This is a genomic window from Terrabacter sp. MAHUQ-38 (assembly GCF_014518425.1).
GTDB lineage: Bacteria > Actinomycetota > Actinomycetes > Actinomycetales > Dermatophilaceae > Terrabacter.
The window spans coordinates 1-54,707 of sequence record NZ_JACVCU010000006.1; the positions used below are offsets into that span (position 1 = coordinate 1).

Annotated in this window: 63 protein-coding genes (1 of these 63 running past the window's edge); 10 read left to right on the plus strand and 53 right to left on the minus strand. The window is 69.6% G+C overall.

Annotated features, from left to right (window positions below; genetic code table 11):
* Nucleotides 1-552 precede the first annotated feature (552 nt).
* A complete protein-coding gene (locus H9I49_RS20505) occupies nt 553-2,265 on the plus strand; it encodes a fumarate hydratase (RefSeq protein WP_188032276.1) in 1,713 nt (570 codons plus the stop codon).
* Between the two features lie 14 nt (nt 2,266-2,279).
* Nucleotides 2,280-2,795 carry a carbonic anhydrase gene (locus tag H9I49_RS20510; protein ID WP_188032277.1) on the plus strand — a complete coding sequence of 172 codons (516 nt, stop codon included), beginning with the start codon at nt 2,280-2,282 and terminating at the stop codon, nt 2,793-2,795.
* 102 nt (nt 2,796-2,897) lie between these two features.
* Here the strand turns inward: H9I49_RS20510 and H9I49_RS20515 are convergent, their stop codons facing one another.
* The 5 genes from H9I49_RS20515 to rplM all read right to left on the minus strand — a co-directional run bounded on the left by H9I49_RS20515 (nt 2,898) and on the right by rplM (nt 8,918).
* A complete protein-coding gene (locus tag H9I49_RS20515; protein WP_223129048.1) occupies nt 2,898-4,085 on the minus strand; it encodes a low temperature requirement protein A in 1,188 nt (395 codons plus the stop codon).
* Nucleotides 4,082-6,199: a M3 family metallopeptidase gene (locus tag H9I49_RS20520; protein ID WP_188032278.1), complete on the minus strand. Its 2,118-nt coding sequence runs from the start codon at nt 6,197-6,199 to the stop codon at nt 4,082-4,084. The genes H9I49_RS20515 and H9I49_RS20520 overlap by 4 nt, the downstream gene beginning before the upstream one ends.
* Before the next feature lie 123 nt (nt 6,200-6,322).
* Nucleotides 6,323-7,669 carry a phosphoglucosamine mutase gene (gene glmM / locus H9I49_RS20525; RefSeq protein ID WP_188032279.1) on the minus strand — a complete coding sequence of 449 codons (1,347 nt, stop codon included), beginning with the start codon at nt 7,667-7,669 and terminating at the stop codon, nt 6,323-6,325.
* A 260-nt stretch (nt 7,670-7,929) separates the two neighbouring features.
* Nucleotides 7,930-8,433, minus strand: coding sequence for a 30S ribosomal protein S9 (rpsI, locus tag H9I49_RS20530; protein ID WP_188032280.1), 504 nt, complete (start codon nt 8,431-8,433; stop codon nt 7,930-7,932).
* Nucleotides 8,434-8,474: 41 nt separating this feature from the next.
* Complete coding sequence (gene rplM / locus H9I49_RS20535) at nt 8,475-8,918, minus strand: 50S ribosomal protein L13 (protein WP_188032281.1); 444 nt, start codon at nt 8,916-8,918, stop codon at nt 8,475-8,477.
* A 304-nt stretch (nt 8,919-9,222) separates the two neighbouring features.
* On the opposite strand from rplM, the gene H9I49_RS20540 reads away from it, so the two are divergent.
* Together H9I49_RS20540 and H9I49_RS20545 are read left to right on the plus strand one after the other, a co-directional pair.
* Nucleotides 9,223-9,855 carry a helix-turn-helix domain-containing protein gene (locus H9I49_RS20540; RefSeq protein WP_188032282.1) on the plus strand — a complete coding sequence of 211 codons (633 nt, stop codon included), beginning with the start codon at nt 9,223-9,225 and terminating at the stop codon, nt 9,853-9,855.
* A complete protein-coding gene (locus H9I49_RS20545) occupies nt 9,852-11,198 on the plus strand; it encodes an MFS transporter (protein ID WP_188032283.1) in 1,347 nt (448 codons plus the stop codon). The genes H9I49_RS20540 and H9I49_RS20545 overlap by 4 nt, the downstream gene beginning before the upstream one ends.
* Nucleotides 11,199-11,250: 52 nt before the next feature.
* Here H9I49_RS20545 and H9I49_RS20550 read toward each other — a convergent pair whose 3' ends face one another.
* The 3 genes from H9I49_RS20550 to H9I49_RS20560 form a co-directional block, all read right to left on the minus strand.
* Nucleotides 11,251-12,192 (minus strand): aldo/keto reductase, encoded by a 942-nt coding sequence (locus H9I49_RS20550; RefSeq protein ID WP_188032403.1) that lies wholly within the window; start codon nt 12,190-12,192, stop codon nt 11,251-11,253.
* Nucleotides 12,193-12,275: 83 nt separating this feature from the next.
* Nucleotides 12,276-18,140, minus strand: a complete 5,865-nt coding sequence (pulA, locus tag H9I49_RS20555; protein ID WP_188032284.1) for a pullulanase-type alpha-1,6-glucosidase — start codon at nt 18,138-18,140, stop codon at nt 12,276-12,278.
* A gap of 146 nt (nt 18,141-18,286) precedes the next feature.
* On the minus strand, nt 18,287-19,303 hold the full coding sequence (locus H9I49_RS20560; RefSeq protein WP_223129050.1) for a MerR family transcriptional regulator: 1,017 nt from the start codon (nt 19,301-19,303) through the stop codon (nt 18,287-18,289).
* 177 nt (nt 19,304-19,480) lie between these two features.
* Here H9I49_RS20560 and H9I49_RS20565 point away from each other — a divergent pair, with 177 nt between their 5' ends.
* Nucleotides 19,481-19,762: a WhiB family transcriptional regulator gene (locus H9I49_RS20565; protein WP_223129051.1), complete on the plus strand. Its 282-nt coding sequence runs from the start codon at nt 19,481-19,483 to the stop codon at nt 19,760-19,762.
* Between the two features lie 38 nt (nt 19,763-19,800).
* On the opposite strand, the gene H9I49_RS20570 is transcribed toward H9I49_RS20565, so the two are convergent.
* The 6 genes from H9I49_RS20570 to truA all read right to left on the minus strand — a co-directional run bounded on the left by H9I49_RS20570 (nt 19,801) and on the right by truA (nt 25,450).
* Complete coding sequence (locus H9I49_RS20570; RefSeq protein ID WP_188032286.1) at nt 19,801-20,331, minus strand: YbaK/EbsC family protein; 531 nt, start codon at nt 20,329-20,331, stop codon at nt 19,801-19,803.
* Between the two features lie 67 nt (nt 20,332-20,398).
* On the minus strand, nt 20,399-21,451 hold the full coding sequence (locus H9I49_RS20575; RefSeq protein WP_188032287.1) for a nitronate monooxygenase family protein: 1,053 nt from the start codon (nt 21,449-21,451) through the stop codon (nt 20,399-20,401).
* Between the two features lie 60 nt (nt 21,452-21,511).
* A complete protein-coding gene (locus H9I49_RS20580) occupies nt 21,512-23,194 on the minus strand; it encodes an ATP-binding cassette domain-containing protein (RefSeq protein ID WP_188032288.1) in 1,683 nt (560 codons plus the stop codon).
* A 79-nt stretch (nt 23,195-23,273) separates the two neighbouring features.
* Nucleotides 23,274-23,906, minus strand: a complete 633-nt coding sequence (locus H9I49_RS20585; RefSeq protein ID WP_188032289.1) for a hypothetical protein — start codon at nt 23,904-23,906, stop codon at nt 23,274-23,276.
* A 10-nt stretch (nt 23,907-23,916) separates the two neighbouring features.
* Complete coding sequence (locus tag H9I49_RS20590) at nt 23,917-24,531, minus strand: hypothetical protein (RefSeq protein WP_188032290.1); 615 nt, start codon at nt 24,529-24,531, stop codon at nt 23,917-23,919.
* Between the two features lie 61 nt (nt 24,532-24,592).
* Complete coding sequence (gene truA, locus H9I49_RS20595; RefSeq protein ID WP_188032291.1) at nt 24,593-25,450, minus strand: tRNA pseudouridine(38-40) synthase TruA; 858 nt, start codon at nt 25,448-25,450, stop codon at nt 24,593-24,595.
* 123 nt (nt 25,451-25,573) lie between these two features.
* On the opposite strand from truA, the gene H9I49_RS20600 reads away from it, so the two are divergent.
* Nucleotides 25,574-26,113 carry a hypothetical protein gene (locus tag H9I49_RS20600; RefSeq protein WP_188032292.1) on the plus strand — a complete coding sequence of 180 codons (540 nt, stop codon included), beginning with the start codon at nt 25,574-25,576 and terminating at the stop codon, nt 26,111-26,113.
* Nucleotides 26,114-26,210: 97 nt separating this feature from the next.
* Here H9I49_RS20600 and rplQ read toward each other — a convergent pair whose 3' ends face one another.
* From rplQ to H9I49_RS20640, 8 genes are all read right to left on the minus strand, one after another.
* The gene (gene rplQ / locus H9I49_RS20605; protein ID WP_188032293.1) at nt 26,211-26,900 is read right to left on the minus strand and encodes a 50S ribosomal protein L17; all 690 of its coding nucleotides are present in this window, start codon (nt 26,898-26,900) and stop codon (nt 26,211-26,213) included.
* Nucleotides 26,901-26,972: 72 nt separating this feature from the next.
* Nucleotides 26,973-28,004, minus strand: a complete 1,032-nt coding sequence (locus tag H9I49_RS20610) for a DNA-directed RNA polymerase subunit alpha (RefSeq protein WP_188032294.1) — start codon at nt 28,002-28,004, stop codon at nt 26,973-26,975.
* 158 nt (nt 28,005-28,162) lie between these two features.
* Nucleotides 28,163-28,771 carry a 30S ribosomal protein S4 gene (gene rpsD / locus H9I49_RS20615; RefSeq protein ID WP_188032295.1) on the minus strand — a complete coding sequence of 203 codons (609 nt, stop codon included), beginning with the start codon at nt 28,769-28,771 and terminating at the stop codon, nt 28,163-28,165.
* A gap of 32 nt (nt 28,772-28,803) precedes the next feature.
* Entirely contained in the window at nt 28,804-29,199 is a 396-nt protein-coding gene (gene rpsK, locus H9I49_RS20620; RefSeq protein WP_188032296.1) for a 30S ribosomal protein S11, read from the minus strand.
* A gap of 56 nt (nt 29,200-29,255) precedes the next feature.
* Nucleotides 29,256-29,630 carry a 30S ribosomal protein S13 gene (gene rpsM, locus H9I49_RS20625; protein ID WP_188032297.1) on the minus strand — a complete coding sequence of 125 codons (375 nt, stop codon included), beginning with the start codon at nt 29,628-29,630 and terminating at the stop codon, nt 29,256-29,258.
* Between the two features lie 221 nt (nt 29,631-29,851).
* Complete coding sequence (gene rpmJ / locus H9I49_RS20630) at nt 29,852-29,965, minus strand: 50S ribosomal protein L36 (RefSeq protein ID WP_006592630.1); 114 nt, start codon at nt 29,963-29,965, stop codon at nt 29,852-29,854.
* Nucleotides 29,966-30,117: 152 nt separating this feature from the next.
* A complete protein-coding gene (gene infA / locus H9I49_RS20635; protein ID WP_006946284.1) occupies nt 30,118-30,339 on the minus strand; it encodes a translation initiation factor IF-1 in 222 nt (73 codons plus the stop codon).
* Between the two features lie 212 nt (nt 30,340-30,551).
* Nucleotides 30,552-30,896: an iron chaperone gene (locus tag H9I49_RS20640; protein ID WP_188032298.1), complete on the minus strand. Its 345-nt coding sequence runs from the start codon at nt 30,894-30,896 to the stop codon at nt 30,552-30,554.
* A gap of 150 nt (nt 30,897-31,046) precedes the next feature.
* On the opposite strand from H9I49_RS20640, the gene H9I49_RS20645 reads away from it, so the two are divergent.
* Both H9I49_RS20645 and H9I49_RS20650 read left to right on the plus strand, forming a co-directional pair.
* Complete coding sequence (locus H9I49_RS20645) at nt 31,047-31,262, plus strand: hypothetical protein (protein ID WP_188032299.1); 216 nt, start codon at nt 31,047-31,049, stop codon at nt 31,260-31,262.
* Nucleotides 31,263-31,352: 90 nt separating this feature from the next.
* Nucleotides 31,353-32,078 (plus strand): hypothetical protein, encoded by a 726-nt coding sequence (locus H9I49_RS20650; protein ID WP_255524170.1) that lies wholly within the window; start codon nt 31,353-31,355, stop codon nt 32,076-32,078.
* A gap of 8 nt (nt 32,079-32,086) precedes the next feature.
* On the opposite strand, the gene H9I49_RS20655 is transcribed toward H9I49_RS20650, so the two are convergent.
* The 27 genes from H9I49_RS20655 to H9I49_RS20785 all read right to left on the minus strand — a co-directional run bounded on the left by H9I49_RS20655 (nt 32,087) and on the right by H9I49_RS20785 (nt 48,437).
* The gene (locus H9I49_RS20655) at nt 32,087-33,532 is read right to left on the minus strand and encodes a serine hydrolase domain-containing protein (RefSeq protein WP_188032300.1); all 1,446 of its coding nucleotides are present in this window, start codon (nt 33,530-33,532) and stop codon (nt 32,087-32,089) included.
* Nucleotides 33,533-33,587: 55 nt separating this feature from the next.
* Entirely contained in the window at nt 33,588-34,442 is an 855-nt protein-coding gene (gene map / locus H9I49_RS20660) for a type I methionyl aminopeptidase (protein WP_188032301.1), read from the minus strand.
* Nucleotides 34,443-34,463: 21 nt separating this feature from the next.
* Nucleotides 34,464-35,033 (minus strand): adenylate kinase, encoded by a 570-nt coding sequence (locus tag H9I49_RS20665; protein ID WP_188032302.1) that lies wholly within the window; start codon nt 35,031-35,033, stop codon nt 34,464-34,466.
* A complete protein-coding gene (gene secY / locus H9I49_RS20670) occupies nt 35,034-36,359 on the minus strand; it encodes a preprotein translocase subunit SecY (RefSeq protein WP_188032406.1) in 1,326 nt (441 codons plus the stop codon).
* A 179-nt stretch (nt 36,360-36,538) separates the two neighbouring features.
* Complete coding sequence (gene rplO, locus H9I49_RS20675; RefSeq protein ID WP_188032303.1) at nt 36,539-37,015, minus strand: 50S ribosomal protein L15; 477 nt, start codon at nt 37,013-37,015, stop codon at nt 36,539-36,541.
* Between the two features lie 2 nt (nt 37,016-37,017).
* The gene (gene rpmD / locus H9I49_RS20680; protein WP_045191891.1) at nt 37,018-37,200 is read right to left on the minus strand and encodes a 50S ribosomal protein L30; all 183 of its coding nucleotides are present in this window, start codon (nt 37,198-37,200) and stop codon (nt 37,018-37,020) included.
* Entirely contained in the window at nt 37,200-37,856 is a 657-nt protein-coding gene (gene rpsE, locus H9I49_RS20685; protein WP_188032304.1) for a 30S ribosomal protein S5, read from the minus strand. The genes rpmD and rpsE overlap by 1 nt, the downstream gene beginning before the upstream one ends.
* A gap of 40 nt (nt 37,857-37,896) precedes the next feature.
* Nucleotides 37,897-38,271, minus strand: a complete 375-nt coding sequence (gene rplR / locus H9I49_RS20690; RefSeq protein ID WP_304650678.1) for a 50S ribosomal protein L18 — start codon at nt 38,269-38,271, stop codon at nt 37,897-37,899.
* A gap of 3 nt (nt 38,272-38,274) precedes the next feature.
* Nucleotides 38,275-38,811, minus strand: coding sequence for a 50S ribosomal protein L6 (gene rplF / locus H9I49_RS20695; protein ID WP_188032305.1), 537 nt, complete (start codon nt 38,809-38,811; stop codon nt 38,275-38,277).
* Between the two features lie 12 nt (nt 38,812-38,823).
* On the minus strand, nt 38,824-39,222 hold the full coding sequence (rpsH, locus tag H9I49_RS20700; protein ID WP_045191896.1) for a 30S ribosomal protein S8: 399 nt from the start codon (nt 39,220-39,222) through the stop codon (nt 38,824-38,826).
* Nucleotides 39,223-39,355: 133 nt separating this feature from the next.
* Nucleotides 39,356-39,541: a type Z 30S ribosomal protein S14 gene (locus H9I49_RS20705; protein ID WP_020143231.1), complete on the minus strand. Its 186-nt coding sequence runs from the start codon at nt 39,539-39,541 to the stop codon at nt 39,356-39,358.
* A 1-nt stretch (nt 39,542) separates the two neighbouring features.
* Nucleotides 39,543-40,103 (minus strand): 50S ribosomal protein L5, encoded by a 561-nt coding sequence (gene rplE, locus H9I49_RS20710; RefSeq protein WP_188032306.1) that lies wholly within the window; start codon nt 40,101-40,103, stop codon nt 39,543-39,545.
* 1 nt (nt 40,104) lies between these two features.
* Nucleotides 40,105-40,476 carry a 50S ribosomal protein L24 gene (rplX, locus tag H9I49_RS20715; RefSeq protein ID WP_223129054.1) on the minus strand — a complete coding sequence of 124 codons (372 nt, stop codon included), beginning with the start codon at nt 40,474-40,476 and terminating at the stop codon, nt 40,105-40,107.
* A gap of 2 nt (nt 40,477-40,478) precedes the next feature.
* Nucleotides 40,479-40,847, minus strand: coding sequence for a 50S ribosomal protein L14 (gene rplN / locus H9I49_RS20720; RefSeq protein WP_142181405.1), 369 nt, complete (start codon nt 40,845-40,847; stop codon nt 40,479-40,481).
* A 74-nt stretch (nt 40,848-40,921) separates the two neighbouring features.
* Nucleotides 40,922-41,212, minus strand: coding sequence for a 30S ribosomal protein S17 (gene rpsQ, locus H9I49_RS20725; protein ID WP_188032307.1), 291 nt, complete (start codon nt 41,210-41,212; stop codon nt 40,922-40,924).
* Complete coding sequence (rpmC, locus tag H9I49_RS20730) at nt 41,209-41,577, minus strand: 50S ribosomal protein L29 (RefSeq protein WP_188032308.1); 369 nt, start codon at nt 41,575-41,577, stop codon at nt 41,209-41,211. The genes rpsQ and rpmC overlap by 4 nt, the downstream gene beginning before the upstream one ends.
* Nucleotides 41,577-41,996, minus strand: coding sequence for a 50S ribosomal protein L16 (gene rplP, locus H9I49_RS20735; RefSeq protein ID WP_188032309.1), 420 nt, complete (start codon nt 41,994-41,996; stop codon nt 41,577-41,579). The genes rpmC and rplP overlap by 1 nt, the downstream gene beginning before the upstream one ends.
* A gap of 2 nt (nt 41,997-41,998) precedes the next feature.
* Nucleotides 41,999-42,823, minus strand: a complete 825-nt coding sequence (gene rpsC / locus H9I49_RS20740; RefSeq protein WP_188032310.1) for a 30S ribosomal protein S3 — start codon at nt 42,821-42,823, stop codon at nt 41,999-42,001.
* Nucleotides 42,823-43,206 carry a 50S ribosomal protein L22 gene (gene rplV / locus H9I49_RS20745; RefSeq protein ID WP_188032311.1) on the minus strand — a complete coding sequence of 128 codons (384 nt, stop codon included), beginning with the start codon at nt 43,204-43,206 and terminating at the stop codon, nt 42,823-42,825. The genes rpsC and rplV overlap by 1 nt, the downstream gene beginning before the upstream one ends.
* Before the next feature lie 26 nt (nt 43,207-43,232).
* Nucleotides 43,233-43,514 (minus strand): 30S ribosomal protein S19, encoded by a 282-nt coding sequence (rpsS, locus tag H9I49_RS20750; RefSeq protein ID WP_141823434.1) that lies wholly within the window; start codon nt 43,512-43,514, stop codon nt 43,233-43,235.
* Nucleotides 43,515-43,529: 15 nt separating this feature from the next.
* Nucleotides 43,530-44,366, minus strand: a complete 837-nt coding sequence (gene rplB, locus H9I49_RS20755; RefSeq protein ID WP_188032312.1) for a 50S ribosomal protein L2 — start codon at nt 44,364-44,366, stop codon at nt 43,530-43,532.
* A 29-nt stretch (nt 44,367-44,395) separates the two neighbouring features.
* Complete coding sequence (gene rplW, locus H9I49_RS20760; RefSeq protein ID WP_188032313.1) at nt 44,396-44,695, minus strand: 50S ribosomal protein L23; 300 nt, start codon at nt 44,693-44,695, stop codon at nt 44,396-44,398.
* Nucleotides 44,692-45,339 carry a 50S ribosomal protein L4 gene (gene rplD, locus H9I49_RS20765; protein WP_188032314.1) on the minus strand — a complete coding sequence of 216 codons (648 nt, stop codon included), beginning with the start codon at nt 45,337-45,339 and terminating at the stop codon, nt 44,692-44,694. Before rplD ends, rplW begins: the two co-directional genes overlap by 4 nt.
* Entirely contained in the window at nt 45,336-45,989 is a 654-nt protein-coding gene (gene rplC, locus H9I49_RS20770; protein WP_188032315.1) for a 50S ribosomal protein L3, read from the minus strand. The genes rplD and rplC overlap by 4 nt, the downstream gene beginning before the upstream one ends.
* 13 nt (nt 45,990-46,002) lie before the next feature.
* Nucleotides 46,003-46,311 carry a 30S ribosomal protein S10 gene (rpsJ, locus tag H9I49_RS20775; protein ID WP_009775966.1) on the minus strand — a complete coding sequence of 103 codons (309 nt, stop codon included), beginning with the start codon at nt 46,309-46,311 and terminating at the stop codon, nt 46,003-46,005.
* Between the two features lie 338 nt (nt 46,312-46,649).
* Nucleotides 46,650-47,072, minus strand: coding sequence for a DUF393 domain-containing protein (locus H9I49_RS20780; protein ID WP_188032316.1), 423 nt, complete (start codon nt 47,070-47,072; stop codon nt 46,650-46,652).
* Nucleotides 47,073-47,132: 60 nt separating this feature from the next.
* Nucleotides 47,133-48,437: a M18 family aminopeptidase gene (locus H9I49_RS20785; protein ID WP_188032317.1), complete on the minus strand. Its 1,305-nt coding sequence runs from the start codon at nt 48,435-48,437 to the stop codon at nt 47,133-47,135.
* Between the two features lie 139 nt (nt 48,438-48,576).
* Between H9I49_RS20785 and H9I49_RS20790 the strand changes: the two genes are divergently transcribed.
* A complete protein-coding gene (locus tag H9I49_RS20790; RefSeq protein WP_188032318.1) occupies nt 48,577-49,731 on the plus strand; it encodes a WXG100 family type VII secretion target in 1,155 nt (384 codons plus the stop codon).
* Nucleotides 49,728-50,234, plus strand: a complete 507-nt coding sequence (locus H9I49_RS20795; protein ID WP_188032319.1) for a hypothetical protein — start codon at nt 49,728-49,730, stop codon at nt 50,232-50,234. Before H9I49_RS20790 ends, H9I49_RS20795 begins: the two co-directional genes overlap by 4 nt.
* Nucleotides 50,235-50,364: 130 nt before the next feature.
* Here the strand turns inward: H9I49_RS20795 and tuf are convergent, their stop codons facing one another.
* The 4 genes from tuf to rpsL form a co-directional block, all read right to left on the minus strand.
* Nucleotides 50,365-51,561 (minus strand): elongation factor Tu, encoded by a 1,197-nt coding sequence (gene tuf / locus H9I49_RS20800; RefSeq protein WP_188032320.1) that lies wholly within the window; start codon nt 51,559-51,561, stop codon nt 50,365-50,367.
* Nucleotides 51,562-51,663: 102 nt separating this feature from the next.
* Complete coding sequence (fusA, locus tag H9I49_RS20805; protein WP_188032321.1) at nt 51,664-53,781, minus strand: elongation factor G; 2,118 nt, start codon at nt 53,779-53,781, stop codon at nt 51,664-51,666.
* A gap of 131 nt (nt 53,782-53,912) precedes the next feature.
* Complete coding sequence (rpsG, locus tag H9I49_RS20810; RefSeq protein WP_045191913.1) at nt 53,913-54,383, minus strand: 30S ribosomal protein S7; 471 nt, start codon at nt 54,381-54,383, stop codon at nt 53,913-53,915.
* Nucleotides 54,383-54,707 carry the 3' portion of a 30S ribosomal protein S12 gene (rpsL, locus tag H9I49_RS20815; RefSeq protein WP_020143255.1) on the minus strand. It continues 50 nt past the right edge of the window, so 325 of the gene's 375 nt are visible here — the last part of the coding sequence; its start codon lies beyond the right edge, outside the window; the stop codon is at nt 54,383-54,385. The genes rpsG and rpsL overlap by 1 nt, the downstream gene beginning before the upstream one ends.

Here is a 54,707-nt window from a genome sequence, read left to right on the forward strand (position 1 = left end):
AGTTGGACGAGAGACATCCGGACGCCAAGCCCGCGACGGCGATGCCGATGAGAGCTGTGAGCCCTGCCTTTCGGTTCAACATTCCTGCTCCTCCTTGGAGGGTTGGGGGCTCCGTTGGCCCCAAGCTGACCGGTCACGCCTTGGTGACCGGCTTTCCTCAGGATCCGATGTCTGCCATCGGGTGTTGTGCCGACGGGGCAGGCGCCCCGTCGTTTCCGTCACTCTCACCCAACACCACAAGAGTGACGGCCGCCACACCTCTGAAAAATTTTGCAGAAGTGTTACGTCACCTGACCGCCCGCGGTTGCATGCGGGGCGTCCGTGCGCCCGTATCCGCCCGAACGGGCAACGGAAGAGGGCCGCGAATTCGTCGCCCGGGCAGGCGATCTCGCGGACCGCTACCCGTAGCCGGCTCACGCGACGACCCGGAGGTGGACAGATGGCCCGGCGGGTGACACCCACGGACGCCGCCGGGAGCCACCGCGATACCGTGGGCTGGGCCTGCGTCGTGGCCACCGGTTCCACAGGAGCCGGGCGTTCCGAGGAGTGAGTGTGACCGACTTCCAGTACGAGGACCTGCTGCCGATCGGCGCCGACGAGACGCCGTACCGGCTGTTGACGACCGACGGCGTGCGAGCCGTCGACGGGCCCGACGGCCGGACCTTCCTCGAGGTCGACCCGGAGGCGCTGCGGCTGCTCACCGAGACCGCGATGCACGACATCGCCCACTACCTGCGGCCCGGCCACCTCCAGCAGCTGCGCAACATCCTCGATGACCCCGAGGCCAGCAACAACGACAAGTTCGTCGCGCTCGACCTGCTCAAGAACGCCAACATCTCGGCCGGCGGCGTGCTGCCGATGTGCCAGGACACCGGCACGGCGATCGTCATGGGCAAGCGCGGCCAGCACGTGCTCACCCCGGGCTCCGACGAGCGGGCGATCAGCGAGGGGGTCTACGACGCCTACACGCGCCTCAACCTGCGCTACTCGCAGATGGCGCCCATCACCACGTGGGACGAGAAGAACACCGGCTCCAACCTCCCCGCCCAGGTCGAGATCTACGCCGACACCGCCGCGGGCCACGAGACGGCATACAAGTTCCTCTTCATGGCCAAGGGCGGCGGCTCGGCCAACAAGAGCTACCTCTACCAGGAGACGAAGGCGATCCTCAACGAGGACGCGATGATGCGCTTCCTCGACGAGAAGCTCCGCTCACTCGGCACGGCGGCGTGCCCGCCCTACCACCTCGCGATCGTCATCGGCGGTACGAGCGCCGAGTTCGCCCTGAAGACAGCCAAGTACGCGTCGGCCAAGTACCTCGACACGCTGCCGAAGTCGGGATCGATCACGGCGCATGCCTTCCGCGACACCGAGCTCGAGGAGAAGGTCCTCGAGCTCACCCGGCAGTTCGGCATCGGCGCGCAGTTCGGCGGAAAGTACTTCTGCCACGACGTACGCGTCGTGCGCCTGCCCCGCCACGGCGCGAGTCTGCCTGTCGCCATCGCGGTCTCCTGCTCGGCCGACCGCCAGTGCCTCGGCAAGATCACGCCGGAGGGCGTCTTCATCGAGCAGCTGGAGACCGACCCGGCGCGATTCCTCCCCGACGCCGGGGCGGTCGACCTCGGCGAGCACGAGGACGACGCCGTCGGCGTGAGCTCGACCAGCCGCAACGTCGTCGTCAAGATCGACCTCAACCAGCCGATGGACGACATCCTCGCCGAGCTCACGAAGCATCCCGTCAAGACCCGCCTGTCGTTGACCGGCCCGCTCGTCGTCGCCCGCGACATCGCGCACGCGAAGATCAAGGAGCGTCTCGACGCCGGTGAGGACATGCCCCAGTACCTCAAGGACCACCCGGTCTACTACGCCGGTCCGGCCAAGACGCCCGAGGGTATGCCGTCCGGTTCCTTCGGCCCGACCACCGCGGGGCGCATGGACTCCTACGTCGACCAGTTCCAGGCCGCCGGAGGCTCGAAGGTCATGTTGGCCAAGGGCAACCGGAGCAAGCAGGTGACCGACGCGTGCGGCGAGCACGGCGGCTTCTACCTCGGCTCGATCGGCGGGCCCGCCGCGCGGCTCGCGCAGGACTGCATCCGGCACGTCGAGGTCCTCGAGTACGAGGAGCTCGGCATGGAGGCGGTGTGGAAGATCGACGTCGAGGACTTCCCGGCCTTCATCGTCGTCGACGACAAGGGCAACGACTTCTTCGCCGAGGTGAGCAAGCCGATGGCTTTCACGATCTCCAAGCGACCCGGCCTCCAGTGAGCGAAGGAAACCCGATGACCGAGCACGCCTCTGCCGAAAAAGGATTCGACGACCTCCTCGCCGCGAACCGCACGTGGGCAGCACGCTTCACGCTGAGCGGCTTCGACGGCGTGGCACACCGCGGCGTGGCCGTCGTGACCTGCATGGACTCACGCATCGACCCGCTGCGGATGCTGGGGCTCTCGCCCGGCGACGCGAAGATCTTCCGCAACCCGGGTGGCCGGGTCACCGAACCCGCCCTCGAGGCCCTGGTCCTGGGCACCCACCTGCTGGGCGTCGAGCGCGTGCTCATCGTGCCGCACACGCGCTGCGCGGTGGCGAGCAACTCCGAGGACGAGCTGCGCGACAAGGTCGGCGCGAGCGCCGGCAAGGACGCGTCGTGGATGAGCTTCGGGGTCATCGAGAACCAGGTGCGCACGCTGCGCGCCGACGTCGCCAAGGTGCGCAGCCACCCGCTCATCGCAAGGGGCACCCTCGTGGGCGGCTTCATCTACGACGTCGACACGGGCCTGCTCCGACCCGTCGACTGAGGCGCCGCGAGGGGGCGGCAAACGGCCCACTCGACTCCGCCCCTGCGCCAAAGTGACCACTCGACGTCGGGGCGTCACCGTCGAGTGGTCACTTCTGCACGGTCAGGCAGTCGTGACGGCGTCCGGCTCGTCGCGGGTGCTCAAGACGTGCTGGGCAACCGCCCCCGCGAGGACAAGACCGATGAGCAGCACGGTGACTCCCATCGAGGCACCCGCTGCTCCGACCACGAGCGCCAGCACACCCACGGCGCCGCCGGCGAGGCCCTCGCGCCGGTCGCGGTCGAGGGCGGCGTGCATCGCACCCAGCGCCCACACGTAGACCGCGACGGAGCTCGCGAGCGCCAGACCGACGACGCGCGGCGCGACGTGGCCGTCGCCCTGGACGACGTCGACGGCCGCCGCGAGCGCCGCGCCTGTGGCAGCCACCGACGCGAAGACGACGTAGTGCCCGTAGCCGACCGCGAACGTCGTGCGCACGGGCCCTTCGAAGAGGTCGGCGTGCTCGCGCTTGAAGTAGAGCCACCACATGGCGAAGACGGTGAGCAGGCCGCCGGCGACGACGAGCAGCAGCCCCGGCCGGCGGCCCTCCACGAGCGCACCCTGGACGGCCTGGACGGAGGCGAGGATCACCTCGCCGAGCACGATGATCGTCAGCAGGGAGTAGCGCTCGGCGATGTGGTGCGGGTGGAACGGCGTGATCCCATGGCGCTCGGCCAGCACCGGGACGAGCAGCTCGAGGACGACGAGTGCCCAGAACGACACGAGCAGCGCGGGCAGACCCTCCACGAGCAGCCGTCCGATCCACAGCGCCTGCACGACGGCGATCCCGCCGGCGTACCACAGCGCCGTCTGACGTCCCTCGGGATGACCGCCGGCAGCGCGCAGCCACATGGCGACCATGGCGAAGCGCATGACGGCATACCCCGCGACGACCAGCGTGGACTGGCCCGTGTCGAAGAGGCCGGGTGTGCCGGCGGCGATGAGGAGCGAGCCGGCCATGATCGCGAAGGCGAGCAGTCGGTAGGCGACGTCGTCGCAGTCGTAGGCCGACGCGAACCACGTGAAGTTCATCCACGCCCACCAGATCGCGAAGAAGACCATCACGAAACCCGCCAGGTCGCCGACGTGGCCCTCGACGATGCCGTGGTGCCAGCCTGCGGCCGCGCTCGCAATCGCGACGACGAAGACGAGGTCGAAGAGCAGCTCGAGAGGGGTGGCGACGCGGTGCGCCTCGTGGGGGTCGCGAGGCTGCATCCGGCGACGCAGGGGGACGAGGTTCGTGTGGCTCACCTGCAGAGTCTGCCAGCGCCCGCCCACGCACGGTCGCCCGCACGGCCGTCATCGAGGCCACGCCGCTCGAGCAGGTGGCGGATGTCGGCCTCGGCGCCACGGAACTCCCGGTACGACTCGAGCGGGTCGGCGGCGCCGCCGATGCCGACGACGTAGCGGCGGTACCGGTCCCCGTTCTCGCGGGTCAGGCCACCGTTCTCGCGGAACCACGCCACCGTGTCGGCGTCGAGCACTTCGCTCCAGATGTACGCGTAGTACTGGGCGTCGTAGGAGTAGCTGAACGTGTGCGCGAAGTAGGTCGACCGGTACCGCGGCGGCACGAGCGGGTGCGCCAGACCGACCTTCTCGAGCGCGACGGCCTCGAAGGCCTCGACGTCAGTCACGGCGGCCGCCTCCTCGACGCCGAGCGCGTGCCAGGCCTGGTCGAGGAGCGACGCCGCCAGGTACTCCCCCGTGCCGAAGCCCTCGCCCCAGGACTGGGCCGCCACGAGCCGGTCGACGAGCTCCTGCGGCAGGCGCTCCCCCGTCTCGTGGTGGACGGCGTAGTTCGAGAGCACGTCCGGCCACAGCATCCACATCTCGTTGACCTGGCTCGGGTACTCGACGAAGTCCCGGAACACGCGTGTGCCGGCGAAGTGGGGGTACGTGACGCGCGCGAGCAGCCCGTGGATCGCGTGGCCGAACTCGTGGAAGAAGGTCCGCGTCTCGTCGTACGTCAACAGCGTCGGCTCTCCGGCACCGGGCCTGGGGACGTTGAGGTTGTTGCACACCACCGCGTTCGGCTGGTCGAGCAGGGCGTTCTGGTGGACGAGGCTGTTCATCCACGCCCCGCCCTTCTTCGTGTCGCGGGTGTAGAGGTCGAGCAGGTAGAGCCCGAACGGGGTCCCGTCGGCGTCGCGGACCTCGAAGACCCGCACGTCGGGGTGGTAGCCGGCGAGGTCGGCGCGCTCGTCGAAGGTGAGGCCGTAGAGCTTCTCGGCCGCGTGGAAGATGCCGTCGCGGAGCACCCGCTCGGCTTCGAAGTACGGCCGCATCGCGGCGAGGTCGACGGCATACGTCGAGGCCCTCACCTTCTCGGACCAGAACGCCCAGTCGTACGCCTCGATCGCGTGGCCCGCCTCCTGCTCGAGCAGGGCACGTTCGGCCTCGATGTTGCGGGCCGCGGCCGGAGCGAGCCGGCCGAGGAGGTCCATGACCCGCTCGGGCGAGCGGGCCGTCGAGTCGGCCAGGGCCGCACCGGCGTGCGTGTCGTAGCCCAGGAGGCGGGCCCGCTCGGCGCGCAGGCGCACGATCTCGAGGACGAGCGCCTTGGTGTCGTTCGCGTTGTCCCGGTTGCCGCGCGCGCCCTGCGCCTCGTGGAGGCGCTTGCGCACGTCGCGGTCGGTGAGCGCCGCGAGGTGCGGGTGGCCGGTCGGCAGCACGAGGGTGATGAGGTACTGGCCATCGTGGCCGTGCTCGCGCGCCGCCTCGGCTGCCGCGGAGATCTCGCCGGCCGTGAGGCCGTCGAGCTGCACGACGTCGTCGACGAGGACGGCGAGGTCGTTGGAGTCGGCGAGCAGCTGCTTCTCGAAGCGTGTGTTCAGGGTCGCGAGCCGGCCGTTGAGGTCTCGCAGGCGCGCCTTGGCGTCCTCGTCGAGCCCGGCACCCGCGACCGTCATCTCGGTGAGATGGCGCTCGACGAGACGGCGGGACTCCGGGTCGAGCGCCGCCATCGCGGCCTCGTCGTCGTGGACCGCCTTCACCCGCGCGTAGAGCCGCGGGTCGAGCCGCACGGCGTCGCCGTGGGCGGTCAGCTTCGGCGCGTACTCCTCCTCGATGGCCTGGACCGCGTCCGTGGCGAGCGAGCTCGACGTGCCGAAGAAGGCAAGGCTCGTGCGGCTGAGCAGCGCTCCCGAGCGCTCGAGCGCGACGAGCGTGTTGTCGAACGTCGGCGGTTCGGGGTTCGCGGCGATCGCCCCGACCTCGGCGAGGTGCTCGGCCATGCCCCGGTCGAAGGCCTCGGGATAGTGCTCGTCGCGGATCACGTCGAAGGGCGGCAGCGAGAACGGCAGGGGGCTCGCCGTGAACAGCGGGTTGTCCGTCGTGGGCGTGGTCTCCAGGATGGCGTCAGGCATGACCTGACCCTATGCAGCGGAGGTCCTCGCCTCCACGCCGTTTCCGTCGCCACACCTGCTCGGTCGTATGCCGTGCGGCCCGCTAACCCGTCAGCGCGAGGTCACGCGACCGGCACCGACTCCCTAGAGGGACAGCTCTGCCTTGACGACGCCCACCAGGCGGTCGGCGACGGCGGCGGCCTGCGCACCGTCGGCCGCCTCGACCATGACCCGCACGACGGGCTCGGTGCCCGACTTACGCAGCAGCACGCGCCCGGTGTCGCCGAGCTCGCCCTCGGCGGCCCGCACCGCGTCGGCGACCACGGTGTTGGCGTCGAGCGCCGCCTTGTCGACGCCCTTGACGTTGACGAGCACCTGCGGGAAGTGGGTCATGACGCCGGCGAGGTCGGCGAGCGTGCGACCTGTCGCGGCGACCCGCGAGGCGAGCATGAGGCCGGTCAGCGTGCCGTCGCCCGTCGTGGAGTGGTCGAGCATGACGACGTGCCCGGACTGCTCGCCACCGAGGGTGAAGCCGCCGCCCTTCATGCCCTCGAGGACGTAGCGGTCGCCGACGGCGGTCTGGAGCACCTTGATGCCGGCTCCGCCGAGGGCCTGGATCATGCCGAGGTTGGACATGACGGTGGCGACGAGGGTGTCGCCCCGCAGGACTCCTTGTTCCTTCATCGCGAGCGCGAGGATGGCCATGATCTGGTCGCCGTCGACCTCGCGGCCACCGGCGTCGACGGCAAGGCAGCGGTCCGCATCGCCGTCGAGCGCGATGCCGAAGTCGGCGCCGGCCGCGATGACGGCCTCCTTGAGCCGGTCGATGTGCGTCGAGCCGTAGCCGTCGTTGATGTTGATGCCGTCGGGCTCGCCGCCGATGACGGTGACCTCGGCGCCGGCCTGGCGGAAGGCGCGCGGTGCGACCTCGAACGCGGCGCCGTGGGCCGCGTCGATGACGACGTGCAGGCCCTCGAGGCGGTGCGGCATGACGGAGAGCAGATGGGCGACATAGCGGTCGGCGCCGTCGACGAGCGGCGTGATGCGGCCGACGTCGGCGCCGGTCGGACGCTGCCAGTTGTCTCGCAGCCGGCTCTCGATCTGGTCCTCCAGGTCGTCGGCCAGCTTGTGCCCGCCGCGCGCGAAGAACTTGATGCCGTTGTCGGGCATGGGGTTGTGCGACGCCGAGAGCATGGCGCCGAGGTCGGCGTCCTGCTCGGCCACGAGGTAGGCGATCGCCGGCGTCGGCAGCACGCCCGCGTCGCGGACGTCCACACCGGCCGACGCGAGGCCGGCGACGGTCGCAGCAGCGAGGAACTCACCCGATGCGCGCGGGTCGCGGCCGACGACCGCGACGGGCCGGTGCCCGTTGAACTCGCCGACCTCGGCGAGGACGTGCGCCGCGGCCACCGACAGGTCGAGGGCCAGCTCGGCCGTGATGTCCTTGTTCGCCACACCACGGACGCCGTCCGTGCCGAAGAGTCGAGCCACGCTGTGTTGCCTTCCCAAGGGGGTGGTGGCCCGGAGGCCGGTTGAGGTGCTCGGACGACGATACCGCCCAGACCCGGCACGGCCAGTCGAGCGGGACGGACAACGCCCCGCTCGGACAAACCGGACACTGCGGCCGAGCGACCATGCGGCCCCACACGGCATACACGGGGCGTCCGGGAAGGACCCGAGCGCTCGCCGTGAAAACGGCGAGGACCCCCGAGCAGTGCTCGAGGGCCCTCGCGCGAGGCCTGACAGCCAGGTCAGCGCTTGCTGTACTGAGGAGCCTTGCGCGCCTTCTTGAGACCAGCCTTCTTGCGCTCCGGGACGCGTGCGTCACGGGACAGGAAGCCGGCCTTCTTCAGGGCGGGACGGTTGAGCTCGGTGTCGACCTCGTTGAGCGAGCGCGCGACGCCGAGGCGCACCGCGCCGGCCTGGCCGGAGGGGCCACCGCCGTGGACGCGGACGAGAACGTCGTAGGACCCGTCGAGCTCGAGCAGCGTCAGGGGCTCCTTGACGATCTGCTGGTGCACCTTGTTGGGGAAGTACGAGTCGAGGCTGCGGCCGTTGATCTTCCATTCGCCGGTGCCCGGGACGATCCGGACGCGGGCGATTGCCTGCTTGCGACGACCGGTCGCGGCGCCGGGGACGGAGACCTCACGGGACCGCTTGGGCTCGGCGGAGACGGAGGCGTCGGACTCCGAGGTGTACTCGGTGAGCTCCGGCTCTTCGGTGTCGAGGACTTCCTCGTTCACAATGTCAGTCACGGTGATATTCGCTTTCTACGCAGCAGCGGGAAGCCGGAGGCTTACTGCGCGACCTGGGTGATCTCGAAGGGGACGGGCTTCTGGGCCGCGTGCGGGTGCTCGGCACCGCGGTAGACCTTGAGCTTGGACAGCTGCTGGCGGGCCAGCGAGTTCTTCGGGAGCATGCCGCGGATGGCCTTCTCGACGGCCTTCTCGGGGCTCTTGGCGAGCAGCTCGGTGTAGGACGTGGCGCGCAGGCCGCCCGGGAAGCCCGAGTGGCGGTAGGCCTTCTTCTGCTCGAGCTTGGCGCCGGTGAGGGCGACCTTCTCGGCGTTGATGATGATGACGAAGTCACCGGTGTCGACGTGCGGCGCGAACTGCGGCTTGTGCTTGCCCCGGAGCAGGACAGCGGCCTGGCTCGCGAGACGGCCGAGCACGACGTCGGTCGCGTCGATGACGTGCCACGTGCGAGTGACCTCGCCGGGCTTCGGGGTGTACGTGCGCAATGGAGTCTGCCTTCGCTTCTGAAATGGTGGAGCAGTGTGGTGCCGGGAGCCGACGTCGGGCGAGCCTGAACGCCGGATCGTTCCGGAATGCCGCTGGGCTCGGTCCGCGTCGCCCGCACCTCTGGGGTGATGGGTTCGCCTGACGGCCCGGCGCACAACGTCATCAATGCTACGGGCTCCCGGGCGCGCGCCCAAATCAGCGCATCGACCCCTGCACACGGCACCTGACCTGCAGCGATGCGCCGAGCGGCCGACTGTGCACAGATCTTGTGCAAACAAACTGTGCAAAGGTATTATGCACACTATGGCTGCACGCGACCCCTCGCTCCCCACCTCCGGCGCCGACGACGAGAACCTCTGGCTGACTCCCGAGAGCCTGCGCGTCCTGGCCCACCCGCTCCGCTCGCGCCTGCTCGGCGCACTCCGGCGGCACGGACCCTCGACCGCCACCGACCTCGCGACCCTCCTCGGCACCAACTCGGGGGCCACGAGCTACCACCTGCGCAAGCTCGAGTCCGTCGGCCTCGTTCGGGACACCGAGGAGGGTGAGGGCAAGCGACGGCTGTGGCGCGCCAGCTCGGAGTACCACTCCTGGCACCCGAGCGACTTCCAGGGCGACGAGGACAGCGAGACCGCGCTCAACTGGCTGACCCGCGACTACGCCCGGCACTTCAGCGAGCAGTACGACAGGTGGCTCGACGTCTCGACGACGTGGCCCACCGCCTGGCAGGACGCCTGCGGCTCGAGCGACGCGTCGGTCCTCGTCACGGCCGAGGCGCTCGAGGCGATGCGCGAGGAGATGTGGGAGCTCATCGAGCGCTACCGTCGCGTCGGCCAGGGCAACCCGCAGGCTCGGCGCATCGCCGTCTACGCGTTCGCCTACCCCCTCGACCTCGACCGGCCGCCGAGCACACCCGACAGAGGCAGGTCCCGATGAGCACCGTCGACCCCCGCGAGCGCACCGCGGGCGAGCGGCCCGCCGTCCTCACGCCGGCCGCCGCCCGGCGCGTCTTCCTCGTGCTGACCCTGACGCGCTGGTTCCCCGTCGGGCTCGTCGTCGGGCTGCTCACGCTGTGGCAGCTCGAGCGCGGCCTCACCGTCGCCCAGGCCATGACCGTCTCGTCCGCTGCCGGCCTGACGATCTTTGCGCTCGAGCTGCCGACGAGCGGCTTCGCCGACGCCTTCGGTCGCCGGCCCGTCTTCGTCGTCTCGGCCGTCGTCAACGTGGCCGCGAGCGTCGTCCTGCTCCTGGCCCACTCCTTCTGGGTCTTCTTCGCCGCCGCGGTGCTGACCGGCGTCTTCCGGGCGCTCGACTCCGGACCGCTCGAGGCGTGGTTCGTCGACACGGTCCACGCCACGACACCCGACGCCGACGTCGACGGGGCGCTGTCGGCGCAGGGCACCGTGCTCGGCGTCGGCATCGGGACGGGGGCCCTCCTGTCCGGCGGGCTGGTCTGGTGGCACCCCTTCACCGGCGCATCGGCCCTCGTCCTGCCCGTTGCCGTCTTCGTCGCCCTCAACGTCGTGCATCTCGTGGCCGTCCTCGTGCTGCTGCGTGAACCCAGGTCCGCCGAGCACCTCGACAGCTCCGGCATGCGCCGCGCGCTCGCGTCGGCCAAGGAGTCGCCGGTCGTCATCCGTGAGGGTCTCGGCCTGCTGCGCGACAACCGCGCGCTGCGCGGCATCGTCTGCGTCGAGCTCTTCTGGTCCGTCGCGATGCTCGTCTTCGAGACGTTCCAGCCGATCCGGCTGGCCGAGCTCGTCGGCGGCGAGGAGCGCGCGGGCGCCGTCATGGGACCGGTCGCCGCCGCGGGCTGGGGTGTCTTCGCACTCGGCGCGGCGCTGTCCGGGTGGACGAGCCGCCGGGTCGGGGTCGCGCGCACCGCGATCCTGGCGCGCGTCCTCAACGGCCTCGGCGCCGTCGTCATGGGGCTCGTCGCCGGACCGGCCGCGCTCATCGCCGCCTACGGCGTGACCTACCTGTTGCACGGGTCAGCCGGCCCTGCCCACTCCGCGCTGCTCCACCGTGAGGCCCGGGCCCGCAACCGCGCGACGGTGCTGTCGATCAACTCGATGGTGGCGTCGGTGGCCTTCGGCGTCGCCGCGCCCCTCTTCGGGCTGCTTGCCGAACACACCTCCACCCAGACCGCGATGGTCAGTGCGGGCGCGTTCAGCGTGCTCGGCGCGTGGTTCTACCGCCACGCCCTGCGCGCCGAGCGCGACCGCGGCCGAATGCCGTCCCCGACCCCCGCCGACTCCCCCGAACCGGCCACCCCCTGACGTCCACCCCGCGGGCCCCGCCCCGAAGGGAGCAGGACAGGGGGCTCGGGGCCTAGCTGCCGGGGGTGGTGATCTCGTCGAGCTCGGCGAGGTCCTCGGCGGTCGGCTCCCAGAGGCCGGCGCTCACGTTGTCCAGCACCTGCTCCGGACGCGTGGCGCCGGCGATGACGGAGGCGACGGCGGGCTGGGCCGCGAGGCCACCGATCGCGACGTCGATCGGTCGCAGGTCGCGCTGGGCGGCATACGCCTCGATGCGCTCGATCGTGTCCCAGTCGGCGGCTGCGAGCCGGTCGGCCATGGCCGCGAGGCGCGTACCCTCCGGCGCCGGCTCGCCCCGGCGGTACTTTCCGGTGAGCAGCCCGGACGCGAGGGGAAAGAACGGGAGCAGCCCGACCCCGACGTGCTCGCACGCCGGCACGAGCTCCTCCTCGACGTCACGCTCGAGGAGCGAGTACTCGTTCTGCGCCGAGACGAACCGTGTCGTGCCGGCCGCGCGGGCGGTCCAGTCCGCGTCGACGACCTGCCAGCCGGTGAAGTTGCTGCTGCCGAGGTAGCGCACCTTGCCCTCGCGCACGAGCTCGTCGAGCGCCGCGAGTGTCTCGTCGATCGGCGTCACGGGGTCGGGCCGGTGCAGCTGGTAGAGGTCGATCCAGTCCGTGCCGAGGCGCCGCAGGCTCGCCTCGACGGCCTTGCGCACGTATCGGCGTGAGCCGCGCACGCCCCAGTCGGGGCCGTTGGAGCCCTGCATGTCCATGCCGAACTTCGTTGCCACCACGACGTTCTCGCGCTCGGCGCCCAGGGCGAGGCCGAGCATCTCCTCGCTCGCCCCCTGCCCGTAGATGTCGGCCGTGTCGAAGAGGGTGACCCCGCTGTCGAGCGCCTGACGGACGACGGCATTGGTCGCGTCCTGGTCGATGCGCCGACCGAAGTTGTTGCAGCCGATGCCGACCGTCGAGACGGTCAGCCCGCTGTCGCCGAGCTGCCGGTAGGTCATGTCGGGAGTTGTCGTCACCCGCCCAACGTAGCCGCGCCCGCCGACCTCCGGGAGGCGGGCGGGCGCGGCGCGGGACGACTGGGTCAGCTCGGCTGGACGAAGACGGCCACCGTACGAGCCGGCACCGAGAACGCCCCACTGGACGCGTCGTATGCCGCCTGCTTGACCACGGTGTCGCCGCCGTCGGCCTGGACCGGGCTCAGGCGGACCGGGCCGGTCAGGCCGGGCACCTTCTGCGTGACGGCGCTCGGGGTTGCGTTGAAGACCACGACGACCCCGCGCAGCCCCGGGTCGACGTCGACACCCACCGCGTCGTCGATGCGCATGACGATGACACCCTGCTTCGCCTCCGCCGTGCCGGAGACCGGGAAGGTCACCTTGGCGTTGATGGCGGCGGCATTGCCGAGACGGAACAGCTTCGTGCTGAAGCGAAGTCGCAGGAGGTCCTGCGCCATCGCGTCGGCGGTGCGCACGTCGGCGGCCGTCGGCTTGAGCGCCGGTTTGGCGAGCAGCGGCTTCATGAACGGCCACTTGGCGGCGTTCTGCTCCTGTGGCGGCAGGCCGTGCCCGAAGCCGTTGTCGGCCCCGGTCCAGTCCAGCCGGTTGAACCAGTCCCCACTGTCGTAGCTGTCGCGGTTGAGCGACTTGCTGCGGAGCAGGTCGGCACCGGCGTGCCAGAACGACGGCGTCTGCGCGAGCGCGGTCGTCGCGAGCGACAGGGTGTTCATGCGCACGCGGTCCTTCATCGTCGTCGCGGCCGGCAGCTTGTAGGTCAGCGAGTCGAAGAGCGTCTCGTTGTCGTGCGCGTCGACGTACGTGACCACCTCGTCCGGCTGGTCAGCGTAGCCCGCCGGCGAGCCGTTGTAGTCGACCTGCGTGCCGTTGACGAGCTGTCCCGTCTTCTCGCTGCGGAACGTGAAGGACTTGAGGTTGCCCGCGAGGCCGAGCTGGACGAGGTCGGTGTCGCTCGCGAGCCGAGCGGCCGCGTCGGCGTTGACCGGCTTGCCGTCCTTGTCGACCGCCCCGTTGTCATCGGTGGCCTCGCCGGAGCCGAACCCCTGCTTGCGCGGGTCCTCGTCGAAGGGGCCACCACCACGCACCGCGTCGCGGAGCCGGTCGGAGAACGTGCCGATCCCGGTGCCGCCGAGCTGGCCCTGGGTGGCCTGCTCGAAGAGCGCGTTGCCCGCCACCTCGCCGAAGTTCCAGCCTTCGCCGTAGAGGTAGACCGCCTTGCCGTCGACGCCGTCCTTGCCGAGGGTCAGGGAGTCGAGGCCCGCGCGGACGGCGAGCATGTTGTCCTTGCTGTGGTGGCCCATGAGGTCGAAGCGGAACCCGTCGACCTTGTAGTTGCGGGCCCACGACACGACCGAGTCGACCATCAGCTTCTCAGCCATCGCGTGCTCGGTCGCGATGTTCTGGCAGCAGGTCGAGGTCTCGACCGCACCGGTCGCGCCGCGCCGGTGGTAGTAGCCGGGCACGACCTTGTCGAGCACGGACTTGTCGGCCTGGCCCGAGGCCGCCGTGTGGTTGAAGACCTGGTCGAGCACGACCCGCAGGCCGTCCTGGTGCAGAGCTCCGACCATCGTGCGGAACTCGGCGACCCGGGCACCGCCGTCGGCGGCCGCCGCGCTCGATGCGTACGAACCGTCGGGAACGCTCCAGTGGTACGGGTCGTAGCCCCAGTTGAAGGCGTCCTTCGACGCGACCGCGCCGACGCACTTCTGCTGCTCCTCGCTGTCGGGCGCGTAGGAGGCGAGGTCGCACTGGGGCGTCTGCTGATTCGCCGGGTCCTCCTCGATCGAGGCGATGTCGAAGCTCGGCAGCAGGTGCACCGTGTTGAGCCCCGCCGTGGCGAGGGCCTTGAGATGGGCCCGCCCGTCGCCGTTGGCCGCGAACGCGAGGTAGCTGCCGCGCAGCGTGGCCGGCACCTTGGCGTCCGAGGCCGAGTAGTCACGGATGTGCAGCTCGTAGATCGTCGAGTCGACATCCTGGGCGAGCGTCGGCGCGGGCGTCGTGCGCCAGGCGGACGGCATGTAGGCCGGGTCGCGCAGGTCGAGCGCCACTGATCGCGTCGAGCCCAGCGTCAGCGCCACGGAGCTGGGGTCGGTCACGAGGTTCGTCTCGACCTTCCCCGTCGACGGCGCGTAGACCTTCACCTCATAGAGGTAGCGGGCGCCCCGTGCCGAGGCACCGAGCGACGCCGACCACGAGCCGTCAGCCGAGCGCGTCATCGCGGTGCGGGTGGCGGCGTCGGCGGGCTGGTCCGCAGTGCCCGCCGGCCACGTGAGCAGGTTCACCTGCTGGGCGGTCGGCGCCCACAGCGTGAAGCCGACCCGGCCACGACCCGGGAAGCTCACGCCGTAGGACCGCGTACGGGCCGACGCGGCATACAGGCTGTCGAGCGCGATCGCCGTCTGGGCGCCCGTTGCGTCGAGCAGGGTGCCCGTCGAGTCGTACATCGCGACGGCCACCTGTCCCTTGAGGATCTCGGGCAGCAGGCGCGTGGTCCTCTGGTCGAGCCGCAGGGCGACCGAGCCCTCGAGCTCGGGGTGGTCGGCAACGAGCGAGGCCGGCAGACCTGCCGGGTCCCGTGTCAGGGTCGCGACGGAGCCGCCGGTGACCGCCTCCGCGTCGACGCCGAGCCCGCCGTCGGCGGACCAGTGCAGCCGCCACGTCAGGGCGCCCGGGTCGGTGCCGGCTGGAAGCGCCGCGGACGGCCACGCCACGAGGTCGGGTCCGACGATGTACGCCTTGGCCTTCGTCAGGTCGGGAGCGGCGCCCGCCCGGGACGTCCTGACCGAGATCTCGTGCGTCGACAGCGTGTAGGAGATCGTCGTGACGACTCCGTCGGCCGGCACCGAGAAGGACACGTTGGGGCCACCCGGCACGCCGCCCTGGCCGTAGTTGACGTCCCACGACAGTCCGTGCGCGACCTTGAACTCGTAGCTGCCGGCAGGGATCTGGTCGGTCGTGAAGACATAGGTGCCGTCACCGTCGGGGTCCTGCAGCCAGGAGCGCATGCAGTCGGGTGACCAGTCGCCGGGGCATCCGAGCTCGCTCTGGAAGCTCCCCGGGGCTGTGAGGATCGGGCCCTGGGCGTCATTGGTCGCCCAGTGCGTCCGGTGGTCGTAGTAGAAGCTGACCCGCCTGCCACCAGGTGCGGTGTACGCGATGTTGCTGCCGTTGCGCGCTCCGCCGAGCCCGTAGTTCTCGTCCCAGGACCTGTTGATGGCGACCTTGTACTCGTAGTCGCCCGCGGGGATCGAGTCGGAGGAGCCCTTCCAGATCTCGTCCTTGGGATCGAGGGCCAGCTGCGCCTGGGCGCAGTCCGGCTGCCAGTCACCCGGGCACCCCATCTCGGAGTTGTGGTTGCCGGGAACGCTGGCGTCGGCGGGCTGGGTGACGGGGCCGACACCGCCTCCGCCGCCGGCACCGCCGGACGCTGCCGGCTCGCCGACGATGCCGTACGTCGAGGTCGCCGACACGTGGCCGGCGAGGTCCTTGGCCACCATGCGGTACTCCATGAGCGTCCCCTTGTCGAGGCCGGTCACGTCGTGGAAGACCCGGTAGGGCGCGTTGTCGTCGGTGCCGATCGGCGTCCAGTCCGTCGTCCCGACGGGGCGCTGGAGGAAGGTCACCTCGGCGAACGTGTTGCCGGGCAGGGCCGCGGAGATCTCGGCCCGACCGCCGACCACGCCGCCCGCGCTGGGGCTCACCGGGAAGATGGCCGGCGCCGACTTCGACTGGGCCATGGTCGAGTTCGCGCGGTACACCGCAACCGACAGCGGCGGCACCGTCACCGTGACCCGGCCATCGGCAGCCGCGCGCAGGTCGGCCGTGGCTCCGAGGAGCGGCACGAGCCTCGAACCGGCGGAGTACGTCGAGAACGTCGCCGTCTTCGGCGTCGTGGCGTTGTTGGCGACGACGACGTACTCGCGCCTGGTCGCCTTGTCGATGCGGCTGAAGGCGTAGATGCCGGCGGAGTCCGAGGCGTAGCGGTGGATCTGGGCGCCGTCGGCGAGGGCCGGGTGCGCTTGTCGCAGGGCCGCGAGAGCCTTGATGTGCTTGTACAGCGGCACGTCGGTCGAGTAGTGCGCGGCAGAGCCCTGCAGGTCGGCGCTGCCGATGACGACGTCGTCCTGATAGATCGCCGTCTGCGAGCCGAACATGTCCTGCCGGGCACGCTTGTCGTCGAAGCCGCTCGTCGGGCCGGTGAAGCCCTGCTCGTCGCCGTAGTAGACGACGGGGTTGCCGCGCGTCAGGAACATCAGCGAGTTGGCCAGCTCGGCCCGGTCGAGGACGTTCTTGCGTTGGGCGGCGTCGGCGTTGTCGTAGGCGCTGCCGAGCAGCATCGCACCGACGCGACCCATGTCGTGGTTGCCGAGGAAGGTCGGCAGCTCGTAGGCGTTGGAGTCGGTGTCGGTGTAGTAGTCGTCACCGCCGAAGAGGTCACGGACGCCCATCGTGGCCTTGCCCTGGGCGAAGCCGAGCGCCGCCCCCTGGAAGCCGAAGTCGAGCGTCGCCGGGAGCCGGCCCTTGGTCGTGTACTGGCTCTGGAAGGCCGGGCTGCCGTCGAAGACCTCGCCGAACATGAAGAAGTCGTCGTTGCCGATCTCCTTGGCGTGCTTGAGGACTGCCGGGGAGAACGACTGCCAGAACTCCATGTTGACGTGCTTGACCGTGTCGATGCGGAAGCCGTCGATGCCGAAGTCGACCCACGTCTTGTACACGTCGGTCATGCCCTGCACGACGTCGGCGCGCTCGGTGAAGAGGTCGTCGAGTCCCACGAAGTCGCCGTAGCTCGACGACTCCCCGGCGAAGGTGGAGTCGCCGCGGTTGTGGTACATCGTCGGGTCGTTGAGCCAGCCCGGCACCTTCACGGTCGAGTCGGCGTCGCTGCGGAACGTCGGGGTGTACGGGAAGGAGCGGTCGGCCGAGAGCGCCGGGAAGCAGTCGGGGTAGGCCTTGGTGGTGCCCGCGCACATCGGCTTGCCGGCCACCTTCGCGTCGTCGAAGCTCGCGCCGCTCGCGTCCTCGTAGGGAGCCGTCGCCTTGGGGACGTACGCGTGCTGCCCACCCTCGTAGTCGACGACGTCGGCCGTGTGGTTCGTGATGATGTCGAAGTAGACCTTCATGCCCTTGTGGTGTGCCGCGTCGACCAGCGTCTTCATGTCGGCGTTCGTGCCCAGGTGCGAGTCGATCTGCGTGAAGTCGGTGATCCAGTACCCGTGGTAGCCGGCGCTCGCGCCGGAGCCGGTGCCCTGCACGGGACGGTTCTTGAACGACGGCGTGAGCCAGATGGCCGTGGTGCCGAGGCCCTTGATGTAGTCGAGCTTGCCGGTCAGGCCCTTGAGATCGCCGCCGTGGTAGAACCCCTCGTCGGTGGGGTCGAAGCCGGTGGCGAGCCGGTCGCCGGTCAGGCCGCCGCCGTCGTTGCCCGGGTCGCCGTTGGCGAAGCGGTCGGCCATGGCGAAGTAGAAGCGCTCCTTGGTCGCGAGCCGGCGCAGCGACGCCGTGGCGAGCTTCGCGTCGGCGTCTGTCGCCGGGCCGGGCAGGTCGGTCGGGGCGACGCCGATGGCGTGGGTGGTGTCGTCGTAGGTGAAGCGCACCTTCGCCGGTCCGGCGAGCACGAGGGGCACGTTGCTGGTGCCGTGTCCGTAGCTCTCGTCCCACGAGTGGTTGATCGCGACCTTGAGCTCGTAGGAGCCCTTGGGGACGGTGAGCTCGGCGGCATACGTCGTCGTCCCGGGCTGCAGCGCCAGGTCGGTCGCGGTGCAGGTGGGCTGCCAGTCGCCATCGCAGCCGAGCTCCGACTGGAGCGAGCCGACGAGCGTCGCGGTGCGCGGCTGCTCCGCCCTGGCGGTGGGCGCCCCGGTCAGCGGGACCGCGAGTCCGGCGATGACGAGGGCCGAGATGCTGGCAACGGACAGGGCCGGGCGACGGCGCATGCGCACTCCTTTGTGGGCTCGGTCGAGCTGCGCCCGCGTCAGGGCGTGCGACCAACGGAGCGAACCTAGCCGCCCAGTCGGACACCACGCCAGACCTGCACTGCAAATTTTTGCATCAATTCTCAGAAAGTTGCGAGCGTCCTGGGTCAGCGACGCGACTCCTCGGAGACCGTCGCGAGCAGCTCCACGGCCGAGCCGAAGCCCGACACTCGCGTCAGGGCGACGGGACCTTCGGGCAAGGCCACGCGGTCGGACCAACCGGGTCCGCCGATGACCACGTCGAGGCGCCAGTCGACGACCTCGAGCCGTCGCCAGAAGGGCTCCTCCGCCGGGCGAGCGAGCGACGCCCACAGGAAGAGTGCGCGCGGACGCGACTCGCGCAGCGCCGAGACCAGCGCGTCGGCCGGCACGCGCGGACCGAGGAAGAGGCTGGCGACGCCGCGGCGAGCGAGCTCTGCCTCGAGCGCGAGGAGCGGCAGGTGGTGCTGCTCGTCGTCCGCACTGGCCAGGATGACCGGCGGGCCGGCGACGCGCAGCCGGTTGGCCCGCACGACGGCACGCAGCTCCGACTGGAGCAGCTCGCTCGTCAGGTGCTCCGACTGCACGCCGAGCCGCCCCTCCTCCCAGAGGTCGCCGACCCGGCGCAGGGCTGGCGCGAAGACGTCGACCCAGGCGCTGCCGACCTCCCGCCGGCGCAGCACCTGGTGGTAGAGCTGCGCCATGGTCCGGGAGTCCATCGTGCGGGCCGCGCTGACGATCGCCTCGACCAGGTCACTCACGTCAGCCCCGGGCCCCGACTCGTCCAGCGCGCCGCGGGGGTCGTCCGAGCCGGCAGGAGTGCGGGGCTGACCACCGATGGCCGGACGATCGGCGTCGAGGTGCTCGGCGATCGATGCCCAGTCCATGGCGAGCACCGAGTCCGCGGCCCCCTGCGCCGGCACGCCCTGGGCCGTGAGTCTCGACATGAGCTCGACGCGACGGATGTCGAGCTCGGTGTAGCGACGGTGGTTGCCGCTCGTGCGGACGCTCGGGCCGACACCGTGACGCCGGTCCCAGGACCGCAGGGTCGGCGCCGCGATGCCGAGGCGCTCGGCGACGGCGCCGATGGGCCACCCGAGCTCGGCCGTTCGTGCCGGGTCCTGGTTCATCTCGATGACCGCCACTCACCTCCGGGTCGCTGCATCGGCCTCGGCCTTCTGGTCCTTCCGGTCCCCGCCGGGACCGGCCCGCCGATCCTAAACTTATGCAACCCCTTGCGCAATGCATCAGTTTCTGCATAGGTTCTGCATCAGATCTCTCGCCAGACCGGCGCTCGTGACCCGCACGAAAGGAAGGACAACATGATGATCACCCGCCTTCCCCGTCCCGTCTACTCGTCATACGAATGGCAGGAACAGGGTCGCTGCCGGAGCAGGGGCGCCGAGCGGTTCTTCGTCGACGACCAGGATCTCGACCAGCGCCAGCGCCGCGCGCAGACCGAGGCGGCTCGCCGCGTCTGCGCCTCGTGCCCCGTACGCCAGCAGTGCCTCGAGCACGCCCTGCGGGTCCCCGAGACGTTCGGCATCTGGGGCGGCACGACGCCGACCGAGCGCGCGCACCTGCTGTGGGACGTCGCCGGCTGAGGAGCCCGCTGCGCAGACCGCTGGTGGAGCTGCCCGGGTCAGCGCACCGCGAGGTCGAGCACCTCGGCGCCCGGCAGCTCCGTCAGCGCCACCCCGTCGAGCAGCAGCTTCGCTCCGCGCACGCCGGCTCCGACGACGACCGATCCGGCCGCTGCGACGGCCTGGTCGACGAGGACGGGCCAGGCCCCGGGGAGCCCGACCGGCGTGATGCCGCCCTGCTCCATCCCGGTGAGCTCCTCGGCCTTGGCCTGGTCGGCGAACGAGATCTTGCGGGCGCCGAGGTGGCGACGCACCACCCGGTTGATGTCGGCCCGGTCGGTCGCGAGCACCAGCACGGCGGCGAGGGTGGTCACCTCACCACGGCGAGCCTCGACGACGACGCAGTTGGCCGACGCCTCGGGCGCCACGTCGTAGGCCTCACAGAACGCGGCCGTGTCGGCGAGCGTCGCGTCGATGGACGCCACCCTCGCCCCCGGCACGCGGCCCAGCGCCGCTGCGACGGGCGGCGCGAGCAGGTCGGGCCGCTCGGTGGCGGCCACCCAGGTCAGGTTTCCCTCGGCGCTCGGCATGACCACACGGTATGCCGTGGCCCGTCCCCACCGCGCAGGTGCCCCGCGGCGGCCACGGCGGCCTGGGTCAGCGAGTAGCGAACTCGGCGACGACGGTGGCAGCCGGCACGGCACGCGCGGACCGCCACCCCGTGCCGGCCCAGAGGGCGAGCAGGTCGGGCCGCTCGGCGCGTGCCGAGGCTCGCCGCAGCGGCACGGTCAGGTGGTGCACCTCGGGGTAGGCGGCCGGCGCGTGCGTGTCGTGCCGCCTGAGGAACTCGGTCTCGAGCCCACGGGCCAGGCGCCCCGAGTAGGCACGGGTCACGGCGGTGTTCGTGAAGGCGGGGTCGCCGAGCGCGCGTCGGTACGCCAGGCCGGTGCCTGCCTCGGGCGTGAGCAGCAGCGCGGTACCGATCTGAACGGCGTCAGCCCCGGCAGCGCGGACCTCAGCGGCGCGTTCCGCGCTCGCGATCCCGCCTGCCGCGACGAGCGGGACGTCGGTCTCCGCGCGCACCGCGGCCACGAGCTCGACGAGGTCGAGGTCCGAGGGCGGCTTGGTCGCGTCGAGGGTGCCGCGGTGGCCTCCGCCGTCGGGCCCCTGGACACAGAGACCGTCGACGCCCGCGTCCAGGGCTGCCCTGGCCTCGTCGACGTCGGTCACGGTCGCCACGGTCGCCGTGCCCGACCGGCGCAGCTCACCGAGGACCGCCGGTCCCGGCAGCCCGAAGGTGAAGGAGACGACCGGAACGTGCTCGCGCAGGACGAGGTCGACCTTGCGCTCCCAGTCGTCGTCGTCGCCGGGCCGGGGCTCGCCGGGCTCGACGCCCACGGCCTGGGCGTCGACGGCCAGGGCGTCGCGGTAGGCCGCCACCGCGACCACACGGTCCTGGCCGGTCAGCGACCCTGGCCCCCCGGCATACGAGTTGGCCGTCTCGGGCACGAAGAGGTTGACGCCGAAGGGCCGCGACGTCGCGTCCCACACCTCGGCGATCGCCGCGGCCAGCTGTCCCGCGGTGAGATACCCCGCCGCGAGGAAGCCCAGGCCGCCCGCGTCGCCGACGGCCGCGACGAGCTCGGGCGTGGTCGGTCCGCCGGCCATCGGGGCACCGACCACGCCGGTCTCGAGCTCGCGCAGCAGCATGGCTCGACGCTACTCCGCTCCCCCGCCGCCGGCACCAGGGCGTGACGTGTCCCTCGGCCGTCAGCGCGGCCGGACGACTCGGCCCTCGTCCCACACCGGCTCGGTGGACTCGTAGACCCGTCCGTCCGCGCCGAAGACGAGGAAACGGTCGAAACCACGCGCGAACCACCGGTCGTGCGTCACCGCCACCACCGTGCCCTCGAAACGGTCGAGCCCCTCCTCGAGCGCCTCCGCTGACTGGAGGTCGAGGTTGTCGGTCGGCTCGTCGAGCAGCAGCATCGTGGCGCCCGACAGCTCCAGCAGCAGGATCTGGAAGCGCGCCTGCTGACCACCCGACAGCGACTCGAAACGTTGCTCGCCCGACCGCGCCAGCTCGTAGCGGTCGAGCGCCCGCGCCGCCTCCTCGCGGGGCTTTCCGGCCCGGTGCTCGTCGCCGCGGTGCAGGATCTCGAGCAGCGTGCGCCCCACGAGCGACGGGTGCTCGTGGGTCTGTGCGAACCACCCGGGCCGCACCCGCGAGCCGAGCCGGACGACACCGCTGTGCTCGACGGGCACCGGCTGTACGTCACCGACGGGCTGGTGCTCCCGCTCGGGGTCGGTGCCGCCGCACGCCAGCAGTCGCAGGAAGTGCGACTTGCCCGAGCCGTTGCTGCCCAGGATCGCCACGCGCTCGCCGTACCAGACCTCGAGGTCGAACGGCTTCATCAGGCCCGTCAGCTCGAGGCCCGTGGCCACGATGGCGCGTTTGGCGGTGCGGCCACCCGAGAGCCGCATCGTCACCTTCTGGAGCATCGGTGTCTCCTCGGGTGGGCCGGCCTGCTCGAACTTCGCGAGCCGCGTCTGCGCCGCCTGGTAGCGCGAGGCCATGCCGTCGTTGTACTTGGCCTTGACCTTGAGCGTCTGCACGAGGGTCTTGAGCTTGACGTGCTCCTCGTCCCAGCGGCGGCGCAGCTCCTCGAGGCGCGCGTTGCGGTCGGCCCGCGCGGCGGCATACGTCGAGAAGCGCCCGGGATGCACCCAGAGGCTGGCGCCCGCGGCACCGGGCTCGAGCGTGGCGATGCGGGTCGCGACCCGGTCGAGCAGCTCGCGGTCGTGGCTGATGAACAGCACGGTCTTCGGCGACTCCACGAGCGCCTGCTCGAGCCAGCGCTTCGTCGGCACGTCGAGGTAGTTGTCCGGCTCGTCGAGGAGCAGCACCTCGTCCGGCCCGCGCAGCAACGCCTCGAGGACGAGCCGCTTCTGCTCGCCGCCGGAGAGGGTCGTGACCTTGCGCCACTGCGCCTTCTCGTAGTGGATGCCGAGGGCCGCGACGGTGCACTGGTCCCAGAGCGTCTCCTGCTCGTAGCCGCCCGCCTCCCCCCACTCGACGAGCGCATGGGCGTACGCCATCTGGTCGTCCTCGGAGTCGCGCTCCATCATGAGCAGCTCGGTGCGGTCGACCTCGTCCGCAGCCGACCGGATGCGCTCGGGCGCCACCGAGACGAGGAGGTCTCGCACCGTCGTGTCGTCGCGTACCTTGCCGATGAACTGACGCATGACGCCGAGCCCACCCGAGCGCGTCACTGCACCCTCGTGAGCCGCGATGTCGCCGGCGATGATGCGTGTCAGCGTGGTCTTGCCCGTGCCGTTGGGTCCGATGAGCGCCACCTTGGCGCCCTCCCCGACCCGCACCGAGACGTCGTTGAGCAGTGGCCTGCCGTCGGGCAGGCTGAAGGAGATGGAGTTGACGTCGACATGGCCCACGAGGGTCAAGCCTGACGTATGCCGGTCGCGCCGTCACGCGGATAAGCGACGGCGTGGTCGCGCCCCGGACGGGACCCTCTCAGCCCCAGGACCACGAGTCGAGGACGGCGCGGTAGACATCGAGAGACTCAGGGTGCGCCGGGTCGTAGGTGAGGCGGATCGCGAAGACCTTCTCGGTGTAGGCGACGACGTAGTAGACGGTGCGCACGTCCTCGGCCTGGTCGACGACGATGCCCATCGCCTCGTACCCGGCGACATCACGCTCGGGCGCAGCCATCGGCGTGAGGCCCTTGGCCTCGAAGCCCTTGCGCAGGCCGTCGACCACCTCGACCAGGCTGTGCGTGCCGACCTTGATCGGGCGCTCGACGGCGATGAAGGCGGGCACCTCGTCGTCGTCAGGCTGGATCAGTGTGTCCGGGGGCGGGTCGAGGTCACGCTCTGCCCGGCTCCAGCCCACCGGAGCCTGGAAGCTGTAGTCGGCGCCGCGCACGCGGTTCCCGCTCAACGCGACCTGCGTCGTCGGTGCGGGGAGCTGCTGGATGCGGTGTCCGGCGCTGTCGGTCGTCGGGGGCGCTGACGTCGACAGGTGCACGACCCCCGTGTCGGTCGGCGTGGGGACGCTGGGCGCCGGGTCGCCCGAGCACCCGGCCAGCCCCGTGGCGATGACCAGGGCGAGCGCCGGGTTAAGCGCCGCCGACGGCGTCACACGCACCGGCATACGGCTACGTCCACTCCCAGGTCGACAGGAGCTCGTCGAGCTCTGCCATCGCGTGGCTCGCGTCACCCTGCGACGAGCTCAGGGTGAGCAGGTAGACCTTTCCGGCACGCTGCACGGCGTAGGACCGGGCCAGAACCTTGAGGCCCTGCTGCTCAAAGGTCGTCGTGAAGCCCACGGCCGGCACACCGGCGACGGTCTTGCCGGGTGCATCCGAGACGGTGCGCCCGGCGGCGCCCATCTGCTCCTTGCCCTTGGCGAGCTCGTCCTCCAGGACCGACTGGTCGCCGTTGGTCGAGATGACGACGAGGTTGTTGGCGAAGCTGTCGGCCTTCTTGGACGAGAGCAGCACGAGATCGATGTTGGCGACGTCCTTCGCCTGGTCGGTCGCCTCGACCCAGCCCTCCGGAGGCACGACGGCGAAGGCGCCCGAACGGCCCCTGACCTGGTCGCCGGCGGCCGTAGTCGTCGACGTGGACGACCCCGGTGTCGTCACCGACGCGCTCGACAGGCTCGACGCCGCGCCCGTCGGCGAGCCCTGGGAACCCCGGGAGCAGCCCGTCAGGACGAGCGCACAGGTCAGGACGCTGACCGAGACGGCACGGCTCGGGCGCGAAATCATGCGCTCGATCCAACCACAGGTCGTGATCGGGCGCCGGTCCGGTCTCGCGCTCGAGACATCCTCAGGAAGGCCCGCGTCGGGCTCGCGTGGCAGCCGCCCTGTCCGCGAGGTCAGCCTCAGCCGGGTAGACGACCTCCTCCAGGCGCAGGCCGTGCGGCGGCATCACGTGGATCTCCGAGGCCCGCGCAGCCCGTGCCTGCAGGTCCCGCGGCCACTCCATCCCACGCCGGCCCTCACCCACGGGCACGACGGCGCCGACCAGCGAGCGCACCATGGAGTGGCAGAACGCGTCGGCCCTGACCGTGGCGACGAGCACACCGTCAGGCAGGCGCCGCCACGCGTAGTCGAGCAACGTGCGGATCGTCGTCGCCCCGTCACGCTGCTTGCAGAACGCCGCGAAGTCGCGCAGGCCCACGAGCGCCCGTGACGCCTGGTCCATGGCCTCGACGTCGAGCGGCCTTCGCCACCAGACGGTGTCGTTGCGCCGCAGCGGATCCCGCTCGGCCCCGAGGTCGGCGATGCGGTACAGGTACCGACGTTCGAGGGCGGAGAACCGCGCGTCGAAGCCGTCCGGCGCGGGCTCGGCGCGACGCACCACGACGTCGCTCGGCAGCACACCCGCGAGCCGACTCACGAGCGCCTCCCCCGGCTGCCGGTCGGAGCGCCCGGGGAGGGCATCCCACGCGGCACGGTCCACGTCGAGGTGCGCAACCTGCCCGCGGGCGTGGACGCCCGCGTCGGTGCGCCCGGCGACCGTGAGCTGCACGGGCTCAGGCGCCCGCAGCACGGTGGCGAGGGCCGCGGACAGCTGGCCCTGCACCGTGCGCAGACCGGGCTGGACCGCCCAGCCGGAGAAGGCCGTCCCGTCGTACGCGAGGTCGAGACGCACGCGCAGCGCGGACCCGCTCGACTCGCTCATGGCGTCCGAGCCTAACGGCACGCCCAAGGACGCGTGCGAGTCGGCCGTCAACCAGCCCGGACCCGTGCACGTCTTATCGATGAGTGCCGAGCACGGTGCCGGTCTCGCAGAAAGGAAACTCCCATGAACACCATCACACGCCGGGCCGCCGTCGCCGTCGTCGCAGCCGCGCTCGCCGCACCTGCCGCCGTCGCCGCGACCAGCGGGGCCGCCTCTGCCGCACCGTACTGCGGCATCACCTGGGGCTCCACGGCCAAGGCGACGAGCCCCGCCCTGCTGTGGACCGGCAAGGTCACCGGGGTCCGCGCCGGGCAGCACTCGTGCTTCGACCGGCTCGTCTTCGACGTCAACCCAGGCCGGGGCACGCTCGGCTACAACGTGCGCTACGTCAGCGCCGTCACCTCCTCAGGCAGCGGCATGCCCGTCGCCGTCAGCGGTGGGGCGAAGATCCAGATCACCGTCAACGCGCCGTCGACCCTCGGTATGAGCACGAGGACCTTCTCCGGCTGGCGCACGTTCCGGCAGCTGAAGAACATCGGCAGCTACGAGGGCTACACCGACTACGGCCTCGGCGTCCGGGCCCGCCTGCCCATGCGGGCGTTCGTGCTCACCGACGCGGACGGCGGGCGCCGGCTCGTCGTCGACGTCGCGCACCAGTGGTGAACGCGTCGGATCGGTCGCTCCCGGCATCAGCCTGACATACGCCGAGTGGGCACCCCCGTTCGCACGGGGGTGCCCACTCGACTGGGTGCTGCTGGGCTCAGGAGCCGGAGCCGGCCTTCTTGAAGCCGGCGGCCTCGGCGTCCTCGGCCGTCTTAAACCAGAACTCGGCGACCGTCTGGTCGTACCACTGGCCGTCGGGCTCGTGGTACAGACCGGAGTCCGCGTTGCCCTTGACCGTGTAGCCCTCGGGAGCCGAGCCGTCCTCGTTCGCGGCAGCCGCACCCTCTGGGAGCTCGACGGCCTCGACCTCGGCCTTCTCCGCGTCCTCGGCGGCCTTCGTCTCGGCGGCGGCCTGCTTCGACTCGCTCTGCTTGGCGGCGCGCTTCGTGGCGGCCTCGGCCTCCTTGACCGTCGCCTTCTTGGCCGACAGCGGCTCGCGGACGAGCTCGATGACGACCATGGGGGCGTTGTCGCCCTTGCGGGCGGCGATCTTGGTGAGGCGGGTGTAACCACCCTCGCGAGCCGCCATGTCGGGGGCGATCTCGGCGAAGAGGCGGTGCACGACGCCCTTGTCGCGCACGACCGTGAGGACGCGACGACGGGCGTGGAGGTCACCGCGCTTGGCGAACGTGATGAGACGCTCGGCGAGCGGGCGCAGACGCTTGGCCTTGGCCTCGGTCGTCGTGATCTTGTCGTGCTCGAAGAGCGACGTCGCGAGGTTGGCCAGGATCAGCCGCTCGTGGGCGGGGCCGCCACCGACGCGGGGACCCTTGGTGGGGGTGGGCATTTCGTTTTCTCCTAGAAGTCTGACCAGGCCGTCTCGAACGGTGCGCCGAGGGCTAGGTCACGAGGCGGTTGGTCAGAGACGCTCGTCCTCGACGAACGACTGGTCGTCGTCGTCGTTGTAGTCGTCCTCGCCGTAGCCGTCGACGAGGGCCGAGGGGTCGAACCCGGGCGGGCTGTCCTTGAGGGCCAGACCCATGCCGACGAGCTTGGCCTTGACCTCGTCGATCGACTTCGCACCGAAGTTGCGGATGTCGAGGAGGTCGGCCTCGCTGCGGCCCACGAGCTCACCCACGGTGTGGATGCCCTCGCGCTTGAGGCAGTTGTAGGAACGAACCGTCAGGTCGAGGTCCTCGATGGGCAGCGCGAGGTCCGCGGCGAGCGCGGCGTCCGTGGGCGACGGGCCCATGTCGATGCCCTCGGCCTCGACGTTGAGCTCGCGGGCCAGGCCGAAGAGCTCGACCAGCGTCTTGCCGGCCGAGGCCATGGCGTCGCGCGGGGTCATGGAGTTCTTCGTCTCGACGTCGACGATGAGCTTGTCGAAGTCGGTGCGCTGCTCGACTCGGGTCGCCTCGACCTTGTAGGTCACGGTGAGCACCGGGCTGTAGATCGAGTCGACCGGGATGCGGCCGATCTCCTGGTCGCCGGACTTGTTCTGCTGGGCAGAGACGTAGCCACGGCCACGCTCGACGGTGAGCTCCATCTCGAGCTTGCCCTTGTCGTTGAGCGTCGCGATGTGCAGGTCGGGGTTGTGCACCTCGACACCCGCCGGCGGCGTGATGTCGGCGGCAGTGACCGCACCCGGGCCCTGCTTGCGCAGGTACATGACGACCGGCTCGTCGTGCTCCGAGGAGACGACGAGGCCCTTGATGTTGAGGATCATCTCGGTGACGTCCTCCTTCACGCCCGGAACGGTCGTGAACTCGTGGAGCACGCCGTCGATGCGGATGGAGGTGACCGCCGCGCCCGGGATGCTCGAGAGCAGGGTGCGACGAAGGGAGTTGCCGAGCGTGTAGCCGAAGCCTGGCTCGAGCGGCTCGATGGCGAAGCGGCTGCGGTTGTCGACCACGACCTCTTCGGAGAGCACGGGACGCTGTGCGATGAGCACTGTTCAGTTCCTTCCCACGGGCGACCGCCATATGACGCCTCGTGAAACTGCCCGGTCGTGATCCGGGCGGGCCGGCTCGGCTCTGTCTGCGAGCCGGCCCCAGGCACAAGCTCCGCGTATGCCGTCCGGCGGGGCCGGACGGCATACGACGTCTTGCATCAGTTCTTCGAGTAGAGCTCCACGATCAGCTGCTCGGTGAGCTGCGAGTCGATCTGCGCGCGCACCGGGAGCTGGTGGATGAGGATCTGCAGCGAGCCGTCGACGACCTGCATCCAGGCCGGGACGGGACGCTCGCCGAACGTCTGGCGGGCCAGCTCGAACGGGAACGTCTCGACGGACTGCTTGCGGACCGTGATGATGTCGTACTGCTCGACGCGGTAGCTCGGGACGTCGACGCGCACGCCGTTGACCTCGAAGTGACCGTGCGTCACGAGCTGACGGGCGTGGCGACGCGTGCGGGCCAGGCCCGCGCGGTAGACCACGTTGTCGAGACGCGACTCGAGGATCTGGAGCAGGTTCTCGCCGGTCTTGCCGGGGCGGCGGGCCGCCTCCTTGTAGTACCGGACGAACTGCTTCTCCATGACGCCGTAGGTGAAGCGGGCGCGCTGCTTCTCCTGGAGCTGGGTGAGGTACTCCTTCTCCTGGATCCGGCGACGGCCGTGCTGGCCGGGCGGGAAGGGACGGAGCTCGAAGTTCTTGTCGCCGCCGACGAGGTCCATCTTGAGGCGGCGGGACTTCTTGGTGATCGGGCCGGTGTAACGAGCCATGTGTCTAGTTCTCTCTCTCGCTCAGGGCCGGATCAAACGCGACGGCGCTTGGGCGGGCGGACACCGTTGTGCGGCGTGGGCGTGACGTCGCTGATCGCGCCGACCTCGAGGCCGGTGGCGGTGAGCGATCGGATCGCCGTCTCTCGACCCGAGCCCGGGCCCTTCACGAAGACGTCGACCTTGCGCATGCCGTGCTCCATGGCGCGGCGGGCAGCAGCCTCGGCCGCCATCTGGGCAGCGAACGGGGTGGACTTGCGCGAGCCCTTGAAGCCGACCTGGCCGGCGGAGGCCCACGCGATCACAGCACCCGTGGGGTCCGTGATCGAGATGATGGTGTTGTTGAACGTGCTCTTGATGTGAGCGTGCCCGTGGGCGACGTTCTTCTTCTCCTTGCGACGAACCTTCGTCGCACGAGCCTTGGGAGGCATGTTTCTCCTACGTCAGAACTGAATGTCGGTGAGACGTGATCGCGAGGCGATCAGCGTCACTTGGCCTTCTTCTTGCCGGCCACGGTGCGCTTCGGGCCCTTGCGGGTGCGCGCGTTGGTCTTGGTGCGCTGACCGCGCACGGGCAGACCACGACGGTGACGAAGACCTTCGTAGGAGCCGATCTCGACCTTGCGGCGGATATCGCCCTGCACCTCACGGCGAAGGTCACCCTCGAGGCGGTAGTTGCCCTCGAGGAAGTCACGAAGCGCAACGAGCTCGGTCTCACCGAGGTCCTTGACGCGGGTGTTGGGGTCGACGCCGGTGGCAACCAGCGCCTCCTTGGAACGGGTGCGACCGACACCGAAGATGTAGGTCAGTGCGACCTCGACGCGCTTGTCGCGCGGAAGGTCGACTCCAACAAGACGAGCCATGTTGGTGGTTCTCCTGGATTCTGTTTCGCGGAGGTCTGGAGCAGGCACCGGTCCGGGGTCTCGGCCCGCCACTCAGAAGGACGGGCCACCGGTCCCCGGCCTCCGTGCCGGGGGTGACGTCCTGCGCCGACACGACGGTCGGTCATCAGGGGCCGGGTGCTGCTTTACTCAATTTCTTGCGTGCTGTCGAAGTCTGTCGACGGCGAGGGTGGTGGCTCTGCTCAGCCCTGGCGCTGCTTGTGGCGCAGGTTCTCGCAGATCACCATGACCCGACCGTTGCGGCGGATCACCTTGCACTTGTCGCAGATCTTCTTGACGCTCGGCTGAACCTTCATCTGCCTGCTGTCTTCAGATCACGCGCCTGTCTTCGCGGGCCCGTAGGGCTCGTGTCGACCAGGCGCTTGGTTGTGTGTCGGGAGTTGGTGCCTCGCACTCGTCCCGGCCGGACGCGCTCGCTCGCGCGGACTCGTCTCGGCCGGCCTGGTGCTCAGCGGTAGCGGAAGACGATCCGACCGCGGGTCAGGTCATAGGGCGAGAGCTCCACCACCACGCGGTCCTCGGGGAGGATCCTGATGTAGTGCTGGCGCATCTTGCCCGAGATGTGGGCGAGCACCTTGTGACCGTTGGTGAGCTCCACCCGGAACATCGCGTTCGGGAGAGCCTCGACGATCGTGCCCTCGATCTCGATGACACCGTCCTTCTTGGCCATATCCTCCGTCTATCTGTTGGTGGCCGACCCGGACTGAACCGGCCTTGGGGCGTGCCTTGGTGCAGTGCACGGAGCACGCACGAAAGTCGGGCGTCGAGGCACACGACACCCAACGCACAAGACTACGCCAGAACGCGCGGTTCCCGAAATCGGCGGCGGCCGCCCGACCGCACCGCGACCGCACCCCAAAGCGTCCGGGTCAGGTGTGCAGGTCAGCCCTCCAGCTCCGCGCGCCGCAGGTCGACGAGCCGCTCGACGACAGCGTCGGGGATCGGCCGGTCGACCGTGAAGCGGATCGCGCCCCTGCTCAGGGAGAAGCCGTCGAGCTCGGCGGCCACGGCCTCCACGACCGCGGGGCTGAAGGGGAACACCGACAGGTGCTTGGCCGCCGCCGTGAACCCGAGCAGGGGCCGGCCGCCCAGCCGGAGGGCCGGCATGCCGTAGCTCGTGCCCTCCTCGGCGTCGGGCGCCGCGCGGACCGCCACGTCGACCACGCGTTGCAGCGCGGCGCGCTGCTCGGGCGCCAGGCCCGCCAGGTAGTCCCCGGTCGTCCCCATGCCGCGATGCTCCCACCGTTGGCGTGTTCATGGAGGCGGGTTCGTGGAGGCGAGCGAGCGCGATGGGTACGTGGACAGTGCAACGCTGTGCCGTTCGACGACTCCTTCACCTGCTGTCCGCCAGACGGCCTGTGCACGAAAGGGCCACCCATGATCGTTCGCAGCCGGACCGGGACCTTGACCGTCGTGGTGCTCCTGTGGCTCCTCAGCGGCGTCGTCGCCGCCTTCCAGCGCGGCTACTTCGGGTCGTCCGAGCAGAGCTGCAGCCGCCTCGCGACGACCGCCGTGACCATCGTCGCCGGGCCGCTCAACTATGTCGGCGTCAACCCACGCATCGGCTGCTCCACGCCGCAGCCCTCGCAGTGACGTCTCCGCGGAACGTCTCCGCGGAACGTCGCGCCACGTCTCCGCGCCAGGTCTCCGCGCCCCGGTGTGGCGGCGCGGCATACTGACCGGGTGACCGAGCCCGGCGCCGACGCCTCTCCCCCGTCCATCCCCGACGCTCCCCCGGACCGCACGGACACGGTCAGCGCGCCACCGGCCGAGGCCGAGAGCGTCGAGGAGTACCACGCGAGGATCGTGGCTGCGACCGACCACGAGGGTCGTCTGCCTGTCGCGGTCGAGGAGATGCCGGGGTGGGACATCTATCCCTATGAACGGGACTCCCTGCGGCTCAAGCCGATCCAGCCGCTCGCAGACGAGGAACCGCCGCGACGGGGCGAGTCGAGCTCCGACTGCGCATGCGCGCAGGGGCCGGGCGAGGACGACGGGACGCTCGTGTGGAGCAACCCGCGCTGGCGTCTCACGCTCAGCCGGAAGACGGGCCTGCCGCTCATGCTCATGCTCTCGCCCGTCGAGCACCACGACGTGCCCACCCTGCCGACCGCTCTAGCGGCCGAGATGGGTGAGCTCATCGTCGCCATCGGGGACGCCGTCGAGCACGTCCCCTCCGTCGGCCGCTTCCAGCTCGCGAAGTACGGCGACGGCGGCGCGCACGCGCACCTCTTCTTCCTCGGGCGGCCCGCTCGAGCCCTGCAGTTCCGTGGGTCACCCCTGATCGACTGGGAGGAGAACCTCCCGCGCGTGCCTCTCGACGTGCTGCAGGCGAACGCCCGCGTCGTCGCCGAGCGCCTCGTCGTCCACGTCGGAGGTCGCGCGGGCACTCTGGGACGCCAGGGCTAGCGCCGCCGTCAGCGGGCGGGCACCGACTCCCAGCGAGTTGCCAGCCAGACCGGGTCGTGGCCGGTGAGCGGCACCATCCGCCAGGTCAGGTCGGCGTCCGCGCTGCGCATCCGTGCTTCGACGCGGATGCGGTGCGGCGTCTCGATCGCGATCACCTCGGCGCGGAAGGTGTCCTCGTCGACCCATCCCCCGCTCGACACGACGGGCAGGACCGCTCCCCCGGCCACGAGCTCACCCTCGCGCCACGCGCCGACGCCGACCGGAACCCGCACCCACTCGCCCCGGCGAGCGAGCCCGAGCACGTACTCGGCCCCCTCGCGGGTCACCGAGACCGCGGTGTAGTCGGACGAGAGGTCCGACGCGTCCGAACGGTTGAACTCGGCGTACTCGGGGCCCAGCGCGTCACCCCACATCGCCGGGATCTCGAGCCCCGCGAGACGCTCGGCCAGCTCGTGGTCCGCGGCGCTCGAGGCAGGTGCCGCACCGATGGCGGGGACGACGTGGGCCCAGAGCAGATCGAGGGTCGACTGCATCCGCGACTGCTCGGCGGTCACGGCCACGACCGTGTCGTGGTCGGGCAGGACGACGAGGAACTGGCCGTAGGCGCCGTCGCCTCGGAAGCCGAACTCCTGCATCCAGAACGAGTACCCGTAGCCGCGGGTCCAGTCCTCGTCGGCCCCCGGGTCCTCGTTGAGCGGGCCGAAGGCCCGCGTGGCCTCGTCGACCCAGGTCTCCGCGAGCAGCTGGTGACCCTCCCACCTCCCGCGGTCGAGATAGAGCTGGGCCACCGACGCGATGGCCTCCGTCGTCAGGTGCGCTCCGGTGAACCCCAGCTCGCGCCCCATCGGGTCACGGTGCCACGGGATGTCGGGTAGCCCCAGAGGCGTGAGCAGCCGCGGCCGCAGCACGTCGGCGATCCCGGCGCCCGTCAGGTCGCGCACGATGACGGCCAGCAGGTAGGTGGCGACCTGGTTGTACGCGAAGACCGTGCCGGGCTCGCGCGTAGGCGGGATCGCGAAGACCCGCGGCACCCAGTCGCGGGTCTCGCCGAAGTCGCTGCCATTCATCCGGTCGAAGACGTGGACCCACGCGTCCTGCTCGTGCCCGACCGTCATCGACAGGCAGTGGCGCAGGCGCACGTCCTCCCAGCCGGGCGCGACCCGTTCACGGTCGAGGTCCGGGAAGTGGTCGAGCACGCGGTCGTCGAGCGAGAGGCGGCCCTCCTGCACGAGGAAGCCGACGGCCGTCGCCGTGAGCGTCTTCGAGAGGGAGTACGCGAGGTGGACGCGGTCGGCCGCATACGGCCTCCACCAGCCCTCCGCGACGACGTGGCCGTGCCGGACGACCATGAGGCTGTGCAGGCCGAGGTTGTCGCGCTCGACGGCGTCGACGAACGCGAGGAGACCGGCGGCGTCGACGTCCTGCGCCGACGCGGTGCTTCGGGGAAGGCTCACGAGCGTGAGGCTACGCGTGCCACAGGGTGCGTGTGTGGCAGCGGCTCAGCGCAGGTCAGCCGGAGGCGTCGAGAGGGGCGTATGCCGCCCCGTTGGCCTCGAGGGCCGCCTTGCCGCCGTCGATGGCGGTGAGGATCCACAGCCCACCCTCGCGGACCGCGACGGAGTGCTCCCAGTGGGCGGCGCGCGACCCGTCGGTGGTGACGACCGTCCAGTCGTCGGCGAGCACCTTCGTGTCGGTGGAGCCGAGAGTGATCATCGGCTCGATGGCGCCGGTGAAGCCGTCGACGAGCTTGGGCCCCGTCTCGCGCACGGCGTAGTTCGGGATCTGCGGGTCCATGTGCATCTGGGTGCCGATGCCATGACCGACGTACTCGTCGATGACCCCGTAGACGCGGCCGTCGCGCCCGGCCGCGGCCTCGATGCTCGCCTCGACGGCGTCGCCGACCGCGTACAGGCGGCCGCCGACCTCCATGGCCGCGATACCGGTGTAGAGGCTCGCCTCGGTGGCGGCGATGAGGGCGAGGTCCTCGGGGCGCCCTGCCTCCGGGCCCCCGACGACGGCCGTGAAGGCGGCGTCGCCGTTCCAGCCCTTCACCTCGGCGCCGCAGTCGATGGAGACGATGTCGCCCTCCTCGAGCACCCGCGGGCCGGGGATGCCGTGGACGACCTCGTCGTTGACGCTCGTGCACAGCGTGTGGCTGTAGCCCGGGACGAGCTGGAAGTTCGGGATGCCGCCGTTGCTGCGGATGAACTCCTCGGCGAGGCGGTCGAGCTCGAGCGTCGTGACGCCCGGCCGCACCTCGCTGGCGAGCAGCTCGAGGGTGCGCCCGACGAGCAGCCCCGCCTCGCGCATGAGGAGGAGCTGCTCGTCGGTGCGGCCCTGGAGCCGGTTGCGGCGTCCGAACATGGTGCTTGAACGTCCCGCCCGTCAGGCGTGCTGCGGCAGGGCCGCGATGACGCGGTCGGTGACCTCGTCGACGGCGCCCATGCCGTCGACCTTGACGAGCAGGTTCACGAGCTCGTAGTGCTGCGCGAGGGGCGCCGTCTCCTTGCGGTAGATCGCCTGGCGCTCGCGGATGACCTCCTCGGTGTCGTCGGCGCGACCCTCGGTCTGGGCACGTTTGAGCAGCCGCTCGACGATGGCGTCCTCGTCGACCTCGAGCTCGAGAACGGCGTCGAGGGCCTGCCCGTGACGGGCGAGCATCGAGTCGAGCGCGTCGACCTGGCCGGCCGTGCGGGGGTAGCCGTCGAGGAGGAAACCGTTCGTGGCGTCGGCCCACGTCAGGCGGTCCTCGACGATCTCGTTGGTGACCTCGTCGGGCACGTAGCCGCCGGACGCGAGGATGCCCTGGACCCGTCGGCCGAGCTCGGTCTGGTCCTTGATGTTGGCGCGGAAGATGTCGCCGGTCGAGATGGCCGGGATGCCGAGACGCTCGGCGATGCGGGCCGCCTGCGTGCCCTTACCGGCACCGGGCGGGCCGAGGATGATCAGTCGCATTTAGCGGAGGAACCCTTCGTAGTGACGCTGCTGGAGCTGCGCCTCGATCTGCTTGACCGTCTCGAGGCCCACACCGACGACGATGAGGATCGACGTGCCACCGAACGGGAAGTTCTGGTTGGCGCCGACGAGCACGAGGGCGACGAGAGGGATGAGCGAGACGATCGCGAGGTAGATGGCACCCGGCACGGTGATTCGGGTCAGGACGTAGTTGAGGTACTCGGCCGTGGGTCGCCCGGCCCGGATACCCGGGATGAAGCCGCCGTACTTCTTCATGTTCTCCGCGACCTCGGTCGGGTTGAACGTGATCGAGACGTAGAAGAACGTGAAGAAGAGGATGAGGGCGACGTAGGTCGCCATGTAGATCGGGTGGTCGCCCTTGACCAGGTTGTCCTGCACCCACTGCACCCAGCCCGGGTTGTTGCCGTCGGCGCGCGTGTTGAACTGCGCGATGAGGCCCGGCAGGGCGAGCAGCGAGCTCGCGAAGATGACGGGGATGACACCGGCCATGTTGACCTTGAGCGGGATGTACGTGGACGTGCCGCCGTACATGCGCCGGCCCACCATGCGCTTGGCGTACTGCACCGGGATGCGGCGCTGGGACTGCTCGACGAAGACGACGGCGGCGATGACGAACATCCCGAGGAGGATGATGCCGAGGAACGTGCCCCAGCCCTTGTTCTCCTTGATGCCCCACAGCGAGGCGGGGAAGCCCGCGGCGATCGACGTGAAGATCATGAGGGACATGCCGTTGCCGACGCCCTTGTCGGTGATGAGCTCGCCGAACCACATGATCAGGCCGGTGCCGGCGGTCATGGTCAGGACCATGATGAGGATCGTCACCATCGACTGGTCCGTCATGATCGAGTCGCACTGGCCACCGAAGAGGCTGGAGGGGTTGCGCGCGAAGGTGACGAGCGTCGCCGACTGGAGGATCGCGAGACCGATCGTCAGGTAGCGGGTGTACTGCGTCAGCTTGCTCTGCCCCGACTGGCCCTCCTCCTTGAGCGCCTCGAAGCGAGGGATGACGACCGTGAGCAGCTGGATGATGATGCTCGCCGTGATGTAAGGCATGATCCCGAGCGCGAACACCGACAGCTGGAGCAGGGCTCCTCCGCTGAAGAGGTTGGCGAGGTTGAGGAACCCGCTCTGGTCGCTGCCGCCCGCGGCCTTGCCGGCCGCGAGGCAGTCCTGCACCAGGCTGTAGCTGATGCCGGGCGTCGGCACGTGGGAGCCGAGCCGGAACAGGACGATGATGCCGAGCGTGAAGAGCAGCTTCTTGCGCAGGTCCGGGGTTCGGAACGCGCGTACGAAGGCGGCGAGCACTGGGTCCTCCTGGGGGGCCGCGCGGTGGCGCGGCGTCATTCATGCAATCCGTGGAAGGTTAACGCAAAGGCGCAGCGCCCCGAGCCTCCCTCCGCGGTGGCCGACGTCACGTCGGCTCGCGGATGGCGCTCGGGGCGCTGCTCACACGAGGTGTGTGATGGTCACTCGGGCCTGTTCACTCAGTCGGTGAGGGCCGTGACCGAGCCGCCTGCGGCCTCGATCTTCTCCTTGGCGGAGGCCGAGAACTTGTGCGCCTCGACCTCGACCTTGACGGAGATCTCGCCCGTGCCGAGCACCTTCACCGGGAAGCCGTCGCGGACGGCGCCCTTGGCGACGAGGTCCTCGACGGACACCTGACCGCCCTCCGGGAAGAGGAGCTGCAGGCGGTCCAGGTTGACGACCTGGTACTCGGTGCGGAACGGGTTCTTGAAGCCGCGGAGCTTCGGAAGGCGCATGTGCATCGGCATCGAGCCGCCCTCGAAACGCTCCGGGACCTGGTAACGGGCCTTCGTACCCTTCGTGCCACGACCGGCGGTCTTGCCCTTGGAGCCCTCACCACGACCGACACGGGTCTTGGCGGTCTTGGCTCCGGGGGCCGGACGCAGGTGGTGGACCTTGAGGGCGGACTCGCCCGACTTCTTGGCGTTGTCGGCCATGGTCAGTCAACCTCCTCGACGGTCACGAGGTGCGTGACCGTCTTGACCATCCCGCGGATCTCGGGACGGTCCTCCTTGACGACGACGTCGCCAATGCGCTTCAGACCGAGGCTGCGCAGCGTGTCACGCTGGTTCTGCTTGCCGCCGATCTCGGAACGGGTCTGGGTCACCTTGAGACGAGCCATCACGCACCAGCCTTCTGGGCCTGGGCCTCGGCGATGCCCGCGGCGCGAGCCCGGAGCATGGCCGCCGGGGCGACCTCCTCGAGGGTCTTGCCACGACGGGCAGCGACCGACTCGGGGCGCTCGAGGTCACGCAGGGCCTGGGCCGTCGCGTGCACGATGTTGATGGCGTTGTCGGAGCCCAGCGACTTGCTGAGGACGTCGTGGATGCCGGCGCACTCGAGCACCGCACGCACCGGGCCACCGGCGATGACACCGGTACCGGGGGCGGCCGGGCGGAGCATGACGACACCGGCCGCGGCCTCACCCTGGACGGGGTGCGGGATGGTGCCCTGGATGCGCGGGACCTTGAAGAAGTTCTTCTTGGCCTCCTCGACACCCTTGGCGATGGCCGCGGGAACTTCCTTGGCCTTGCCGTAGCCGACGCCCACCGTGCCGTCACCGTCACCGACGACGACGAGAGCGGTGAAGCTGAAGCGACGACCGCCCTTGACGACCTTGGCGACGCGGTTGATCGTCACGACGCGCTCGACGTACTGGTTCTTGTCGTCACGGCTGTCGCGGTTGTCGCGGCCGCCGCGGTTGTCGCGGCGGTCTCCGCGCTCGGTGCGCTCGCCGCCACCGGCGGGGCCGGTGCCTCGACGCTGCTGTCCGGGCATCAGATGTTCCTCATCTCAACAATTGCGTTCACGAAGTTGCTCACAGGGACAGCCCACCTTCACGGGCGCCCTCGGCGATCGCCGCGACCCGGCCGTGGTACTTGTTGCCACCACGGTCGAACACGACTGCCTCGATGCCGGCGTCCTTGGCACGGGCGGCCACGAGCTCGCCGACCTTCTTGGCCTTGGCCGTCTTGTCGCCCTCGAACGCGCGCAGGTCGGCCTCCATCGTCGAGGCCGAGGCCACGGTCTTGCCGACCGTGTCGTCGACGACCTGGACGAAGAGGTGACGGCTCGAGCGCGACACGACGAGGCGGGGACGGGCCGCGGTGCCGGCGATCTTCTTGCGACCGCGCACCTGGCGACGGATGCGGGCGGCAGCCTTGGACCTGCCGCGCTTGATGATCATTGCCATGGCTTACTTACCGGCCTTTCCAACCTTGCGACGGATCTGCTCGCCCGCGTAGCGAACACCCTTGCCCTTGTACGGGTCGGGCTTGCGCAGCTTGCGGATGTTGGCCGCGACCTCACCGACGAGCTGCTTGTCGATGCCCAGCACCGAGAAGCGGGTCGGGTTCTCGACGGCGAAGCTGACGCCGGCGGGAGCCTCGATGGTGATCGGGTGCGAGTATCCGAGCGAGAACTCGAGGTTCGAGCCCTTCGCGGCGACACGGTAACCCGTGCCGTGGATCTCCATCTTCTTCTCGTAGCCCTCGGTGACACCGAGGACCATGTTGTTGATGAGCGAGCGGGTCAGGCCGTGGCGCGAGCGCGAGTCACGCTCGTCGTCGGGGCGCTTGACCTCGAGGTTGCCCTCGGCCAGCTCGACCGTGATCGGCTGCACGACGGTCAGGGAGAGCTCACCCTTGGGACCCTTGACGATGACGTCCTGGCCCTCGACCTTGATGTCCACGCCCGAGGGGATGGAGACAGGGAGTCGTCCGATTCGCGACATGTCAGTGTCTCCTTACCAGACGTAGGCGAGGACTTCCCCACCCACGCCCTTCTCGTGTGCCTGCTTGTCGGTCAGGAGACCGGTCGAGGTCGACAGGATCGCGACACCGAGGCCACCGAGAACCTTGGGCAGGTTCGTCGACTTGGCGTAGACGCGCAGACCGGGCTTGCTCACGCGACGCACGCCGGCGATGGAGCGCTCGCGGTTCGGGCCGTACTTGAGGTCGATGGTCAGCGTCTGGCCGACCTCCGCCTCCTCGATCTTCCACGAGGCGATGTAGCCCTCGGCCTGGAGGATCTCGGCGATGTTCTTCTTCAGCTTCGAGTACGGCATGGAGACGACGTCGTGGTGCGCCGAGTTGGCGTTCCGGACGCGGGTCAGCATGTCCGCAATCGGGTCAGTCATGGTCATGTGGGCTCTCCGCCCTTCCTCACCGGGGTTTCGACCGGGGCGCTCTGCCCTGCGACGGCTGGGCCGTCGTGTGGCCGACCTACGGTGTCAGAGGTGTGTTGGTCTTGGGGTTGCTCTGGGCTCGGGAGCCGAATTACCAGGAGCTCTTGGTCACGCCCGGCAGCTCGCCCGCGTGAGCCATCTCGCGAAGGCAGATGCGGCAGAGGCCGAACTTGCGGTACACCGAGTGCGGGCGACCGCACTTCTGGCAACGGGTGTACGCGCGGACCTTGAACTTCGGCTTCCGGTTCGCCTTGTTAACGAGCGCGGTCTTGGCCATGTCAGTTCTCCTTGAAGGGGAAGCCGAGCTGCTTGAGCAGCGCGCGACCCTCGTCATCGTTGGTCGCCGTGGTGACCACGGTGATGTCCATGCCTCGCACGCGGTCGATCCGGTCCTGGTCGATCTCGTGGAACATCGACTGCTCGGTCAGGCCGAACGTGTAGTTGCCGTTGCCGTCGAACTGCTTCGGCGAGAGGCCACGGAAGTCGCGGATGCGCGGGAGGGCGATCGTCACGAGACGGTCGAGGAACTCCCACATGCGGTCACCGCGAAGCGTCGTGTGCGCACCGATCGGCATGCCCTCACGCAGCTTGAACTGGGCGATGGACTTGCGAGCCTTGGTCACGACCGGCTTCTGGCCGGTGATGGCCGTGAGGTCGCGCACGGCGCCCTCGATGAGCTTGCTGTCCTTGGCCGCGTCGCCGACACCCATGTTGACGACGACCTTGACGACGCCGGGCACCTGCATGACGTTCGCGTAGCCGAACTGCTCGAGCAGCGAGCCCTTGATCTCGTCCTGGTAGCGCTGCTTCAGGCGGGGCTTGGTGATGGTGTCAGTCATCTCAGAGGTCCTTGTCCGACTTGACCGCGACGCGGACGCGGGCCGCCTTCTGGCGGCCGCCTCGCTCGACGGTCTCGACACGCGTCCTGACGCGGGTCGGCTTCTTCGACTCGGGGTCGACGATCGCGACGTTGCTGATGTGGATCGCGGCCTCGGTGTGGGTCAGGCCACCGGTCCGGGTGCCACGCGCGGTCGCGCCGGCCTTGACGTGCTTGGTGACGCGGTTGATGCCCTCGACCAGCACGCGCTGGGTCTCCGGGTAGACCGCGATGACCTTGCCCTGCTTGCCCCGGTCGCCGCCGTTCTTCTGGCTGCGGCCGGAGATGACCTGGACGAGGTCACCCTTCTTGATCTTCATCTTTGCCTTCGCCATGTTCACAGCACCTCCGGCGCGAGAGAGATGATCTTCATGAACTTCTTCTCGCGCAGCTCACGACCCACCGGGCCGAAGATGCGGGTACCACGCGGGTCGCCGTCGGCCTTGAGGATCACCGCAGCGTTCTCGTCGAACTTGATGTAGGAACCGTCGGCGCGGCGACGCTCCTTGACGGTGCGGACGATGACGGCCTTGACGACGTCACCCTTCTTCACGTTGCCGCCAGGGATCGCGTCCTTGACGGTGGCGACGATGGTGTCGCCGATGCCGGCGTAGCGACGGCCCGAGCCACCGAGAACACGGATGCAAAGGAGTTCCTTGGCACCGGTGTTGTCGGCGACGCGCAGCCGCGACTCCTGCTGAATCACTGTCTAACTCCTGTCGTCGTGCTGGTTCTCACCGGTTGCCCGGATGAGCCTTGCCGAACGGAAATGGGGGTGGCTTACTTGGCCTTCTCGAGGATCTCGACGACACGCCAGTGCTTCGTCGCGGAGAGCGGACGCGTCTCCATGATGAGCACGCGGTCGCCGACGCCGGCAGCGTTCTGCTCGTCGTGCGCCTTGACCTTGCTGGTGCGGCGGATGACCTTGCTGTAGAGGGCGTGCTTGACACGGTCCTCGACCTCGACGACGACGGTCTTGTCCATCTTGTCGCTCACCACGTAGCCCTGGCGGGTCTTGCGGTAGTTGCGCTCGTTCGCCTGGTCGCTCACGACCTTCTCCTGCTCGCTCATGCGTCAGCCTCCTGCGCCTTGTCAGCCTTCTTGGCCTTCTTCTCGGCCTTGTCAGCCTTCTCGGGCTTGTCGGCCTTCTTGTCGGCCTTGGCAGCCTTCTTCTCGACCTGCTCGGCCTTCTCCGGCGCCTTGGGGGCGGCGGGGGCCGAGCCGATGCCGAGCTCGCGCTCACGCATCTCGGTGTAGATCCGCGCGATGTCCTTCTTGACGGCGCGCAGACGACCGTGGTTGTCCAGCTGGCCGGTGGCCGACTGGAAACGCAGGTTGAACAGCTCTTCCTTGGCCTTCTTCAGCTCGTCCGCGAGCTTTGCGTCGTCAAGACCACGCAGCTGCTCGGGAGCCAGGTCCTTGGTTCCGACTGCCATCAGATGTCACCACCCTCACGCTGAACGAAGCGGCACTTCATGGGGAGCTTGTGCATCGCGAGACGCATGGCCTCACGCGCCACCGGCTCGGTCACGCCCGAGATCTCGAACATGACGCGGCCCGGCTTGACGTTGGCGATCCACCACTCCGGCGAGCCCTTACCGGAACCCATGCGGGTCTCGGCGGGCTTCTTGGTGAGCGGACGGTCCGGGTAGATGTTGATCCACACCTTTCCGCCACGCTTCATGTAGCGGGTCATCGCGATACGAGCGGACTCGATCTGGCGGTTGGTCACGTAGGCCGGCTCGAGGGCCTGGATGCCGTAGTCACCGAAAGCGATCGTCGTGCCACCCTTGGCCGCGCCGTGGCGGTTCGGGTGGTGCTGCTTGCGGTGCTTGACTCGACGGGGAATCAACATGGTCAGGCCTGCTCATTCTCGGTGCTTGCCGCGGCGGGGGCCTCGGCAGCAGCGGTCTCGTTCACTGCCGGGGCAGCGGCGGTCTCGTTGCGGTCACCACGACGGGCGCGGTTCGGACGGTCACCGCCGTCACGACGCGGACCACGCGACGGGCGCGGAGCGGCGGCCTGCTGCGCGGCGAGCTCCTTGGCCGTCATGTCGCCCTTGTAGATCCACACCTTGACGCCGATGCGGCCGAACGTGGTGCGGGCCTCGTAGAAGCCGTAGTCGATCTGCGCACGCAGCGTGTGCAGCGGGACGCGACCCTCGCGGTAGAACTCGGTGCGGCTCATCTCGGCGCCGTTGAGGCGGCCGGAGACCTGCACGCGGATGCCCTTCGCACCGGCGCGCTGGGCGGACTGCATGCCCTTGCGCATGGCGCGACGGAACGACACGCGGGCCGAGAGCTGCTCGGCGATGCCCTGGGCGACCAGCTGGGAGTCGACCTCGGGGTTCTTGACCTCGAGGATGTTCAGCTGGACCTGCTTGCCCGTGAGCTTCTCGAGCTCGCCGCGGATGCGGTCGGCCTCGGCGCCGCGGCGGCCGATGACGATGCCCGGGCGGGCCGTGTGGATGTCGACCCGGACGCGGTCACGGGTGCGCTCGATCTCGACCTTGGCGATGCCGGCGCGCTCCATGCCCTTCTCCATCAGGCGACGGATCGAGACATCTTCCTTGACGTAGTCGCGGTAACGCTGACCCGACTTGGTCGAGTCGGCGAACCAGCGGCTCTTGTGGTCGGTGGTGATGCCCAGACGGAAGCCATGGGGGTTGACCTTCTGACCCATCAGCGGGCTCCCTTCACGCGGTTGGTGTTTGCAGCCTGGGGCTGCGTGACGACCACGGTGATGTGGCTCGTGCGCTTGTTGATGCGACCGGCGCGGCCCTGGGCACGCGGACGGAACCGCTTCATCGTCGGGCCCTCGTCCACGAACGCGGCCGAGATGACGAGGTTGCGCTCGTCGAACGCGACCGACTCACGGTCGGCCTTGACCCGGGCGTTGGCGATGGCGCTCTCGAGCACCTTCTTCACCGGCTCGGAGGCCGACTGCGGCGCGAACGTGAGCACCGTGACGGCGTCGGTGGCAGCCTTGCCGCGGATGAGGTCCACGACACGGCGAGCCTTCTGCGGGCTGACTCGGACGTGCCGAGCCGAAGCCTTGGCTTCCATGACTTCTTCCTTGGATTCGATGGCCATCAGCGACGACGACCCTTCTTGTCGTCCTTCACGTGACCCTTGAACGTGCGGGTCGGCGCGAACTCGCCGAGCTTGTGGCCGACCATCGACTCGGTGACGAACACCGGGACGTGCTTGCGGCCGTCGTGGACGGCGAAGGTGTGACCGAGCATGTCCGGGCTGATGACCGAACGACGCGACCAGGTCTTGATGACAGTCTTCGTGCCCGCTTCGTTCTGGGCGTCCACCTTCTTCTGGAGGTGGTCGTCGATGAAGGGGCCCTTCTTGAGGCTACGAGGCATTTCAAAGGCTCCTTATCAGCGCTTCTTGCCAGTACGGCGGCGACGCACGATGAGCTTGTCGCTTTCCTTGTGTCCCTTGCGGGTACGGCCCTCGGCCTGACCCCAGGGGCTGACGGGGTGACGTCCACCGGACGTCTTGCCCTCACCACCACCGTGCGGGTGGTCGACCGGGTTCATGGCGACACCACGGACGGTGGGGCGCTTGCCCTTCCACCGCATGCGGCCGGCCTTGCCCCAGTTGATGTTGCTCTGCTCGGCGTTGCCCACCTCGCCGACGGTCGCGCGGCAGCGGACGTCGACGTTGCGGATCTCGCCGGACGGCATACGCAGCTGGGCGTAGGGGCCGTCCTTGGCGACGAGCTGGACGCGCGCACCGGCGGAGCGGGCGATCTTGGCGCCGCCGCCCGGCTTGAGCTCGATGGCGTGCACGACGGTACCGACGGGGATGTTGCGCAGCGGCAGGCTGTTGCCCGGCTTGATGTCGGCCGCGGGGCCGTTCTCGATCGGGTCGCCCTGCTTGAGGCGGTTGGGCGCCAGGATGTAGCGCTTCTCGCCGTCGGCGTACTGGACGAGCGCGATGCGCGCCGTGCGGTTGGGGTCGTACTCGATGTGAGCGACCTTGGCCGGCACGCCGTCCTTGTCGTGGCGACGGAAGTCGATGACGCGGTAGGCGCGCTTGTGACCGCCACCGATGTGACGAGTCGTGATGCGGCCGGCGTTGTTGCGACCACCCGTTTTGGGAAGGGGCCGGACGAGCGACTTCTCCGGGGTTGAACGCGTGATCTCGACGAAGTCGGCGACCGACGAGCCACGACGGCCCGGTGTGGTCGGCTTGTACTTACGGATACCCATGTTGGTTCAGTCCTTGTTCTTCGTCGATCTCAGGCGCCCGCACCGAAGATGTCGATCGAGCCCTCGCGGAGGGAGACGATCGCACGCTTGGTGTCCTTGCGCTTGCCGATGCCGAAACGGGTGCGACGGCTCTTGCCCTGACGGTTCAGGGTGTGCACCTTGTCGACCTTGACGTTGAAGATCTGCTCGATGGCGATCTTGATCTCCGTCTTGTTCGCGCGCGGGTCGACGATGAAGGTGTACTTGCCCTCGTCGAGCAGCCCGTACGACTTCTCGGAGACGACCGGCGCGATCAGGATGTCGCGGGGGTCCTTGGTGTGGATGCTCACTTGGAGGCCTCCTTGTCGGCCTTGTCAGCGCTCTTGTCAGCCTTGACCGGACCGGCGACGAAGGCGTCGAGGGCGGCCTGGGTGAAGACGATGTCGTCGGCGCACAGCACGTCGTACGTGTTGAGCTGGTCGGCGACCAGCACGTGCACGTTCTGCAGGTTGCGGACCGACTTGAACGCCACCTCGTCGCCGCGCTCGAGCACGACGAGCAGGTTGGGGCGCTCGGTCAGACCGGCGAGCACCGCGGCGGCGTCCTTCGCCGAGGGCACGTCGCCCGAGACGATGGAGTCGACGACGTGGATGCGGTCGAAGCGAGCCCGGTCGGACAGGGCGCCACGCAGGGCGGCGGCCTTCATCTTCTTGGGCGTGCGCTGCGAGTAGTCACGCGGCTGCGGGCCGTGGACGACGCCACCGCCGGCGAACTGCGGGGCGCGGGTCGAGCCCTGACGGGCGCGGCCGGTGCCCTTCTGGCGGTAGGGCTTGCGCCCACCGCCGCGGACCTCGCCGCGGGTCTTCGTCGAGTGCGTGCCCTGACGAGCGGCCGCGAGCTGCGCCACCACGACCTGGTGGATCAGCGGGACGTTGGTCTGGACGTCGAAGATGTCAGCGGGAAGCTTGGGGGTCTTCGTGGCCATGTGGATCATGCACCCTTCGCAGCCGTGCGGATCAGGACGATGCCACCGCGGGGGCCGGGAACGGCACCCTTGATGAGCAGCAGGCCCTTCTCGGCGTCAACGGCGTGGATCTGGAGGTTCTGGGTCGTCTGGCGAACGCCACCCATGCGACCGGCCATGCGCATGCCCTTGAAGACACGGCCCGGGGTCGAGCAGCCGCCGATGGAGCCCGGCTTGCGGTGGTTGCGGTGCGCGCCGTGCGAGGAGGAGACGCCGTGGAAGCCGTGACGCTTCATGACACCGGCGAAGCCCTTGCCCTTGGTCGTGCCCGTGGCGTCGACGCGCTGGCCGGCCTCGAAGGACTCGGCCGTGATCTCCTGGCCGAGCTCGTAGTCGGCGGCGTCGGCGGTGCGCAGCTCGACGAGGTGACGGCGCGGGGTGACGCCGGCCTTCTCGAAGTGGCCCGACATCGGCTTGTTCACCTTGCGCGGGTCGATCGCGCCGAAGGCGATCTGGACCGCGGAGTAGCCGTCGGTCTCGTCGGCGCGCACCTGCGTGACCACGCAGGGGCCGGCCTTGACGACGGTCACGGGGACGAGCCGGTTGTCGGCGTCCCACACCTGGGTCATGCCGAGCTTCTCGCCGAGCACGCCCTTGACGTTCTTCTGAGCAACAGTCATGTCAACTACCGCCTCAGAGCTTGATCTCGATGTTGACGTCCGCCGGCAGGTCGAGACGCATCAGCGAGTCGACGGCCTTGGGCGTCGGGTCGATGATGTCGATGAGGCGCTTGTGCGTGCGCATCTCGAAGTGCTCGCGGCTGTCCTTGTACTTGTGCGGCGACCGGATGACGACGAAGACGTTCTTCTCCGTCGGCAGCGGAACCGGGCCCACCACGGTCGCGCCGGCGCGCGTCACTGTGTCAACGATCTTCCGGGCCGAGTTGTCGATGACCTCGTGGTCGTACGACTTCAGCCGGATGCGGATCTTCTGTCCCGCCATCTGAAGTAACGTCTCTCTCTCGCTTATGACTGCCGGTTCCCTTGGCATCCGACCCCCGAGGTCGGGCGTGTCGCGCCCGCTTCGCGGTGAAAGCCGCACACTTCAGTGCGACTCTCGTCGTGGATTGCCCGGCCGAACCGGGTGGCTTGCGCTTCCCTCGGGCCTCCGAGAGGAGTCCGAGCGAGTCCCCGTCAGGAGGCTCTCAAGGGGTGGCGACACCGACATGGGTCAGCGACGCGCGTCAAGCAACCTGGTAAGTGTGCCAGAGCGTACGGCGCACTATCAAATCGAGGCCGCGCGTCGTCGCAGGCCGTGGCCCCTGGCGCGGCGCGCGAGGCTCACAGGTTGCCAGGCGGCCGGTCCTGCCGCTCTCGCGCGCACGCCGCGGTGCCGCCGGGGAGCCGGTAGCGGTGCTCGGCGACCCAGCCGTACGCGCGCGCCGCGACGCGGGAGACGCCGGGAGCCATGAGCAGGTAGCCGACGGGCCGCCAGGGCGGCGCCCCGTGGGTCGCCGCGCTCGCAATGGCCCGGTGTCCTGACCGGATCGAGCCGTCCGCCGTCAGGAACTGCGCGGCCTCGTCGCAGTCCTCCGGCGAGAGGCCGACGGCCGCGAGATCGAGCTCCTGCCAGGGCCGCACGTCGAACCGGTCACGCCGGTCGACCCAGCGCTTGGCGAACTGAGCACTGCGCGTGCAGAAGCCGCAGTCCGCGTCGTAGACGAGCGTCGGCCGGTCGGGCACGTCGAGCGGTGGGGCGTCCACGTGCCCATCCTTCCATGCCGGAGGGCGTATGCCGTGTGGCGGGCAGCTGCCCGCCGCCCCTCACGCGGGGGCGAGGAAGGCGCTCAACGCGCCGGCGTACATCGCCGGGTCCTCGGCGCCCATCAGCTCACGAGTGCTGTGCATCGACAGGGCGGCGGCTCCGAAGTCGACGGTCGTCGCCCCCGTCAGCGACGACGTGACCGGTCCGACCGTCGAGCCGCACGGCAGGTCGCTGCGGGTGACGAACGTCTGCATCGGCACGCCCGCCTGCTCGCACGCGAGGCGGAAGGCGGCAGCGCCGACGGAGTCGGTGGCGTAGCGCAGGTTGGTGTTGACCTTGAGGACCGGTCCGCCGTTGACGCGGATCTGGTGGAGCGGCTCGTGGCGGTCGGCGTAGTTGGGGTGGGTGGCGTGTCCCATGTCGCCCGAGGCGATGACGGTCGTGGCGAGGGCGCGCCAGTAGTCCTCGCGCGTGCCGCCGCCGGCGGTGACGATCCGCTCGAGGACCGACGGCAGCAGGGTCGAGGTCGCCCCGCGCTCCGACGTGCTGCCGATCTCCTCGTGGTCGAACAGGACGACGACCGGCACGTGGGTCGGCTCGGTGGACACGGCGTCCAGCAGGGCCCGCACAGCGGCATACGACGTCGCGAGGTTGTCGAGGCGGGGTGCGGCGATGAGCTCGCGCGAGCGGCCCAGGCGCGCCGACGGCTGGACCGGGTGCGTCATGACGTCCCACGAGAGGACGTCCTCGCGGTCGACGCCCACCTGCTCGGCGAGGTATCCGACGAAGTCCCCCGGCTCGTCGCCGACGCCCCAGAGGGGCTCCATGTGCTGCTGCCGGTTGAGGGTCAGCGCGTCGTTCTGGGTGCGGTCGAGGTGGATCGCGAGCTGGGCGACGCGCAGCAGCGCCTCGCGACCGTGGAAGGTACGCGACTCGACGCCCCCGGAGCCGCGTACCGCGACCCGGCCGGCGAGCCCGAGGTCACGGTCGAGCCATGAGCTGAGGATGAGCCCGCCGTACGGCTCGATGCCGAGCAGCTGCCACCCGGCGCGGGAGTGGTCGGGGTTCGGCTTGATGCGCAGGTTGGGGCTGTCTGTGTGCGCGCCGACGACGCGGAAGCCCGCAGCGGGACCGCCGCCGCTGCCGTGCGCGCCGGTCGTGTCCCACGCGATGAGCGAGCCACCGCGGACGAGGTAGTGGCGACCGGGGCCGGAGGGCCACGGCTTCGCCTCGACGACCTCGGTGAACCCCTCGGCGGCCAGGCGGGACGCGGCCTGCTCGCACGCGTGGAACGGCGTCGGGCTGGCGTCGACGTAGTCGATGAGACCTTGGGCTTCGGTGTCGGTGTCGAACGAGTGCGCCATGGCCCCCGACCCTATCCGGCGTCCCTCCGGCCCCGGGGAGTGCTCCCCATTGGCCGCGTGCGGCGAGCATGCCTAGGGTTTGGGTGGCGGCCACGCCTCGGCCGCCGCGAACGTGACAGCTCGGGGAAGGGCGGCAGACGTGGTCGTGTACAGGAAGGGCGCCGATCCGGACGCCCTGGAGCGCGCCGCCGGGCAGCTCGACAGGTTCGCCGGCGAGTGCCGGGCCACGCGCACCGCGGTCGACCACGCGTTCGGCTCGCTCGGCACGGCGTGGGGCGGTGGCGACTTCGACACCTTCCGCGGTGACTGGCGCTCGTCCGCACCGAGCATCGACGCCCTCGAGCGCGCTCTGAACGGCCTCGGGGCCAAGCTGCGTGAGAACGCCGCCAGGCAGCGCTCCGCGAGCGGACAGGGTGGCGGCGGCCAGGGCGGCTCCGGCGGCGTGGGTGGCGGCGCAGGCCCGCTCGCCACTGCCGTTCCGATGTCGTTCAGCCCGACGCCGTCCCCCTCCCCCGGTCCCGCGCCGACACCGACCAGTCCCCCGCCGCCGTCCACCACGGGTACCGGTGGGCCCGTCGACGGCTACGACTTCGGCGAACCGAAGAAGCCCGACATCGAGTGGGACGAGGGGTTCGAGTACGACTCGAAGGACTCGAACTGGCGAGACCACCTCTCCAAGGCCGAGTGGATGGCAAAGCTCGAGGGCGGCCGCGCCCTGCGGTCGGACCTCGACGACGCGACCGCGATGTACGAGCACTACTGGGACAACGACGGCGAGCCGATCCGCTTCGACTACGAGGAGGGCTACAAGGAGGACGCCTCGATCGCGGCCAACGTCAACTCCGAGGTCGCCCGCACTGCGGCCGCCGTTGACGAGATGGTCCGCAACGGCAACACGCACTTCAGCCTGACCGACGACCCGCACGCGGCCACGGCCTACCCCGAGACCGAGAACTGGCAGAAGACCATAGGCGGCTACCAGCAGTGGAGCAGCGCCGACGTCACGGTCAAGGACGGGCAGGTCTCGATGACCGTGACCGTGCACGCCGAGGACTACTACAACTTCAACCCCGAGCAGTCCGACATCGCGACGGGCGCCGGCGACAACGAGAACGGCCGGTTCACCGAGATCGGCTGGGCCAAACCGTTCGAATCCAGCGGCGAGGTCACCCGGACCATCACCTGGCCCGTCGGGACACCGCCGCCCACCATCGACGTGGGCCCCGGCGACGTCGAGCGCACGCCGGGCTTGGGCCGTGAGGACCGCGCCGACGAACGAGGAAGCAGCCGATGAGAGCCCGTCCCGCCGCCGCCACGACCGCCGCCCTGCTGAGCCTCGCCATCCCGGTCCTGACGACCGGCGCGTGCAGCACCGAGCCCACCCCGACGAACGACCGCACGAGGAGCACCGTGAGTAGCACCGCGACCAAGACCGGCACCGGCGACGTGCGCAGCGACCTCGAGCCGCTGACGAAGCGGTTCAGCGCCCTCGGCCAGCCGGTGTCGGCGACCTGGATGTCCGGCACGCTCGGTGGCGACGCGCCGGGTCCGTCGACGTACTGGATCGACGCCGTCGTCAAGCTGGCCCCCGATGCCGCCGCGTCGCTGCGCTCGACCTCCCCGGAGCCGACCACCGAGACCCCCGACGTCGAGGACGGCGTGCGCTCCGCCCTCCCCGCCGGCGGGTTCCTGCACTCCGAGGCTCTCGACGCGAAGTTCGCCGAGGGCAGCTTCCGCGCCAAGGCCTACCTCGCTGCCGACTCCGACACCGTCGTGCTCGTGGCCCTCGGCCAGTAGCGGACCCCGACGAAGGCAGGGACACCCGCCACACCGGCGCATGCCGTGTGGCGGGTGTTCTTGTGTGCGGAAGGGCCCGCCCCGCCGAAGCGGAACGGGCCCTCCCTGAGTGCTGCGTTGCAGCGTCAGATCACTTGATGATCTTCGTGACGCGACCGGCGCCGACCGTGCGGCCACCCTCACGGATGGCGAACTTGAGGCCGTCCTCCATGGCGATCGGCTGGATGAGCTCGACCGTCATGTCGGTGTTGTCGCCGGGCATGACCATCTCGGTGCCCTCGGGCAGGTGCACGACACCCGTCACGTCCGTCGTACGGAAGTAGAACTGCGGACGGTAGTTGTCGTAGAACGGCGTGTGACGGCCGCCCTCGTCCTTGGACAGGATGTAGACCTGAGCCTCGAAGTCCGTGTGCGGGGTGATCGAGCCGGGCTTGCAGATGACCTGCCCGCGCTCGACGTCCTCACGCTTCGTGCCACGAAGGAGCAGACCGACGTTCTCGCCGGCGCGACCCTCGTCGAGGAGCTTGCGGAACATCTCGACGCCCGTGACGGTCGTCTTGGCCGGCGGACCGGTGTGGATGCCGACGATCTCGATCTCCTCGTTGACCTTGAGGATGCCGCGCTCGATACGACCGGTGACGACGGTGCCACGACCGGTGATCGTGAACACGTCCTCGACGGGCATGAGGAACGGCTTGTCGACGTCGCGCTCGGGCTCCGGGATGGAGGTGTCGACGGCGTCCATGAGGTCGAGGACCGACTGGCCCCACTCCGCGTCGCCCTCGAGCGCCTTCAGCGCCGAGACCTTGACGACGGGCAGGTCGTCGCCCGGGAACTCGTACTGCGACAGGAGCTCACGGACCTCCATCTCGACGAGCTCGAGGATCTCCTCGTCGTCGACCATGTCGGCCTTGTTGAGCGCCACGACGATGTAGGGGACGCCGACCTGGCGAGCCAGGAGGACGTGCTCCTTCGTCTGCGGCATCGGGCCGTCGGTGGCGGCGACCACGAGGATCGCACCATCCATCTGGGCCGCACCGGTGATCATGTTCTTGACGTAGTCAGCGTGACCCGGGCAGTCGACGTGCGCGTAGTGACGACCCTCGGTCTGGTACTCGATGTGCGCGATCGAGATCGTGATACCGCGCTGGCGCTCCTCGGGAGCCTTGTCGATGTCCTCGAACGCGAACTGGGGGTTCAGGTCCGGGTACTTGTCGTGCAGAACCTTGGAAATCGCAGCCGTCAGCGTCGTCTTGCCGTGGTCAATGTGACCGATGGTGCCGATGTTGACGTGCGGCTTGGTCCGCTCGAACTTTGCCTTCGCCACTGTGGTCCTCCTCAGGACTTTCTTGTGTTACGCCGTACGACCAGGGCAGGACGGGGCGCTGTGGGTGGATTCCGATGAAAGAGACTACGGGATGGCCCGCAGTCACTCCCCGCGGGTCTTCTTGATGATCTCCTCGGCAACAGCCTTGGGGACCTCTGCGTAGGAGTCGAACTCCATGGAGAAGCTCGCGCGGCCCTGCGTCTTGGAGCGCAGGTCGCCGACGTAGCCGAACATCTCGGACAGCGGGACGAGGCCCTTGACGACCTTGGCGCCGCTGATGTCCTCCATGCCCTGGATCTGGCCACGACGGGAGTTGATGTCGCCGATGACGTCACCCATGTAGTCCTCGGGCGTGCGCACCTCGACGGCCATCATCGGCTCGAGCAGGACCGGGTCAGCCTTGCGGATGGCCTCCTTGAGGACCATCGAGCCGGCGATCTTGAACGCCATCTCCGAGGAGTCGACGTCGTGGTAGCCACCGTCGACAAGGGTGGCCTTGATCCCCACGAGCGGGTAGCCGGCGAGCACGCCGTACTGCATGGCGTCCTGGATGCCGGCGTCGACCGACGGGATGTACTCACGCGGAACGCGACCGCCGGTGACGGCGTTGACGAACTCGTACATCGAGCCGTCCTCGGTCTCGCCCAGGGGCTCGAAGGACACCTGGACCTTCGCGAACTGGCCGGAGCCACCGGTCTGCTTCTTGTGCGTGTAGTCGTACTTCTCGACCGAGCGACGGATCGTCTCGCGGTAGGCCACCTGCGGCTTGCCGACGTTGGCCTCGACCTTGAACTCGCGCTTCATGCGGTCGACGAGGATGTCGAGGTGCAGCTCACCCATGCCGGCGATGATCGTCTGGCCGGTGTCCTCGTCGAGGTGGACCTGGAAGGTCGGATCCTCGGCGGAGAGCTTCTGGATGGCCGTGGAGAGCTTCTCCTGGTCGCCCTTGGTCTTCGGCTCGATCGCGACCTGGATGACCGGGTCGGGGAAGGTCATCGACTCGAGCACGATCTGCTCGTTGATGTCGGACAGGGTGTCGCCCGTCGTCGTGTCCTTGAGGCCGATGGCCGCGTAGATGTGGCCGGCCATGGCCTCGTCGACGGGGTTCTCCTTGTTGGCGTGCATCTGGAAGAGCTTCCCGATGCGCTCCTTCTTGCCCTTCGTCGAGTTGATGACGCCGGTGCCCGAGCTGATGTGGCCCGAGTAGACGCGGATGAAGGTCAGCGTGCCGAAGAACGGGTGCGTGGCGACCTTGAAGGCGAGGGCCGAGAACGGCTCGTCCTTGGAGGGTGCTCGCGTCAGCTCGACCTCCTCGTTGCCCGGCTTGTGGCCGATCATCGGGGGGACGTCCAGGGGCGAGGGCAGGTAGTCGACGACCGCGTCGAGCATCGGCTGCACACCGCGGTTCTTGAACGCGGAGCCGCAGAACACCGGGTACAGCTCGGAGTTCACGGTGAGCTTGCGGATGCCGGCCTTGAGCTCGTCGACGGTGAGCTCCTCGCCGCCGAGGTACTTCTCCATGAGGTCGTCGTCGGCCTCGGCGACACGCTCGACAAGAGCCGTGCGGTACTCCGCGGCCTTCGCCTGGAGGTCGGCCGGGATCTCGGCGATCTCGTACTTGGCGCCCATGGTCACGTCGCCCTTGGCGTCGCCGGGCCACACGAGGGCGCGCATGTAGATGAGGTCGATGACGCCGAGGAAGTCGTTCTCGGCACCGATCGGCAGCTGCATGACGAGCGGCTCCGCACCGAGGCGGTCCTTGATCGTCTGCACGGTGAAGTAGAAGTCGGCGCCGAGCTTGTCCATCTTGTTGACGAAGCAGATGCGCGGCACGTCGTACTTGTCGGCCTGGCGCCACACCGTCTCGGACTGGGGCTCGACACCCTCCTTGCCGTCGAACACCGCTACGGCACCGTCGAGGACGCGCAGGGAGCGCTCGACCTCGACCGTGAAGTCGACGTGTCCGGGGGTGTCGATGATGTTGACCTGGGTGCCCTCCCAGAAGGAGGTCACGGCGGCAGACGTGATCGTGATGCCGCGCTCCTTCTCCTGCTCCATCCAGTCGGTCGTCGACGCGCCGTCGTGGGTCTCACCGATCTTGTGGTTGACACCGGTGTAGAAGAGGATGCGCTCCGTCACCGTGGTCTTGCCAGCGTCGATGTGCGCCATGATGCCGATGTTGCGGACCTTCTTGAGGTCCGTCAGGACGTCGAGTGCCACGTCAGGTTTCTCGTCTCATTCGTCGTGGAGTGAAAATCGTTGGGGCGCCGGGCCACGTCGAACGACGGGCGGGCGCGTGCCCGCCGGTATGCCGTGGAGCGAGCTCCCCGGCATACCGGCCGGACCGCTGGTCACCAGCGGTAGTGCGCGAAGGCCTTGTTGGACTCGGCCATCTTGTGGGTGTCCTCGCGGCGCTTCACAGCGGCACCGAGGCCGTTGCTCGCGTCGAGGATCTCGTTCATGAGGCGCTCGGTCATCGTCTTCTCGCGCCGCTGACGGGAGTAACCGACGAGCCAGCGCAGGGCCAGCGTCGTGCTGCGGCCCGGCTTGACCTCGATCGGCACCTGGTAGGTCGCGCCACCGACGCGACGGCTCTTGACCTCCATGGCCGGCTTGACGTTGTCGAGCGCACGCTTGAGCGTGGCGACGGGGTCGGTGCCGGTCTTCTGGCGGCAGCCCTCGAGGGCGCCGTAGACGATCGTCTCGGCGATCGACTTCTTGCCGTCGAGGAGGATCTTGTTGACGAGCTGCGTGACGAGCGGGCTGGCGTAGACCGGGTCGACGACGAGCGGGCGCTTCGGAGCGGGTCCCTTACGAGGCATCAGCTCTTCTCCTTCTTCGCGCCGTACCGGCTACGAGCCTGCTTGCGGTTCTTGACACCCTGGGTGTCGAGCGTGCCGCGGACGATCTTGTAACGCACACCCGGGAGGTCCTTCACACGGCCGCCACGCACGAGCACGATGGAGTGCTCCTGCAGGTTGTGGCCGACGCCGGGGATGTAGGCCGTGACCTCGATGCCGCTGGAGAGGCGCACACGGGCGACCTTGCGCAGGGCGGAGTTCGGCTTCTTGGGGGTGGTGGTGTAGACGCGGGTGCAGACACCGCGACGCTGGGGCGAGCCCTTGAGCGCCGGGGTCTTGGCCTTG

Excerpts from the sequence above, each read along its gene's own strand:
- H9I49_RS20510 (WP_188032277.1), top strand. The coding sequence starts at position 2,280 with ATGACCGAGCACGCCTCTGCCGAAAAAGGATTCGACGACCTCCTCGCC.
- H9I49_RS20520 (WP_188032278.1), bottom strand. The coding sequence starts at position 6,199 with ATGCCTGACGCCATCCTGGAGACCACGCCCACGACGGACAACCCGCTG.
- H9I49_RS20540 (WP_188032282.1), top strand. The coding sequence starts at position 9,223 with ATGGCTGCACGCGACCCCTCGCTCCCCACCTCCGGCGCCGACGACGAG.
- H9I49_RS20545 (WP_188032283.1), top strand. The coding sequence starts at position 9,852 with ATGAGCACCGTCGACCCCCGCGAGCGCACCGCGGGCGAGCGGCCCGCC.
- H9I49_RS20550 (WP_188032403.1), bottom strand. The coding sequence starts at position 12,192 with ATGACCTACCGGCAGCTCGGCGACAGCGGGCTGACCGTCTCGACGGTC.
- pulA (WP_188032284.1), bottom strand. The coding sequence starts at position 18,140 with ATGCGCCGTCGCCCGGCCCTGTCCGTTGCCAGCATCTCGGCCCTCGTC.
- H9I49_RS20565 (WP_223129051.1), top strand. The coding sequence starts at position 19,481 with ATGATGATCACCCGCCTTCCCCGTCCCGTCTACTCGTCATACGAATGG.
- H9I49_RS20570 (WP_188032286.1), bottom strand. The coding sequence starts at position 20,331 with ATGCCGAGCGCCGAGGGAAACCTGACCTGGGTGGCCGCCACCGAGCGG.
- H9I49_RS20575 (WP_188032287.1), bottom strand. The coding sequence starts at position 21,451 with ATGCTGCTGCGCGAGCTCGAGACCGGCGTGGTCGGTGCCCCGATGGCC.
- H9I49_RS20590 (WP_188032290.1), bottom strand. The coding sequence starts at position 24,531 with ATGATTTCGCGCCCGAGCCGTGCCGTCTCGGTCAGCGTCCTGACCTGT.
- truA (WP_188032291.1), bottom strand. The coding sequence starts at position 25,450 with ATGAGCGAGTCGAGCGGGTCCGCGCTGCGCGTGCGTCTCGACCTCGCG.
- H9I49_RS20600 (WP_188032292.1), top strand. The coding sequence starts at position 25,574 with ATGAACACCATCACACGCCGGGCCGCCGTCGCCGTCGTCGCAGCCGCG.
- rplQ (WP_188032293.1), bottom strand. The coding sequence starts at position 26,900 with ATGCCCACCCCCACCAAGGGTCCCCGCGTCGGTGGCGGCCCCGCCCAC.
- rpsD (WP_188032295.1), bottom strand. The coding sequence starts at position 28,771 with ATGGCTCGTTACACCGGCCCGATCACCAAGAAGTCCCGCCGCCTCAAG.
- rpsK (WP_188032296.1), bottom strand. The coding sequence starts at position 29,199 with ATGCCTCCCAAGGCTCGTGCGACGAAGGTTCGTCGCAAGGAGAAGAAG.
- rpsM (WP_188032297.1), bottom strand. The coding sequence starts at position 29,630 with ATGGCTCGTCTTGTTGGAGTCGACCTTCCGCGCGACAAGCGCGTCGAG.
- rpmJ (WP_006592630.1), bottom strand. The coding sequence starts at position 29,965 with ATGAAGGTTCAGCCGAGCGTCAAGAAGATCTGCGACAAGTGCAAGGTG.
- infA (WP_006946284.1), bottom strand. The coding sequence starts at position 30,339 with ATGGCCAAGAAGGACGGTGTCATCGAGATCGAGGGCACGATCGTCGAG.
- H9I49_RS20640 (WP_188032298.1), bottom strand. The coding sequence starts at position 30,896 with ATGGGGACGACCGGGGACTACCTGGCGGGCCTGGCGCCCGAGCAGCGC.
- H9I49_RS20645 (WP_188032299.1), top strand. The coding sequence starts at position 31,047 with ATGATCGTTCGCAGCCGGACCGGGACCTTGACCGTCGTGGTGCTCCTG.
- map (WP_188032301.1), bottom strand. The coding sequence starts at position 34,442 with ATGTTCGGACGCCGCAACCGGCTCCAGGGCCGCACCGACGAGCAGCTC.
- H9I49_RS20665 (WP_188032302.1), bottom strand. The coding sequence starts at position 35,033 with ATGCGACTGATCATCCTCGGCCCGCCCGGTGCCGGTAAGGGCACGCAG.
- rplO (WP_188032303.1), bottom strand. The coding sequence starts at position 37,015 with ATGGCCGACAACGCCAAGAAGTCGGGCGAGTCCGCCCTCAAGGTCCAC.
- rpmD (WP_045191891.1), bottom strand. The coding sequence starts at position 37,200 with ATGGCTCGTCTCAAGGTGACCCAGACCCGTTCCGAGATCGGCGGCAAG.
- rpsE (WP_188032304.1), bottom strand. The coding sequence starts at position 37,856 with ATGCCCGGACAGCAGCGTCGAGGCACCGGCCCCGCCGGTGGCGGCGAG.
- rplR (WP_304650678.1), bottom strand. The coding sequence starts at position 38,271 with ATGGCAATGATCATCAAGCGCGGCAGGTCCAAGGCTGCCGCCCGCATC.
- rplF (WP_188032305.1), bottom strand. The coding sequence starts at position 38,811 with ATGTCGCGAATCGGACGACTCCCTGTCTCCATCCCCTCGGGCGTGGAC.
- rpsH (WP_045191896.1), bottom strand. The coding sequence starts at position 39,222 with ATGACCATGACTGACCCGATTGCGGACATGCTGACCCGCGTCCGGAAC.
- H9I49_RS20705 (WP_020143231.1), bottom strand. The coding sequence starts at position 39,541 with ATGGCCAAGACCGCGCTCGTTAACAAGGCGAACCGGAAGCCGAAGTTC.
- rplE (WP_188032306.1), bottom strand. The coding sequence starts at position 40,103 with ATGACTGACACCATCACCAAGCCCCGCCTGAAGCAGCGCTACCAGGAC.
- rplX (WP_223129054.1), bottom strand. The coding sequence starts at position 40,476 with ATGGCGAAGGCAAAGATGAAGATCAAGAAGGGTGACCTCGTCCAGGTC.
- rpsQ (WP_188032307.1), bottom strand. The coding sequence starts at position 41,212 with ATGAGCGAGCAGGAGAAGGTCGTGAGCGACCAGGCGAACGAGCGCAAC.
- rpmC (WP_188032308.1), bottom strand. The coding sequence starts at position 41,577 with ATGGCAGTCGGAACCAAGGACCTGGCTCCCGAGCAGCTGCGTGGTCTT.
- rplP (WP_188032309.1), bottom strand. The coding sequence starts at position 41,996 with ATGTTGATTCCCCGTCGAGTCAAGCACCGCAAGCAGCACCACCCGAAC.
- rpsC (WP_188032310.1), bottom strand. The coding sequence starts at position 42,823 with ATGGGTCAGAAGGTCAACCCCCATGGCTTCCGTCTGGGCATCACCACC.
- rplV (WP_188032311.1), bottom strand. The coding sequence starts at position 43,206 with ATGGAAGCCAAGGCTTCGGCTCGGCACGTCCGAGTCAGCCCGCAGAAG.
- rpsS (WP_141823434.1), bottom strand. The coding sequence starts at position 43,514 with ATGCCTCGTAGCCTCAAGAAGGGCCCCTTCATCGACGACCACCTCCAG.
- rplB (WP_188032312.1), bottom strand. The coding sequence starts at position 44,366 with ATGGGTATCCGTAAGTACAAGCCGACCACACCGGGCCGTCGTGGCTCG.
- rplD (WP_188032314.1), bottom strand. The coding sequence starts at position 45,339 with ATGATCCACATGGCCACGAAGACCCCCAAGCTTCCCGCTGACATCTTC.
- rplC (WP_188032315.1), bottom strand. The coding sequence starts at position 45,989 with ATGACTGTTGCTCAGAAGAACGTCAAGGGCGTGCTCGGCGAGAAGCTC.
- rpsJ (WP_009775966.1), bottom strand. The coding sequence starts at position 46,311 with ATGGCGGGACAGAAGATCCGCATCCGGCTGAAGTCGTACGACCACGAG.
- H9I49_RS20785 (WP_188032317.1), bottom strand. The coding sequence starts at position 48,437 with ATGGCGCACTCGTTCGACACCGACACCGAAGCCCAAGGTCTCATCGAC.
- H9I49_RS20795 (WP_188032319.1), top strand. The coding sequence starts at position 49,728 with ATGAGAGCCCGTCCCGCCGCCGCCACGACCGCCGCCCTGCTGAGCCTC.
- rpsG (WP_045191913.1), bottom strand. The coding sequence starts at position 54,383 with ATGCCTCGTAAGGGACCCGCTCCGAAGCGCCCGCTCGTCGTCGACCCG.